Here is a 57,067-nt window from a genome sequence, read left to right on the forward strand (position 1 = left end):
TGCGGCGGCGGTTCAGTGCCGCCTGCTGGCAGGACCTGCAGCAGGTGCCGCAGCAGGCGGAGCGCTCGGCGCGGCAGGCGGGCGAGAAGCTGCGGGAGGCCCGCACGGCCCGCGAGGAGCAGCGCTGGCCGGACGCGACGGCGCTGCTGTCGACCGTACGGGCGCTGCTGAACACCACCGACGAGGCGGTGAAGGCCGCCGGGGACCGGCTGCAGCGGCTCAACGAGGTCTCCTTCGACCACAGCGGCGAGGTCGAACGCACCCGCTTCGCGATCCGCGACGCGCAGCGGCTCGCGATGGCCGGGCGCGCCACTCCTGATCCCCGGCATGCGCAGCCGCTGGACAACGCGGTGGAGCGGGTGGACCGAGCGGTCGCCTCGCTCACCGGCCGCCACCCGGACTACTGGCACCTGCTGACCGAGCTGGACGCGGTCAAGGAGACGGTGCAGCAGGTGGTCGACCAGATCCGCCAGGAACGCGCGTCGGGCCACTGAGGCAGTCGGCCCCGGTCCCCTGAGCTGCCGGGCCGGGCCAGGGGCGTCCGGGCCGTCACCGAGCGTCGCTGTTGAGGCGGGGCTGCTGCGGGCTGATGCTGGAGGGGACAGCCGAGCGCTCTCCAAGCCGTCCCGAGGGGGTCCCCGTGGCCGCGTCCCCGTCCCCCGCCCGCGCCGCCCACCATCGCCGGGTGCTGCCGCGCGGGCGGCGGGTCCTGGACGAGCACATGCCGGTGCACCACAAGCTGAGCCGGGTCTATCGCCTGGGCTCGGCTCTGGTCGGGGTCATCCTGACGTTCTTCGGCGTCCTGGGCCTCACCGACAACATCGGGTTCTTCGACACCGGCGGCGACCAGGTGGGCGGCCTGAGCACGAACGGCGCACTCAGCGTGCTCTCCGTCGTCGTGGGCCTGCTGCTGTTCGCCGGGATGGTGCGCGGCGGGAACTTCGCCTCCAGCCTCAACATCACTTTCGGCGGGCTGTTCCTGCTCAGCGGATTCGTCAATCTGGCGCTGCTGGAGACGAGCTTCAACATGCTCGCCTTCGAGCTGCAGAACGTGCTGTTCAGCTTTGTCGTCGGGCTGCTGCTGCTCGTCTTCGGGATGTACGGGCGCGTGGGCAGCGCCTTGCCGCACGACAATCCGTACTGGCAGCAGCGCCACGTGGACGAGGTCGCCCGTGCCCGGCGGGAGCACGACCGGAACGAGCAGCGGACCCGGGCCCGGTTGCGGGGCGAGGAGCTGCGGCGCCGGGCCTCGCTCTTCGGCAGCGGGGAGGACGGCGGAGCCGCCGACGACGGGGACGAGGGGGACGGGCTGGACGCGGACGGCGACGGCGGACAGCAGGGCGACCGGTGACCGGCGCGGGTCACGCCTCCGGCACCGCCGCGGGCGCCCCGATCGGCTCCGTCCCGGTCGGCCCTGTTGGCCCTGTTGGCCCTGTCGACCCTGTCGTGACCGGCCCTGTCGTGACCGGCCCTGTCGCGGTCGGCTCGGCCAGCGCGGAGCCCATCCCGCGCAGTACCGCCTCCCCGGCCAGGACGCCGCGGTCGGACAGCACTCGCAGGTGAGGCAGCCGCAGACCGCTGTCGGCGAGTTCGCCGTGCGCGGGGCGCCATGCCGTGTCGGCGAAGCGCAGCAGGTCGGCGTCGAGCAGGGAGTCGCCCGCCGCGAAGACCCGCGCCGCACCGGAGCGGCGGGCCGCCTCGGCGACGGCGGCACTCTTGGTGAGCGGGTCGGGTACGGCGTAGATCTTGCGCCCCTGCAGGGAGACGCTCCAGCCCTGCGGGCCCGCCCAGTCGGCGAGCTCCTGGACCCAGGAGCCGGGCAGGAGCGCCCGGTCGACCACCAGATAGGCGAACAGTCCGTCCGCGACGCGCTCCTTGAGCAGCCACTCGGGGCGGGCCTGCCGCAGCATGTGGGAGCGGACCAGGTCGAGCGGGGCGCACGCGGTCAGCCGCTCGCGTACCCGCTCCCGCCACGCGGGATCGCTCACCCCGTCGACCAGCAGATGCCCGCCGTTGGCGCAGACCGCGTAGCGGGGCGGCGGACCGGGCAGCCGCACGCGGCGGTACTGCTCGGGGGTCCGGGTGGTGGCGGGCACGAAGACGGTGCGCCCGGCGAGCTCGGTCAGCAGCCGGGCGGCGTCCTCCGTCATGAAGGACAGCGGACGGCTCTCGTACGTCTCGACGCACAGCAGCCGGGGCGCTCGGGCGTCGGGCATGGTCAGTTCCAGCGCCGCGGCGGAGTAGATGAGCGTGCGGTCCAGATCGCTGGCGACCAGGGTGCTTCCCGCGCCCGGGGCCGATTCCCCGCCCAGGCCCGAGTCCGAGCCGGTGCCGGTGCCGATGCCCATGTGCGGGCCCGCGTCCACGCCCGTACCCGCGTCCGTGCCGGTACCCGGGGCCGGTCTCGCCGCCGTCATCGTGCGGCCTTTCCGTCGGCGCCGGTGGCACCGCGCGTGTAGCGGGGGTGGACGATGCCGACGCAGCGGTAGGGCAGCTCGTCGACCTCCTCGACGGGTACGCCGCGCTGGGCGGCCAGCAGCCGTACATGGTCGAGGTCGGTGCCCGCGTCGCGCCGCGCCAGGATGCGCCACGGGACGCGGCGCAGCAGGACCCGGGTGGTCTCACCGACGCCCGGTTTGATCAGGTTCACGTCCCCGATGCCGTACGCCTCGCTGATCTCCTCCACGGCCCGCCAGCCCGCCCAGGTCGGTGTGCGGTCCGCGGAGGCCGCCGCCGCGGCGTCCCGGGCAGCGTCCGCCCGGACCGCGGGGAAGCGGGCCGAGACCGTGTCCACGAAGTGCCCCGACAGGTCGCTCCCGGACAGCTCGCGGTAGAACTTCGCGCCGTGGAAGTCGTGCGGGCCCACCAGGTCGGCGCGCAGCACGGTACGGGAGATCAGTCCGGAGACCGTCGAGTTGAGGCAGGCGGAGGGGATGAGGAAGTCCTCCCGGGTGCCGAACGTGCGCACGCAGGATCCGGGGTCGGCCAGCACCGCCGGCTCCGGGTCGAACCGGGGATGCGCGGCGAGTGCCTGGAACAGCTCGTGGGTGATGGCGCCCTTGCCGGTCCAGCCGTCGACGAAGACGACGTCCGCCGGGTCGTGGTGAGCGGCCAGGTAGGCGAGCGCGTTGCTGTCGATGCCGCGGCCGCGGACGATCGAGACAGCGTAGTGCGGCAGGTCCAGACCGTGCGCGTAGCGCGCCCAGCGGCGCATCAGCACCCCGACGGGCGTACCGGCCCGGGCCAGCGAGACCAGTACGGGGCGCGGCCCGCGCTCGGCGAGCACCGTCTCGGTGACGGTGCCGACCGCGCGGGCCAGCCGCTCGGCCGCGGACTCCAGCGCGTCGTGGAAGAGCCGCTGGTACTCCGCGGACGGCTGGTACTCCACGGGCAGCGACTCCGCGTAGTGCGCGCCGCCCGCCTGGATGGCCTCCTCGCGCTCCTCCGTGGGCGCCTCCAGTTCGACGTCGGACAGATCGCGCAGCAGCCACGCCACCTCGTCCTGCGCGTACGAGGAGAAAGCCGGGCCGTGCAGCGGCGCGGGGAGACGCGGAGCGGTGCCGTCCGGGACGTAGGAGGGGACGACGGCCAGCGCCACCTCGGGGACGCATCCGGCGAGCTGGTCCAGCAGCCCTCCGGGGGCGTGCAGCGCGGGGGTGTCGCCCACGCTGTCCACGACCGCGACGACGGCGTCGAAGCCCTGGCCGGCGATGTTGTAGGCGTAGCGCTCGACCGGGCCGTCCGGTCCGGGACCGTGCGGGCCGGCCGCGCCGCCCGGTCCGTCGTGGTACGGCAGGTCGTGCGCGGGGAAGCACAGCGCGGTGCGTATCGCATACCCCGGGTCGTCGACGGCCAGGACGGGCGAGCGAGTCGTGGTGGAGAAGCGGACCTCCGCCCGCCCCTCGGTGCGCCGCTCCAGCTCGCCCGCGAGCATGAGCGGCGCGTACATCAGCTCCTCGTTGCCGAGGACGAGGACACGGGGCGGCGCGCCGCCCGCGCGGGTCCCCGGGGCGCCGTCCGCGGGCGGCGCCGGGAGGCAGTCCAGCGCCGAGAGCACCCGCTCGGCCATGCCCGGCAGCGCGGCCTCCAGGCGGAGCTGCTCGCGCGGCCCGAAGCCGTGCCGCGCACCGTCCGGAAGCCCCTGCGGCCAGTCCGCTTCCACCCGGCGCACGGTGCCCCGCGCCTCCGGTGGCGGCGCGGGGTGTGGTGCGTCGCGGTGCGCCGCGACCAGCTCCCGGCCGCGCTCCAGCACGTCGTCGGGGAGCCCTACCCGGCCCGCGGCCAGTGCCACCACGTCGATGCGGGCACCCAGCTCGGCGGCGAACTTCTCCAGCGACGCCACGTCCGCGCCGCCGCGCGTGTCGACCAGTGCGGCCACGACATACCGGTCGCGGGGGTGGGCGGCGTGCAGCGCCGCGACGGTGTTGCGCACCGTCCGGCCGGTGGAGAGCTCGTCGTCGACCAGCACCAGCGGCGCGCCGGTGCGCAGCGCGTCCGGGTCCTCGGGCAGCAGCAGGTGCGAGGTGGCGTGGCTGTGCTCCTCCTCGAAACCGCCGTACCGGGGCACTTCCGGCACCGGGCGCCGTGTGGAGTGCAAGGCGCTCGCACGGCTGCCCATGCCGTGCGCGACGGTGAGGCCGAGTCCGGTCGCGGTCTCCGCGAAACCGAGCACCACGGAGCGGGCGGCCTCCGCTGCGCCGAGCCGCTCACGCACCCGCTCCCCCAGGCGGCGGCCCGCGTCCAGGACCGCCGAGGGGCGCTGCGGAACATGCTTGCCCAGGACGGTGGAGACCAGCAGATGGGCGCGCTTGGGGTTGCGCCGCAGCGCGAGACCCAGGAGCCCGCGCAGCTCCTCGTCCTCCAGCCGCACCCCGAGCCGTTCGGCCACCCAGGTGCCCGTCCACACCTGCGGGTCCGTCCCCGCCCCGGTGTGCGGACCGGCCCCGGACCCCGTCGCGGCCGCACCGGCCTCCCGTACGCTCGCGTTCACTTGACTCCCGCCGCCAGCAGTTCCACGAAACTCACGCCCTCGCGCGCCACCCCGAAGACCTCGCCGCGCAGCAGTGTGCGCTCGGCCCAGGCCCGGTGCGGCTTCACCTCGTTCATCTTGTTCGTATACGCGGAGCGGACCACTCCGCCACCGCCGCGCTCGGGGCGCAGCACATCCGTCGCATCGCAGAACTCCTCGTGGCTGACGACCGACAGTGCATGCACGGGAGCCACGTGCGAGGGGTGGATGCAGGTCTTGCCCAGCAGGCCGTTGGCCCGGTCCAGCTCGATCTCGCGCAGCAGGCCGTCCAGATCGTGCTCGATCAGCGCGGCGCGCACGTCCTCGGCGCGGCCGCTCAGGAAGGGGCTCCGCCGCAACTGCGGCTTGAACATCCTCTCGTGCTGCCGGAAATATTCCCATACGGGTCCGGTCACCGTGAACCCGGTGCCGTCGGCCCTGCCCAGCACGTTCACCACGTCCGCGATGACCGACGCGACGATCTGCACGTCGTAGGCGGTCATCTCCGGGGTGCGGCGCAGCCCGTAGGCGGCGCAGAAGTCGGTGACCCCCAGCCGCAGCGCGAGGACCCGCTCGCGGTACTTCTCCAGGGTGCGGGCGATCCCGGCGAGCGCCTCGGTGCGGGTCTCCCGGTGCAGCAGCTCGGGCGACTCCAGGACGGGCATCGCGAACAGCCGTCGCCCGCACGCCGCCTCCGCCTCGGTGAGCGCCTCCAGGAACGGCACCGAGCGGTCCCCGGTGAACTTGGGCAGCACGAATCCCGACAGCAGCCCCGCGGCCGGGCCCAGCCTGCGCACCAGGCCGGTGATCTGCCCGGACTCCCGCACCCGGACGAACAGCAGCGGCAGCTCGTCGGCCGGAGCCCGGTCCGCCAGCTCCCGGAGCCGGCGGACGAGGTTGTCCTCGGCCAGCGGCACCTCGGCGTCGGCGATCGAGTCCTCCAGGCAGAGCACCATCGAGACCACGCCGCGCGCGGCCTGCTTGAGCACGTCGTCGGCGAGCGCGGGTCTGGTGGCAGGGCTGTAGAGAGTGGCACCGAGGGCGATCGCGAGGGTGCCCGCGTCCGCTTCGGAAGTGAACTCGGCCGGCTCACGGTGGAAGAGCGCGCTTCGGCGCTCAGGCGTCAGATGCCTGAAATGCCGCATGGATATCCCCGTCCCGCCGTCCCGGCGCCCGTGCGCGTCGCTCCGGCGTACCTGTGGCGTCACGCGGTGGCGGTGGTCCTGCCGGGGCCGCCGTGGTGCCGCGTCGCTGCTCATCGTACGTTCGAGCGTCGGTCAGGAGTTCCCCTGCCTCGGCAGCGGCCGTGCGCGGCCCCTCTCCGGAGCCGCCGGGCGCCCCCGCGACCACACCCCGTCGCCGCCGCGGCACATCCCGCGTTGTCGAGGGGGTCCGTCCGGGGGCAGGATGAAGACATGACGCACGCGATGACGAAGGGGTCGAACATCCTGCTGGAGTCCAGGACGGTACGCGCCGTGCTCTGCTGGGCCCCCGGCGCCGGAGTACCGGATGTCGATGCCTCGGCTCTGCTGCTCGGCCCGGACGGCAAGGTCCGCTCCGACGACGACTTCATCTTCTACAACCAGCCGCGCCACCCCTCGGGGCTGGTGCGGCACCTGGCCAAGAAGCGTGAGCCCGAGGGGCTGCGCGACACCGTCGAGGCCGACCTGGGTGCGCTGGACGCCTCCGTGGACCGCGTGCTGCTGGCCGCCTCCGCGGACGGCGGCAGCTTCGCCGCCGTCCGGGAACTGCGGCTGCTGCTGCACGACGCCGGCAACCCGGACGGCGGAACCGAGCCCGGGCGCGGCGGAGCGCTCCTCGCCCGCTTCGACATCGAACCGGAGACCGGCGGCGAGACGGCCATGGTCTGCGGCGAGCTCTACCGGCGCGGTGAGAGCTGGAAGTTCCGCGCGCTGGGGCAGGGCTACGACACCGGGCTCGTCGGCCTCGCCACCGAGTTCGGCATCACTGTCGACGAGAGCGAGGCGGCCCAGGCCGGACCCGGGCAGCGCACCGACCCGGGACAGACGCACTCCCCCGAGCACGATCCGGACGCGACCGTGGCCCACACGCCCCGGCCCGACACGCTCGGCTCCGAGGACTTCCGGCTGAGCTCGCCCGCCGGGACGGTGCCCCAGCCGCCGCCCGAACCGGGCTTCCCGGAGCCGGACCCGGTGCCACCCGAGCCGCGCCCGGAACCCGGACCGCCGCCGGAGCCCGGCCCCGAGCCGGTGCCGCCGGGTCCGCCCGGTCCGCCACCGGGGCCCACCCCCGGTCCCGGCCCCGCGCCCGGACCGGACCCCGCGCCGCCGCCGCAGCCGCCCGCACCGGAGCCCCCGGAGCCGCAGCCGGATCCGGCCGGGGTGGCGGCCTCGGCCGTCACGGCGCAGGTGCCGCCGCCCGGCGCGCCGCCGTTCGGACCCCAGGGGGTACCGGGCGTCCCGGCCCCGCCGGAGCAGCCGCCGGGCTACGGCTTCCCACAGCCGCCGCACCACCCGCCCCAGCAGCCGCCCGCCACTCAGCCGGCCTACGGCTACCCGCAGCCCACCTACGGTTACCCACAGCCGGACCCCGCGTTCGCACTGCCGCCCCAGGGCCCGCAGTTCCTGAACCGCTGAGCGCGGCACGACGAGGCCCCGGCCGGTCCGTACCGGCCGGGGCCTCTTGCCTCGCCGCCTCCGTTCCGCACCCACGTCACGAAGGTGCCGCGGCGTGGGGCGCGGCGTCGGAGGCGGCGTCGCGGCGTCTGGGGCGCGGCGTGGCGTCTGGGGCGCGGCGTGGCCGCGTCAGGGCGTCGCAGCGGAGGTCCGGCGGGGGAGGCAGCGGGCGGCCGGGGCCGGTCGCCGGGCTCAGACCTTCTGCGTCTTGTAGCCCCGCCCCCACTGCAGGCCCCAGCCGTAGAGCCGGTCCAGTTCCGCCTGGAAGCCGTAGACGTAGCGCACTTCGCGGCGCACCTTCAGCTCGCCCTTGATGTTCTCCATCAGCAGCACGGCACACGAGCGGGCCTGCGGAGCGCGCTCGTCCAGGCCCACCTCCACATGCGGTCCGTTGCTGGGGATGAGTGTGACGACCGCGTGTGTCCGGTCGAAGGCCGGGGTGCCGTCGTAGATGTAGACGAAGAAGAGCAGCCGCTTCAACTCGTCCCGGTGGTCGAGGTTGACATAGAGCGTCTCCCCGGAAGGCGAACCGAACCGGTCGTCGCCGGTGAGCTTGATGTAGGGGGGCGCGTTCCAGTCCCCCAGGAAGTTGCCGAGCGGCTGGACGACGCCCTTGGTGCCGTCCGTCAGCTCGTACATGCAGGCCAGGTCCAGGTCCACGTTGACGACGCCCTGGGTGTGGGCCTGCACCACGGTCGGTTTGAACGCCCTGAGCGGGTGCCGGAGCGAACCGCCGGTCCGCCTGCCGACCCCCTCCACGTCCGAACTGCGCATCCGCCAGGAGAGGTTGACCTGCAGACTGCCGGTGTCGGCGCCCTGTTTGGTCAGCGACAGCTCCGCGTGCCGCTTGGTCAGCTCCATCGCATACGTCGAAGGACCGCCGACCGTGTCGAACTTGGGTCCACGCCGGGACATGCCCACACCCCGCCGCCAGTTCTCCCACAGGGAGACCATCCCGCACCCCCACTCGCGCTCGAGCCCCGACTCACCGCAACGGGGCGGCTCCGGGACGGCCGCGCGGACCCCTTCGGTCCGCACCGTCACGGAAGCCGCCCCGCTGGGAGCGTTCCTCAATCAGCAGCCGGTCACACGCGCGCGGTGACCTCGGATTGCTGTGGATCCTCCCCGTCGCTCCCGCCGTCCCCGTCGCCCCCGGCCGCCTCGATGGCCCGGTTGCGGCGCAGCGAGGACCAGAAGGAGAGGGCGATCAGCACGACGCCGACGAGGCCGGTGATCACTTCGTTGATCTGGTACTTGACGGTGACGAGCAGGATCACCGAGAGGGCGCCGATGGCGTAGTGCGCACCGTGCTCCAGATAGATGTAGTCGTCCAGAGTGCCCTGGCGCACCAGGTAGACCGTGAGCGAACGGACGTACATCGCGCCGATGCCCAGACCGAGCGCCATCCAGAAGATCTGGTTGGTGACCGCGAAGGCGCCGATGACGCCGTCGAAGGAGAACGACGCGTCCAGGACCTCGAGGTAGAGGAACATGAAGAAGGCCGCCTTGCCGGCCAGTCCGACGGCCGAGGGCCGCTTCCCCGCCTTCTTGGCCTGCTCTTCCTCCTCCTGCTCGCGCTCCTCCTCTTCTTCGAGTTTGTCCTCGAAATGGCCGGAGAGTCCATTGACGATCAGATAGGTGATGAGTCCGGCGACACCGGAGAGCAGCACCGTGCCGGACTTGTCGGCGTGCCCGGCGTGCTGGTGCGCGGTGGTGGCCAGCGTGGTCGCCGTCACCAGCAGGGCGATCAGGGCGATCCCGACGGAGAGCCCGTCGATCTTGGAGAGCCGGGCGAGCGGGCGCTCCAGCCAGCCGACCCAGGTCTCCTCCCGCTCCTCGAGGATGAAGTCGAGGAAGATCATCAGCAGGAACATCCCGCCGAACGCCGCGATGGCCGGATGCGCGTCCGTGACCAACTGCTCGTAGCGGTCGGGGTTGTCCAGCGCGACCCGTACGGCCTCGATCGGATCGACCTGCGCGCTGATGGCGACAATGATGACCGGGAAGACCAGCCGCATGCCGAATACCGCGATCAGAATGCCGACAGTGAGGAAGATCTTCTGCCAGAAGGCATTCATCTTCTTCAGCACGCCGGCGTTGACGACCGCGTTGTCGAACGACAGGGAGATCTCCAGGACGGAAAGGATCGCCACGAGGGCGAACGCCTCCCACCCCCAGAAGAACGCCGCTGCGGCCAGTCCGACGGCGGTGACGCCGAAGGACCAGCCAAAGGTTTTCAGGAGCACTGGCTTCCCAATCCGCTGTCCGGTCTGCATAGGTTCACATCAGGGCGAGCGCCCTTTGACGACTGCGACCTCGAAGTCGTCTAAGCGACATTGACGCCGAAGTCTAGAGCGATGCCCCGCAGGCCCGACGCATACCCCTGGCCGACGGCACGGAACTTCCATTCCCCGCCGTAGCGGTAAAGCTCTCCGAAGATCATCGCTGTCTCGGAGGAGGCGTCCTCGGTGAGGTCGTAGCGGGCCAGTTCGACCCCGTCCTCCTGGTTGACGACACGGATGTACGCCTCGGCGACCTGGCCGAACGTCTGGTGCCGGCTCTCGGCCTCGTAGATCGAGACGGCGAAGACGATCTTGTCCACCTGGGCCGGCACCAGCGGAAGGTCCACCAGGACCGTCTCGTCGTCGTCACTGCCGGTGCCGCCCACCAGCTCGTCGCCGGTGTGCTCGACGGAGCCGTCCGGGCTCTTGAGGTTGTTGTAGAAGATGAAGTACTCGTCGCCGAGAACCCGGCCGCCGGAGCACAGCAGTGCGCTGGCGTCGAGGTCGAAGTCGGCGCCCGTGGTGGATCGGGCCTTCCAGCCCAGACCGACCCGCGCCTGGGTCAGGTTCGGTGCGGCCTTCGAGAGGGAGACGTTTCCCCCTTTGGCGAGCGTGACGCTCATGTGTTCTGGTCCTCTCCCCGGCTGGTGGCTCGGCCGTGCGGCCCGCGCCACAGTGCGTCCAGTCTCTCCGTACCACCGGGCGCCGCACACCTCCGGGGCACGGAAGTCTGCGGCGCCCGTGGCTGCCGGTCCCCGGCAGGCGCGCCCGGTCGGCCCGTCGACCGGGCCGGCGGACGCATGCCCGGCGGGTTCCCTCAGACGTTCACGCCGAAGTCCTGCGCGATGCCGCGCAGGCCCGAGGCGTAGCCCTGGCCGATGGCACGGAACTTCCACTCCGCACCGTGCCGGTAGAGCTCACCGAAGACCATCGCCGTCTCGGTCGACGCGTCCTCGCTGAGGTCGTAGCGCGCCAGCTCGGTGTTGTCGGCCTGGTTGACGACGCGGATGTAGGCGTTCCGCACCTGGCCGAAGCTCTGCTGGCGGCTCTCCGCCTCGTAGATCGAGACGGGGAAGACGATCTTCTCGACGTCGGCCGGCACCCCGGCGAGGTTCACCTTGATGACCTCGTCGTCGCCTTCGCCCTCGCCGGTGAGGTTGTCACCGGTGTGCTCGACGGAGCCGTCGGGGCTCTTGAGGTTGTTGAAGAACACGAAATTCTGGTCGTTGGCGACCTTGCCCTCCGCGTTCGTCAGCAGGGCGCTCGCGTCGAGGTCGAAGTCGCTGCCGGTGGTCGTACGCGCGTCCCAGCCGAGACCGACGATGACCGCGGTCAGATTGGGCGCTTCCTTGGTCAGCGAGACGTTGCCGCCCTTGCTGAGGCTGACTCCCACGAGTCCTCCTGGTCAGTTGTTTCGTGAGGACACCGCGTGCCCCCGTTTCGGATGCCGTCGGATCAACGATTCGATCCTAGTGAGCGGTTCCCCGGGACACAGCCCTCTTACCGAGCGGAATCAGAGGTGTTCCGAGCGTCGCCGGAGCGCTCGGAGGCGCGCCCCGGCGCGACGGTCCCGGCGGCCGTCAGAGCTTCTCGAGCTCCCGCTCGTACTCCTTGAGGTCACGCGCGTCGGGCAGCCCGTTGACGACGGTCCAGCGCACGGTGCCCTCCTTGTCGATGATGAAGGTGCCGCGCACGGCGCAGCCCTTCTCCTCGTCGAACACTCCGTAGGCGCGCGACGCCGCACCGTGCGGCCAGAAGTCGGACAGGAGCGGGTACTCCAGCCCCTCCTGCTCGGCGAAGACACGCAGTGCGAACGGCGAGTCGTTGGAGACCGCCAGCAACTGCACGTCCTCGTTGACGAAACGGGGCAGCTCGTCCCGCAGGGCGCACAGCTCCCCGGTGCACACGCCGGTGAAGGCGAACGGGTAGAAGAGCAGGACGACGTTCTTCTCGCCCCGGTAGTCCGAGAGCCGCACGGTCTGGCCGTGCTGGTCCTTGAGCTCGATGTCGGGTGCCTTGGTACCGGCCTCGATCGCCATGGCGGGTTCCCTTCGGTGGGCGGACACGGTCGCCCCCACCCTATGCACCGAGCCCCTGCCGGCCGGGGGCCGGTCAGGGGCTCGGTTCCTCCGCGTCGGAACGCGTCGCAGATCCACCGGAAGCGGTCGTGAGGCGGTCGTCCGGCGGCAGCCGGCCCGGACCGGCCCGGAAGGAGGGGCCTGAAACGGGCGGGGTCCTCGCGCGGTACGGTCCGCGGCGTCCGCAGCGCCGGGCGCAAGCGCCGGTCAGCGCTTGTTCGGGGAACCCTTCGGGGTGACCAGGCGGCTGCCCGTCCAGTCCTTGGCCGCGTTGAAGCTCTTGGTCTGGGAGAGCCCGGCGGTCTGGGATGCCTCACCGATGTCGCTGGGCTCCACGTAGCCCTCGCGGCCCGTCTTGGGGGTCAGCAGCCAGACGGGGGCACCTTCGTCGATCATCGTGGTGGCGTCCACCAGCGCGTCCGTCAGGTCGCCGTCCTCGTCGCGGAACCACAGCACCACGGCGTCGGCCACATCGCCGTAATCCTCGTCGACCAGTTCCGCGCCGGTGATCTCCTCGATGGACTCGCGGAGCTCCTGGTCGACGTCGTCGTCGTAGCCGATCTCCTGGACCACCTGTCCGGGCTGGAAACCCAGCCTTGCGGCGGGGTTGGTCCGCTCCTCCGCGTGGTCCGCGGTCGCGCTCACGGATTGCCTCCAGTCATGTCTTACGAATATGGGGTTGGGACCCCGCGCGTACGCGAGGCATGGGCCGTAGTCCACACGGGCGGGCCGGATCACGCAAGTACCCGGCCTTCCATCCCGCCCAAACGTTGACGTCTCATACCACAATGCCTGATCGAGAGTGATTCAGGCCACATTGCAGCCGCCAGGATCTGCCAGGTTTGCCCCGGCTGACCCGGGGGAGCCGTAAGGGCACCCGGAGGACCGAACGCACGTTTGGGGTGATCGGTGCGGAGTGCGGACCCCGTCCCGGGACGGGCGTAAGGTGACAGGTCGACCGCGTCGTTGCAGCCGCGTACACCCCCTTCCGGAACCGCCTCGAAAGGCGCTGGGTTACTTATCGGTAGAGATGACGTCACAGCAGCGGCGGTCCACGATGGAGGCGGCGCGCCGCTCCGCTGAGCACCATCCAGGGCGTCCGCCGTCGCCCGGCCCCGAGCACCATCCGACCGATACAGCGAAGGAACAGCGTGGCTTCCGGATCCGATCGCAACCCGATCATCATTGGCGGCCTTCCCAGCCAGGTCCCGGATTTCGATCCTGAAGAGACCCAGGAATGGCTCGACTCGCTCGACGCAGCCGTCGACGAGCGCGGACGGGAACGCGCCCGCTACCTCATGCTCCGGCTCATCGAGCGCGCCCGCGAGAAGCGCGTCGCCGTCCCGGAGATGCGCAGCACGGACTATGTGAACACCATCGCGACCAGGGACGAGCCGTTCTTCCCCGGCAACGAGGAGATCGAGCGCAAGATCCTCAACGCGACCCGGTGGAACGCGGCCGTCATGGTCTCGCGCGCCCAGCGGCCCGGGATCGGGGTGGGCGGCCACATCGCCACCTTCGCCTCCTCCGCCTCGCTCTACGACGTGGGCTTCAACCATTTCTTCCGCGGGAAGGACGAGGGCGACGGCGGGGACCAGATCTTCTTCCAGGGCCACGCCTCCCCCGGCATCTACGCCCGCGCCTACCTGCTCGACCGGCTCAGCGAGGCCCAGCTCGACGGCTTCCGCCAGGAGAAGAGCAAGGCGCCGCACGGGCTGCCCAGCTATCCGCATCCGCGGCTGATGCCGGACTTCTGGGAGTTCCCCACCGTCTCCATGGGCCTGGGCCCGATCGGCGCGATCCACCAGGCGCGGATGAACCGCTACATGGAGTCCCGCGGTATCGCCGACACCTCCAAGTCCCGGGTGTGGGCCTTCCTCGGTGACGGCGAGATGGACGAGCCCGAGTCCCTCGGCCAGCTCTCCCTGGCCGCCCGGGAAGGGCTGGACAACCTCACCTTCGTCATCAACTGCAACCTGCAGCGGCTGGACGGGCCGGTCCGGGGCAACGGGAAGGTCATCCAGGAGCTGGAGTCCTACTTCCGAGGCGCCGGCTGGAACGTGATCAAGCTGGTGTGGGACCGCTCCTGGGACCCGCTGCTGGCCCAGGACCGGGACGGTGTGCTGGTCAACAAGCTGAACACGACACCGGACGGCCAGTTCCAGACCTATGCGACCGAGAGCGGCTCCTACATCCGGGAGCACTTCTTCGGCGGCGACCAGCGACTGCGCAAGATGGTCGAGGGCATGACCGACGACCAGCTCCTGCATCTGGGCCGCGGAGGCCACGACCACCGCAAGGTCTATGCGACCTACAAGGCGGCGGCCGAGCACAAGGGGCAGCCGACCGTCATCCTGGCGCAGACGATCAAGGGCTGGACGCTGGGCCCGAACTTCGAGGGCCGCAACGCCACCCATCAGATGAAGAAGCTGACGGTCGACGATCTGAAGGGGTTCCGCGACCGGCTGCATCTGCCCATCCCGGACAGCGAGTTGGAGTCGGGCGTGCCGCCCTACTACCACCCCGGCCGCGACTCCGAGGAGATCCAGTACATGCACGACCGCCGCAAGGAGTGCGGCGGCTATGTGCCGACCCGGGTCAACCGGGCCAAGCCGCTGCGGCTTCCGGACGAGAAGGCGTACGCCACGCTGAAGAAGGGCTCCGGGCACCAGCAGATCGCCACCACGATGGCGTTCGTGCGACTGCTGAAGGACCTGATGCGGGACAAGGAGATCGGCAAGCGCTTCGTGCCGATCGCCCCCGACGAGTACCGCACCTTCGGAATGGACTCCTTCTTCCCCTCGGCCAAGATCTACAACCCGCTGGGGCAGCTCTACGAGTCCGTGGACCGGGAACTCCTGCTGGCCTACAAGGAGTCGCCGACCGGGCAGATGCTGCACGACGGCATCTCCGAGGCCGGCTGCACCGCCGCCACCATCGCCGCGGGCTCCGCCTACGCCACCCACGGCGAGCCGATGATCCCGATCTACGTCTTCTACTCGATGTTCGGCTTCCAGCGGACCGGCGACCAGTTCTGGCAGATGGCCGACCAGATGGCGCGGGGCTTCGTCCTGGGCGCGACCGCGGGGCGCACCACGCTCACGGGCGAGGGGCTCCAGCACGCCGACGGCCACTCGCAACTGCTGGCCTCGACCAACCCCGCCGTGGTGGCCTACGACCCGGCCTTCGGGTTCGAGATCGCCCACATCGTCCGGGACGGGCTGCGCCGGATGTACGGCTCCAGCTCCGAGCATCCGCAGGGCGAGGACGTCTTCTACTACCTGACGGTCTACAACGAGCCCATCCAGCAGCCTGCCGAGCCGGAGGGCGTGGATGTGGAGGGGATCCTCAGGGGCCTCTACCGCTACCGGGCGGCCGACCGGGGCACCCATGCCGCGCAGATCCTGGCGTCCGGTGTGGCCCTGCCGTGGGCGCTGGAGGCACAGCAGATCCTCGCCGAGGAGTGGGACGTGAAGGCCGACGTCTGGTCGGCGACCTCCTGGAACGAACTGCGGCGCGATGCCGTGGAGGTGGAGGAGCACAACCTCCTGCACCCCGACGAGGAACAGCGCGTCCCCTATGTCACCAGCAAACTGCACGCGGCCGAAGGCCCCAAGGTGGCGGTCTCGGACTGGATGCGGGCCGTGCCGGACCAGATCTCGCGCTGGGTGCCGGGCAGCTACCAGTCGCTGGGCGCCGACGGGTTCGGCTTCGCCGACACCCGGGGTGCCGCGCGCCGCTTCTTCCACATCGACGCGCAGTCGATCGTGCTGGGCGTACTGACCGAACTGGCGAAGGAGGGGAAGGTGGACCGCTCCGCGCTGAAGCAGGCCATCGACCGCTACCGGTTGCTGGAGGTCGCGGCGGCGGACCCGGGTACCGCCGGAGGCGACGCCTGACTCAGGTCCCCCTGGTCGGAAGCCCGCAGGCTCCCGACCCCGGTCCGGTGGCCGGATGCGCTCCGTTCCTGGACCGCACCCCGCCACCGGGCCGCGGAACGCGGGCGGGTGCCCCGCGTACCCGGCGGGCACCTCAGTGCTCCCATACCTTGAAGGCACGCACCCGGTAGGGCAGCTCGGGCGTCCAGGATCCCGAGGGGTGGGTGTGGAACTCGGCCGTCTCCGCACACTCCTCGCTCTGGTAGAGCGTGACCGGGCGGCCGGTGCGGTTGGCCGCCGAGGTGGCCGAGGCACCGCCCGTCAGCGGCGTACAGCTCTCGATGTCGATGCCGCGCAGTTCGTGGACGCGCGGTGTGCCCTTGAACTCCGCACGCTCCCAGAGGCACAGCTCCCCCGGTCCGCACTCTCCCAGCCTGGGCGCACCCTTCCCCTCGGCGGCCTGGTGGTGCGCGGCGGAACCCAGCACCGCCGCCCGCTGCTGGGGCTGGGCCCCCACCGGCTGCGCGGCGGCTGTCAGCGCCACCGCCAGCGCGGTCACGGCCAGGACTCCGGCCGTCGTCCTCGGACCTCGTCCGAACATGCCTCGCACGGCTGATCACTCCCCCGCTGAAGGCCGGGCACCTCGTCGCCCGGCGTGTGACCAGCATGTCCGCGCCGCGGAAGGGCAGCCAAGAGCAAGCGGCCCGGTTCACCGGGACAGGTGGTGGAGTTGTCCACAACTCGCGAGTTATCCACCGTCACCGGCGACACCGGGCCTGGAAGAACCGATACGCCGCGCTGAGTGCCCGATCGGTGCGGGGCAGCGGAGGCACAGCAGCAGGACGTATCGGGCAGGACCTACCCAGCCCGAAGCGTGCCCCCGCCCCGGGGCGGGCCCGGGGCGGGCTCAGCCCCGGACTCGCCGCGCCCCGGTCCGGGACGTGCTCGGCACGCCCGGACCGGGGCGTGCCCGCGGGCCGGCACGGGGCGCCGCTGCTTCCCGGTTCCCGTCGGCGGGTCTGCGGCGCCAGCGGCGCCAGCGGCGCCAGCGGCGCCAGCGCAGCGGCAACGGCGTCGGCGAGGGTCCGCCGTGCCCCGCAACCCGCGAACCGGCTCCGGCGAACCGTTCCCGAAGGGCCTCGCGCGAGGCCCTTCGGGAACGGCCGCCTCAGACGTGCACGGAAGGCCCGGCGTCGTTCTTGCCGCGACTGGTGAAGACGGCCACGCCCGCGGCCAGGACCGAGACGATGCCCGCGCAGATGAACGCCAGGCCCATGCCCGAGACGAAGGCGCCGTGCACGGCGTGCTCGATCGCCTCCGCCATCCGTTCCGGCGTCCCCTTCGGCACGGGTGCGATGCCCACCTCGGCCGCGTCCCTGAGGGCTGCCTCCTTCTCACCCGACAGCGGCGGCAGCTTGGCCTCGGCCCACTTGCGGGGCAGTTCACTGCCGACCCGGGAGGCCATCACGGCGCCGAGCACCGCCGTCCCGAGGCTGCCGCCCACCTGCATGGCGGCCTGCTGGAGCCCGCCCGCGACACCCGCGTGCTGCAGCGGCGCGTTGCCGACGATCACTTCGGTGGCACCGACCATCACCGGTGCGAGTCCGAGGCCCAGCAGGGCGAACCACAGGGAGGTGACGCCCATGCCGCTGTCCGCCTCCAGGGTGGAGAGTCCGAACATGGCGACGGCCGCCAGGATCATGGCGCCGGCCAGCGGAACGCGGGGGCCGACCTTGGTGATGACCGCGCCCGCCAGCGGCGAGGCGACGATCATCATGGCGGTGAGCGGCAGCAGGCGCAGCCCGCTGTCCACCGGCGAGAGGCCGTTGACGTTCTGCAGGTAGAAGGTGACGAAGAAGATGCCGCCCATGAAGCCGAAGGCCATGAGCACCATCAGGACGGTTCCGGCGGTCAGCGGTATCGAGCGGAACATGCTCATGGGCAGCAGCGGTTCGGCGACCCTGGTCTCCCAGAAGCCGAAGACACCGAAGGCCAGCGCCGAGACGGCCAGGAATCCGAGGGTCCTGGGGTCGCCCCAGTGCCAGTCGGGCGCCTTGATGATGGCCCAGACGAGGCAGAACATGGCACCGGACAGCAGGAGGATGCCGAGCAGGTCGAAGGACCGGGGCGCGTCCTTCGACCGCCGGTCCAGCAGCAGGACGAGTCCCATCACCAGTGCGAGCGCGCCGACCGGGATGTTGATGAAGAAGACCGACTCCCAGCCCTTGTGCTCGACCAGCAGCCCACCGACGATCGGCCCGGCCGCCGTCGAGGCGCCGATGACCGCACCCCAGATGCCGATGGCCGCGTTCAGCCGCTCGGCGGGGAAGGAGGCGCGCAGCAGGCCCAGTGCGGCCGGCATCAGCAGGGCGCCGCACAGGCCCTGGAGCACCCGGAAGGTGATGACGAGTGCCACGCTGCCGGACAGGCCGATGGCGGCGGAGGCGGCGGCGAAGCCGACCACGCCGCCGAGGAAGGTCTGCCGGTGCCCGAAGCGGTCGCCCAGCTTGCCCGCGGTGATCAGCGAGACCGCGAGCGCGAGCAGATAGCCGTTGGTGATCCACTGGACATCGGCCAGGGAGGCGTCGAGGTCGTGCTGGATGGCGGGGTTGGCGATGGCGACGATCGTCCCGTCGAGGGCGACCATCGCGACCCCGAAGGCGACGGTGACGAGGGTCAGCCACGGGTGTCCGCGCAGCCCGCTGCGGGGCTCCCGGCCGCCGCCGTCGGCGGGTGCTGGATCCGGCGCGTCGTCCGCGACGGTGCTGGTCTGGGTGGTCATGGCCGGAGGATAATGACAGTCGCTGACAATTGACAAACGAAATTATTAGTCGGTAAATGTCAGTTGGCACTCACGCATCGTGAGCGCATCGCCGGAGAGAGGAAGCGGCATTGACGGGGCTGCGCGAACGGAAGAAACAGCGCACAAGAGACGCGCTGATCGTGGCCGCCCACGAACTCTTCGTCACGCAGGGCTACGAATCCACCACCGTCGACCAGATCGCCGAGGCCGTCGACGTCTCCCAGCGCACCTTCTTCCGCTACTTCACGAACAAGGAGGAGGTCGCGCTCTTCCTGCAGAACATGGTGGAACGCCTCTACTACGAAGCCGTGTGCGCCCGCCCGGTGGCCGAGCCTCCGCTGGAGTGCCTGCGCAGCACCCTCGACGACGTGTGGGACGACGTCGGCGTGGCGGTCGAAGAGATCACCCCGCTCGACCTCTATCTGAAGATGTGCCAGGTCATCGAGGTGACCCCGTCCCTGCTGGCCGCGCACCTGCGGCATTCGCTGCTGATGGAGGAGAAGCTCGTCCAGGAGGTCGCCCGGCGCACCGGGGTGGACGCCGACCAGGATCCGCGGCCGCGGGTGCTGGTCGCCGCCTTCACCGGGGTGATGCGCACCGCCGCCCGGCAGTGGAGCATGCGCAGCGACGCCTCGCTGGAGACGGCACGCGAGGTCACCCGCGACTACACCGCGCAACTGAGCCCCGCTCTCGGCTCCGACTGGGGACGGCGGCGCTGAGCCCGGCACCCGGGCCCACGACTCCAGTTGCGCTCCGTGACCGCCGCGCGGTACGGACGCGCCACCCCGGCCCGACCGGGCAGTACGAAACGTGAGATGACTCACCCGGAGGTCCTGAATGCGGGACCGCTCAGCGGCATCTCTTAAGGTGTCGCCCCAGTGACTTACTTCCCCGCACCAGGCAACCCGTTGTCCGGACTCGGCGTCCCCGCACCAGGCGCCCCGGGCATCACGGTCTGGCGTGCGGTGCTCGCCCTGACCGTCGTCCTCGTCCTGCTGGCGACATCCGGCTGGACAGCGGTGCGCAAGCACCAGGCGGAGGACGGGCCGCGGGCAGCAGCCGTGCACGCCTGGAAGAAAGCCTCCCTCGCCGGACGCCCCCTGCCCGCCCCCGACGCCCCGCCCGGCAGCATCGCCCGCTACTTCGCCGGGCTGAGCCGGGCCCAGCAGCGCGACCTCGCCGCACGCTTCCCCCTCGTGGTGGGCAACCTCGGCGGCGCACCCCTGGAGCTGCGCTACCGGGCGAACCGCACCGCGCTGCTCCAGGCCCGCGACACCGAGCGCAAGCGGATGCGGGACGAGCGGCTGACCGAAGAGGGCCGCAGCCAGGCGGAGCAGCGGATGCACCGCTTCACCTCGATGCTGAGCCCGCAGCGGCAGATCCTCGCCTTCGACCCGACCGGGCGCGGCCGGGCCGCCGAGGTCTTCGGCGACCTGCGGGACGCCCGGCGGGTCTCGGTGGTCGTCCCCGGCGTCGACACCGAGCTGCTGACCTTCGAGAAGTCGGCGCGGCAGTACTCGGCGCCGGTCGGCATGGCCGACTCGCTGCAACAGCAGCAGCACGCCATCCGCCCCGGCGTGCACACGGCGACCATCGCCTGGGCCGACTACACCGCGCCCGCCGGGCTCGGCGTGGACGCCGCCTCGGGCGGAGACGCCGAGAACGGCGCGGTACGACTGGACGACCTGGTCCGCGCCCTGCCCGCCACCTCCGCCGCGGACGCACCCGAGGTCGCGCTGTTCTGCCACAGCTACGGATCTGTGGTCTGCGGGGTGGCGGCGCGCCGGCTGCCGGACAGCGTCACCGACATCGCCGTCGCGGGCAGCCCGGGGATGCGGGCCGACAACGCGGCGCAGCTCGGCACCCGCGCCCACGTCTGGGCGATGCGGGACGACGACGACTGGATCGCCGACGTCCCCCACCTGGACGTCGGAGGGCTCGGGCACGGTGCGGACCCGGTGGCGGACGGCTTCGGCGCCCGGCAACTGTCCGCCCGCGGCGCCGTCGGCCACACCGGCTACTTCGTGCCGCACACCAGCAGCCTCGCCAACTTCGCCGCGATCGGCACCGGCGCCTACCAGGACGTCACCTGCGCCTCCTCCGACCCGGAGTGCTCCGTGGTCCCGGGCGCCTCCTGACGGCACGCACGACGCCCGCAGCACTCCGCCGGGCCGCGCACCGCGCCGCCGGATCCCCCCGAATCTGCGCGCGTAGCACCACGGAGCGCGGCGGAGGGGGGACGGACAGCCGACCGCCGCATACGATGGCCCACATGGGTGACGTACTGGCTGGAATTCACTCCACCTGGGAGTTCACAACGGACTCCGTGCTCATCCGCTTCGAACGGGGGATTCGCACGCCGAAGCTCTTCCAGGTGCTCGGGGAACGGCGTATCCCGTACGAGGCGCTGAGCACCGTCGAGCTGGCCCCGGGCGGCAAGCGCGGCACCGTCGTGCTGCGCGCCGTGCCCCGGGAGGGCGCGGACCCGCTGCTGGAAGCGGCAGCCGGACAGCTCAAGGAGAGCAGCGACCCCTACCGGCTGGTGCTGCCCGCCGAGCGCGAGCCGCTGGCGGACCGCTACGCGGCCGAGTTGCGGGCCGCCCTGCCCCCGGAGGCGGCCAAACCGGCGCAGGACCACCTGGTCGCCGCGCCCTCCGCCCCGCAGAGCTTCAAGGCGTACGACGGGAAGGCGTCCTTCGACGGCACGGGAGTCGGCTTCCGCTGGTTCTGGACGGGTGCCTCGACGGCCAAGTGGAAGGCGGGCGACCAGTACTTCCCCGTCGGCGAGCTGGAGGGTGTCGAGTGGAACTCGCCGGAGGGACCCGGCGGCCATCTGCGGCTGCGCCCGCGCGGAGCCGAGATCCTCGCGGAGGCCGACCAGGACCCGGCCTCCGTGGTGTTCGGCCTCGGCTACGGCCCCGTCTACGAGTCCCTGCCCTTCGCCGCCTCGGTCCTGGAGGCGGTACGGGCGGCCGGGCCGGTGCGGGGCACCGAGGGCATCTGTTCGGCCCCCGCACCGCAGCCCTCCCGATCGGACCCGGCGGATGTGGCCGAACGCATCCGGCACCTCGGTGAGCTGCACGACGCCGGGCTGCTGACCGACCACGAGTTCACCGCCAAGAAGGCGGAGCTGCTGGCGGAGCTGTGACGCCAGGACCCGGACTCTCCGCCCTGTGGGGCCAACTGCGCTCGCTCGCCGTCGCACTGGCCACCCCCGCCGCCTCGCGTGAGCCGCTGCTGGGGCACGCGGCCTCCCGCACCGTGCGACTGCTGCCCTATGTGCTGGCGTCCGGCTTCGCGATCGTGCTCCTCCCGGTGACCACCCAGGTGCTCTCGCACGACTTCGCGGTACCCGGCGGCTGGGCCGGTGCGCTGAGCGTGGCGCAGACCGCGCCCCTGATCCTGGCGGTGACCCGGCCGCTGACCGCCTGGTGGATCGTCTTCGGTGCGGACCTGGTCGGCGCCTTGGTGCTGCTGATGACGAGCGAAGGTGCCGGACGGCCCTGGCCGTGGCCGCCGATGGTGATCGTGGGCTGCCTGGTGCTGTATCTGGCGCTGGCGCTGCGCGAGAGCCGCCGCACGCTGCTCGCCGTCTGGCTCGTGACGGTGTCCGCCTCGCTCGCGCTGGGGTTCGCCGCACCCGAGCGCAGCGAGGGGACGAACGTCCTGCTGATCGTGCTCACCGGCGCCGTACTCCTGCTCGGGGCATCGCTGCGGGAGCGGGCCGAGGCGCAGCGGCGACTGGCCGAGCAGGAGCACATCAGCGAGGCCGAACGCGCCCAGCGCACCCTGCTCGAGGAGCGCGCCCGGATCGCCCGGGAACTGCACGACGTGGTCGCGCACCACATGTCCGTCATCACCGTCCAGGCCGACAGTGCGCCCTACCGGATCGCGGAGATGCCGCAGGAGGCACGCGAGGAGTTCGGCTCCATCGCCGCCGCCGCACGCGAGTCGCTGGCCGAGATGCGCCGCCTGCTCGGCGTCCTGCGCAGCGAGAGCGCCCGCGGTGAACGAGCCCCCCAGCCCGGCCTGGAGCGGCTGGAGCAGCTCGTGGAGGCGACCGTACGCGCCGGAGTGCCCACCGAGCTGAACCTCTCGCTGCCCGGCGCGGAGGACGGGGGCGGGAGAGGGGACGAGGCCGCGACGGGGACCAGTGCCGGTGCGGCGGGTGCGGATTCCGCTGTGGCCCCGACCGTGACGCTCTCGGCGTACCGGATCGTCCAGGAGGCGCTCGCCAACGTGGTGCGGCACGCGCCCGGTGCACGGACCCGCGTCTCGGTGTCGGTGGCGGACGGGGGCCTGCTGTCCGTGCTGGTCGTCAACGGCGCCTCGCCGGAGCCGGAAGCGGCCCCGCTGGAGACGGCCGGCACCGGGCACGGCCTGGTGGGGATGCGGGAACGGGTGCGGCTGGTCGGCGGGAGCCTGCAGGTCGGTGCGCTGCCCGACGGCGGGTTCCGGGTCGCGGCCCGACTGCCGCTGCACCCGTCCCCCGCCGCTCCGCCCGGACGGCACGACGAGGCGTCCCCCGAGGCCGATGCGCGGGACGCGGAGCAGGACCGGACCTCCGAGCACGCACCCCACCCGCGGCACACCGGCTCCACCCCGACCGTATGAAAGGCACCCCGACAGCATGAACGGCATCGGCGCGTCCGGCGCTTCCCCGACCGGCCGGGTGACCCGCCTGGTCATCGTCGACGACCAGGCCATGGTCCGGGCGGGATTCGCCGCGCTGCTGGCCGCCCAGAGCGACATCGACGTGGTGGGCGAGGCGCCCGACGGCGCGGCCGGCGTCGAGCTGTGCCGCCGCACCCACCCCGACGTGGTGCTGATGGATGTCCGGATGCCGCGGTTGAACGGCCTGGAGGCGGCCGAGCAGCTCCTCGACCCGCCGCCGGGCGTCACCCACCGGCCCAAGGTGCTGATGCTGACCACGTTCGACGTGGACGACTACGTGTACGAGGCGCTGCGGCTGGGTGCCAGCGGGTTCCTGCTCAAGGACGCGCCGCCGGCCGATCTGATCGCCGCGGTGCGGGTGGTCGCCGAGGGCGAGGCCCTGTTGGCGCCCTCCGTGACCCGGCGGCTGATCGCCGAGTTCGCCCGGCAGCGGTCCGGGAACGGATCGCGGCGGGGGCGCGCCCCGGCGTCCGCACTGCGGCTGAAGGCACTCACCGAGCGGGAGACCGAAGTGCTGGAACTCGTGGCCCGCGGACGGTCCAACACCGAGATCGCCGAGTTTCTCGTACTGGCCGAGCAGACGGTGAAGACCCATGTGAGCCGCGTCTTCGCCAAGCTGGGACTGCGCGACCGGGCCCAGGCCGTCGTCTTCGCCTACGAGTCGGGACTGGTCACGCCGGGCGACCGGTAGCTCCGCCGCCCCGCGGCGGTCGCGGGCCCGCGACCGCACACCGGCCCGCCGCCGCACACCGGCCCGCGGCCCCAGCGGTCCCGGGACTCCGGCCCGGGACTCCGGCCCGGGACTCCACCGGCTCTCCGCGCGCGGGTTCCACGCACCCTGCGCCCACCCCCTACCCCGGTAGCATCCGCCGGTTGGCTCCGCAGTGTGACGCCCCGCGGACGACCGGAGCCGCACGCTCCTTCTGCCGCCTCCGGAGACTCCGCGGGCGGCGGGAGGAGGGACAGGCCCATGAAGCGCCGCCGCACGCGTGCTCTGCTCGTCGCCCCGCTGGTGGGAGCGGTGCTGGCCACCACGGTCGGAGTCACCAGCGGAACGGAGCAGACGCCGGTGACCGGGCCCGCACCGGGTGCCGCCGCCTGGCGCGCAGACAGTGCGCTGGGGCGCACGCTGCCGGACCCCGCAACGGCGAGCCCCGAACGGGTCGCCGGATTCTTCGCGGAGCTGAGCGGAAACGAACGGCGGGGGCTGGTGCGGCGCCATCCGATGACGGTGGGAAATCTGGACGGCGTCCCCTTGCGTGTCAGATATCAGGCGAACCGGCTGGCGCTCAAGCGGGAGCAGCGGAGACAGTCGGCGCGGGCAACGGCGGAGGGGCTGACCCGGGAGGACCACCGGCAGGCCCGGGAGAAGGTCCGGCGGTACGCCCGGCTGCTCGCTCCCGGACGGCAGATCCTCGCCTTCGATCCGCGCGGCCGGGGCCAGATCGCCGAGGTCTTCGGAGACCTCGCGCACGCCACCCGGACCGCGGTCGTCGTCCCCGGCTCCGACATCGACCTGGCCGACTTCGACCGCGGCGGCGAGAACCGCTACGGCAGGCCCGCCGGGATGGCCGCCGCGCTGCACGACCGGATGGTGCGGCGCGCCCCGCACACCCGCAGCGCCGTCGTCGCCTGGGTCGGCTACACCACGCCGGTCGGCCTGGGCCCGGACGCCGCGACGGGAAAGCTCGCGGAGGCCGGGGCACCGCGGCTGGTGCGCTTCCTGGCCGGGCTGAAGCGGACCGGGGCACCGGCACCCGCGGTGCTGTGCCACAGCTACGGATCGGTCGTGTGCGGACGGGCCGCGTCCCGGCTCGACCGGTCCGAGGCCGCCGGGCTGATCGTCTTCGGCTCCCCGGGAATGCGGGCCGGCTCGGTGGCGGACCTGCACACCCGGGTGCCGGTGTGGGCGGCACGTGCCGCCGAGGACTGGATCGGCCGCGTGCCGCACGTGCGGGTGCTCGGCCTGGGCCACGGCACCGACCCCGCGGACCCCGGGTTCGGAGCCCGTGTCGTCACCGCGGCCGACGCCGACGGGCACAGCGGCTATCTGAAGCCGGGCACCGACTCGCTGGACAACTTCGCCTCGATCGCACTGCGTGCCTACGGCACGGTCCGGTGCGCCCCCGCCTCCCGGGAGTGCGCCGACGCCCGTTGAGGTCCACGTGCCGGGTGAGCGGCGGGCGGATGGTCCGCGCACCGGGCGGGCAGGCGCGCGCCGGTCGGGTACGCACGGGGCGGGCGGCCGGACACCGGACGAGGCGCACACGGCCCGGGCGCTGGGCGCAGGGCACCGGGGCGGGCCGCGACTGCGCGCGCGCCCCGCCCCGGCACCACGGAGCGAGGACCGCGGCTACGCGTCGGCCGCGGAGCGGGCGGATCGGGCGGATCGGGCCTCGGCTGCGTCAGCGGTGGCCGAGGCCATGACCGCGCGGGTCGCCGGGAGATCGCCGGTGCTGCGCGAGTAGTGGTCGATCTTGTAGTCGAGGACCTCGAGCGTGCCGTGCAGTTCGGCGATCCGGGCGAGCACGTCCTGGCGGGTGGCCTCCAGGAGGGCCTTGCGCTCGCCGAATGTCTGCTCGCCCTGACGCACCATGTCCGCGTAGCGCACCATGTCCGCCACGGGCATCCCGGTCAGCCGGAGTTTGCCGACCAGATCCAGCCAGTTCAGATCCCGGTCGGAGAAGCGGCGCTGGCCGGTGTGGGACCTGTCCACATGCGGCATCAGACCGATCCGCTCGTACCAGCGCAGGGTGTGCGCGCTCAGTCCGCTCAGCTCCGCGGCCTCGCTGATGGTGTAGCGCTGCGGCCCGTCGGCCTGTCGGCCGGTGCGGGGGGCCTCGGCGCACCGCGCCGGGGTCCGGGGCTGCGATGTCGGCGGTTCCTCCGGCTGCGTCATGGTCACAAGTGAACGCTACGGACTTGGAGTGCGCTCGAAGCAAGGGGGGAATCGTCGGCACTTCGGCGCCGTTAGGCTCGGTGCCATGGACAGCCTGCGGATGATCGAGACCTGGCCGGTGCCCACAGCCGCGGCGGCCGTCGTACGCGCCGACGGGACCGTGGCCGGGACCCGCGGCCCGGCCGCGCAGCGCTTCGCGCTGGCCTCGGTCACCAAGCCGCTGACCGCCTACGCGGCGCTGATGGCGCTGGAGGAGGGCGCCGTCGAACTGGACGAACCTGCCGGACCCGAAGGGTCGACGGTGCGGCACCTGCTGGCGCACACCTCGGGGCTGGCCTTCGACGAACCCCGGACCATGGCCGAGCCCGGCACCCGCCGGATCTACTCGAACGCGGGATTCGAAGCACTGGCCGACCATCTCGCCAAAGCGACCGAGATGCCCTTCCCGCAGTATCTGCGCGAGGGCGTGCTCGATCCGCTGGGCATGGCGGGCACCGAACTGGACGGCTCGGCCGCCAAGGACGGCTTCTCCACCCTGGCCGACCTGACCCGTTTCGCCGCCGAACTGCAGTCCCCCACGCTGCTGGACCCCTCCACGGTGCGGCAGGCGACCTCGGTGGTCTTCCCCGGGCTCAGCGGGGTGCTGCCCGGCTACGGTCATCAGAAGCCGAACGACTGGGGCCTGGGGTTCGAGATCCGCGGCGCCAAGTCCCCGCACTGGACGGGCGAGACGTCCGCACCCGGCACTTTCGGACACTTCGGCCAGTCCGGCACGTTCCTGTGGGTCGACCCGCGGGCCGGCGCGGCCTGCGTGGTATTGACCGACCGGGACTTCGGGCCCTGGGCCGTGGAGGCGTGGACACCGTTCACCGACGCGGTGCTGGCCGAGTTGGCGGGCTGAGGCGGCATACGCACCACCGCGTACGCGGGAGGACCCCACGCGACGGCGTACGCGGGAGAGCGTATGCGGCAGGAGGCCGCACGCCGTGGTGCGGGGACTCGGCCGGCAGGCGGGAGGAGGCTCAGCCGTAGGCGGGCTCCGCGTGCATCTCCCACAGCAGCAGTTCGGCCCCGCCCTCGGCACGCAGTTCCCGGCCCGCCCGCTGTCCGGTCAGGCGCGCCGCGTCGCCCTCCCCCAGCACCGGCCCGTCCGGCGTCGTGCCGTTCAGCGCCGTACCGTCCAGTGCCGTGCCGTCCAGCAGCACGCGGCCGCGCGCGACATGGACGTAGCAGTAGGCCGCGTCGGGCACCGCAGCGCGCTCCCCGTCGGCGAGGCGGCGCACGTGCAGCACGGCCTCGGTGCGCGGCAGCGCGAACGGGGTGCTGTCCGCGATGCCCCGCACCACCTCGTACTCGGGTGCGGTGCCGAACACGCCCGGAACCAGCCACATCTGGACGAAGCGCAGCTCATCAGTGCCCGCGTTGCGTTCGCTGTGCCGCACACCGCTGCCGGCGCCGAGCCGCTGCACGTCACCGGGGCGCACCACGGTGGCGTGCCCGGCGGAATCGGTGTGCTCCAGCTCGCCCTCGACGACCCAGGTGACGATCTCCACATCGCGGTGCGGGTGCGTGTCGAATCCGGCACCCGGTGCGAGCCGCTCCTCGTTGCAGGCCACCAGCAGGCCGAAGCCGGTGTTGCCCGGGTCGTAGAAACCGGAGAAGGAGAAGGCGTGCCGGGTGTCGATCCCGGCGCCCGCGTCACCGCCCCGATACCTGTCCTCGGCCCGCCACACAACCTGTGTCATGCGCCCCACGGTAGCCGCGGAGCCGCCGGGCAGGGCACGGCCCTCGGCCGGCGTGCGGGCGGCGGGATGCGCCGTGCGCCGGAGCCGGCGCACGCCCCATCGCGCTCCTCGGCCGGGGGCGAGGAGAAGGGCCCGAGCTCGGATCCTTCGCCGGCCCCTCGCGCCCCCGCGCCCGGTACGGGCATCCGGTAAGGCAGGCTTGTCCCGTGCCCGAAGCCTCAGATCCACCACCCCAGCACCCCCATCTGGCCACCCTTCGCCGTCTGGAACAGTCCTCCGGGAAACTCGCCGCCGCCGCCATCGCGCGGATGGACGAGCAGCTTCCCTGGTACCGCGCCATGCCGCCGGAGAACCGCTCCTGGATCGGCCTGGTCGCGCAGGCGGGCATCGCGGCCTTCACCGAGTGGTTCCGGCACCCGGAGACGCCGCAGGCCATCAGCACCGACGTGTTCGGCACCGCGCCGCGGGAACTGACGCGCGCGATCACCCTGCGGCAGACCGTGGAGATGGTCCGCACCACGATCGAGGTCGTCGAGGCGGCGATCGACGAGGTGGCCGCGCCCGGCGACGAGGCGGTGCTGCGCGAGGCGCTGCTGGTGTACGCGCGGGAGATCGCGTTCGCGACCGCGCAGGTGTACGCGCAGGCCGCCGAGGCGCGCGGCGCATGGGACGCCCGGCTGGAGTCGCTCGTCGTCAACGCGGTGCTCTCCGGCGAGGCGGACGAGGGTGCCGTCTCCCGGGCCGCGGCACTGGGCTGGAACTCCCCCGAGCATGTGGCCGTGGTCCTGGGAACCGCGCCGGACGGCGACAGCGAACTGACCGTCGAGGCCATCCGGCGCGCCTCCCGGCAGGCGAAGCTGCAGGTGCTCACCGGGGTGCTCGGCAGCCGCCTGGTGGTGATCGCCGGAGGGTCGGACGATCCGCTGAAGGCGGCCAAGTCGCTGATCGGGCCGTTCGCGGCGGGGCCGGTGGTCGCCGGACCGGTGGTGGGCGACCTGCTGGCCGCGACGCGCTCGGCACAGGCGGCGATGGCGGGCCTGAAGGCGTGCGCCGCCTGGCCGGACGCTCCCCGTCCGGTCCTCGCGGACGACCTGCTGCCGGAGCGCGCGATGGCGGGCGACCCGGTCGCGCGGGAGCTGTTGGTGGAGGAGATCTACAGACCGTTGGAGGAGGCCGGATCTGCGCTGCTGGAGACGCTCAGCGTCTATCTGGAGCAGGCGAGTAGCCTGGAAGGCGCGGCACGGATGCTGTTCGTGCATCCCAACACCGTCCGCTACCGGCTACGACGTGTGACGGACGTCACCGGGTGGTCTCCGTCGGATGTCCGGTCGGCATTCACTCTGCGTGTCGCACTGATCCTGGGGCGTCTCGCCGACTTCGGAGGTCAGCCGTAAGCTGACGGGCACCTTTTGTCGAGGGTCCACAATTACCCTCCCCGTTCTTCGTCTCGGTCCCCACCGGCCGAGACCCGTGTCCACAGGAGAGAGTGAAAGAGTGCTCGTACTCGTCGCTCCCGGCCAAGGCGCCCAGAAGCCTGGCCTGCTGACCCCCTGGCTCGAACTCCCCGGCGCCGCCGACCGGCTGGCCCGGTGGTCCGCCGCCATCGACCTGGACCTGGTGCACTACGGCACCGAGGCCGACGCCGACGCGATCCGGGACACGTCCGTGGCCCAGCCGCTGCTGGTGGCCACCGCCCTGCTGTCCGGCGACGCGCTGCTGGCGGCCGGCCCCGCGCAGGACGCACCCGGCCGGGCCGCCGCCGTCGGCGCCTTCGCCGGACACAGCGTCGGCGAACTGGCCGCCGCGGCGCTGAGCGGGGTGCTCAGCCCGCTGGAGGCGCTGCGCATCGTCCGCGCCCGGGGGGCGGCGATGGCCGAGGCCGCCGCCGCTGCCGAGACCGGGATGTCCGCCGTGCTGGGCGGGGACCCGGACGTGGTCGCCGGGCACCTGGAGAAGCACGGTCTGACCCCCGCGAACATGAACGGCGCGGGCCAGGTCGTGGCCGCCGGTACCGCCGAGCAGCTCGCGGCGCTCTCCGCCGACCGCCCCGAGAAGGCGCGGGTCATCCCGCTGAAGGTGGCCGGGGCCTTCCACACCGACCACATGGCGAGCGCGCTGCCCGCCATGGAGGCGGCCGTCGCGGACGTGACACCGGGCGCACCGGTCACCCGCTACGTCTCCAACTTCGACGGCGAAGTCGTGGAGTCGGGCGCGGACGTCGTACGCCGGCTGGTGCACCAGATCTCCGCGCCGGTGCGCTGGGACCTGTGCATGGAGACGTTCCAGCGGCTGGGCGCCACGGCGCTGATCGAACTGTGCCCCGGCGGCACCCTGACCGGCCTGGCCAAGCGCGCCCTGCCGGACGTACGGACGCTGGCGCTGAAGTCGCCCGACGACCTCGCCGCGGCACGGGATCTCGTCGCCGCCCACACGTCCGCCTGACCTCCAAGGAGCCCGAGAAGCATGACCGCGAAGATCAAGCCCGCGCAGGGCTCGCCGTATGCGCGCATTCTCGGCGTCGGCGGATACAGGCCGACCCGGGTGGTACCGAACGAGGAGATCCTCAAGCACATCGACTCCTCCGACGAGTGGATCCGCTCCCGTTCGGGCATCGCGACCCGGCACTGGGCGGGCCCGGAGGAGACGGTCGCCGAGATGACCCTGGAGGCCGCGGGCAAGGCCGTCGCGGACGCCGGAGTCACTCCCGACCAGGTGGACGCGGTCATCATCTCGACCGTCTCGCACTTCAAGCAGACCCCGGCGGTGGCCACCGAGATCGCCGACCGAATGGGCGCGGGCAAGGCGGCGGCCTTCGACATCAACGCGGGCTGCGCCGGCTTCGGCTACGGACTCACTCTGGCCAAGAGCCTGATCGTCGAGGGCAGCGCGCGGCATGTGCTGGTGGTCGGCGCCGAGCGGCTCTCCGACCTGACCGACCTGACCGACCGCTCCACGGCGTTCCTGTTCGGGGACGGTGCCGGAGCCGTCGTCGTCGGCCCGTCGGACGAGCCCGGTTTCGGTCCCTCGATCTGGGGCTCGGAGGGCGACAAGCGGGACGTCATCTCGCAGACCGTCCCCTGGGACGGCTTCCGGGTCGGCGACGTCGCACAGCTTCCGCTGAGCGAGGACGGCTCGGTGAAGTTCCCCGCCCTGCGCCAGGAGGGCCAGACGGTCTTCCGCTGGGCCGTCTTCGAGATGGCCAAGGTCGCGCAGCAGGCCCTGGACGCCGCCGGGATAACCCCCGAGGACCTGGACGTCTTCATCCCGCACCAGGCCAACATGCGGATCATCGACTCGATGGTGAAGACTCTCAAGCTGCCCGAACACGTCACGGTCGCCCGGGACGTGGAGACCACGGGCAACACCTCGGCTGCCTCCATCCCGCTGGCGATGGAGCGGCTGCTGGCGACCGGGAGGGCGAAGAGCGGCGACACCGCCCTCGTCATCGGCTTCGGGGCGGGTCTCGTCTACGCCGCCACGGTCGTTACTCTCCCCTAGTCAAGATCCGAGCAGCCCCGTACGACAGGGTCGGGCGCTGCGGACTCACCGCTACACGAAGGAGCGCCGCAATGGCCGCCACTCAGGAAGAGATCGTCTCGGGCCTCGCCGAGATCGTGAACGAGATCGCCGGTATCCCGGCCGAGGACGTCCAGCTCGAGAAGTCCTTCACGGACGACCTGGACGTGGACTCGCTGTCCATGGTCGAGGTGGTCGTCGCCGCCGAGGAGCGCTTCGGCGTGAAGATCCCGGACGACGACGTCAAGAACCTCAAGACCGTCGGCGACGCGACCGACTACATCCTCAAGCACCAGAGCTGAGACATCCGTTGACGCGTTTGTCGCCACCCGGCATGCGGGTGGCTCAAACGAGTCACCCCCTACCGTGGAGAGAATTCCAGTGAACGCGACCAATCACTCCGTGGTCGTCACCGGTATCGGCGCAACCACACCGCTGGGTGGCGACAGCGCATCGACCTGGCAAGGGCTCGTCGCCGGGCGCTCGGGCGCGGCGCTCCTCGAGGAGGAGTGGGCCGCCGACCTGCCGGTACGGATCGCGGCACGGGCCGCGGTCGACCCGAGCGAGGTCATCCCCCGCCCCCAGGCCAGGCGGCTGGACCGCTCGGCGCAGTTCGCGCTGATCGCGGCACGCGAGGCGTGGGCCGACGCGGGCTTCACGGCCCGGGCCGGCGAGGACGCCTCCGTCAACCCGGACCGGCTGGGCGCCGTGGTGGCGTCCGGGATCGGCGGCGTGACCACGCTGCTGGACCAGTACGACGTGCTGCGCGAGAAGGGCGTCCGCCGCGTCTCGCCGCACACGGTGCCGATGCTGATGCCGAACGGCCCCTCGGCCAACGTGGGCCTGGAGGTCAACGCCAGGGCCGGGGTGCACACCCCGGTCAGCGCCTGCGCCTCCGGCTCCGAGGCGGTCGGGTACGCGATCGAGATGATCCGCACCGGCCGCGCCGACATCGTCGTCGCGGGCGGTACCGAGGCGGCCATCCACCCGCTGCCGATCGTCGCGTTCGGCAACATGATGGCGATGTCCAAGAACAACGAGAACCCGCAGGGCGCCTCCCGCCCCTTCGACGTGGACCGCAACGGGTTCGTGCTCGGCGAGGGCGCCGGGGTGATCGTGCTGGAGTCGGCCGAGCACGCGCGGCGGCGCGGGGCCCGGGTCTACGCCGAGGCGGTGGGCCAGGGCATCTCCGCCGACAGCCACGACATCGTGCAGCCGGAGCCCTCGGGCAACGGCATCGCGCACGCGCTGCAGCACCTGGCCGCCAACACCGACCTGGACCCGGCCGAGGTCATGCACATCAACGCGCACGCGACCTCGACCCCGCAGGGCGACCTGGCGGAGCTGAAGGCGCTGCGCAAGGTGTTCGGCGACGACGTCGACCACATGAGCATCTCGGCGACCAAGTCGATGACCGGGCATCTGCTCGGCGGCGCGGGCGGTGTCGAGACGGTGGCCACGGTGCTGGCGCTGCACAACCGCACGGCGCCGCCGACCATCAACATCGACAACCTCGACCCGGAGGTGGACGGCGACATCGTGCGCGATGCCGCCCGCGAACTCCCGGCCGAGGGCCGGATCGCCGCGCTGAACAACTCCTTCGGCTTCGGCGGCCACAACGTGGTGCTGGCGTTCCGTACGGTGTGATCCCGCGCGCGGTCCCGGACCGCGTCCAGGCGCGACAGGGGTGAGGGGCGGCCTTCCCGGAGGCCGCCCCTCACCCCTGTGCTGTCCCCCGCCCGTCTTCCGGTGCTGCCCGGCCGCCCGGCTGCCCAGCTGCCCGGCTGCCGCTAGGCCGAGCCCCGGGCATCGCCTCTGCCGTAGTCGGACGCCTCGTAGCTGGCGAAGTACGAGGCGACCGCGTCGTCCCCGCCGTGCCCCTGCGCCTCGGCGCGCCGCAGCCGCTCGGCCACCGCAGGTGCCGCATCGAGCCGCACCCCGTTCTCCCGGGCCGCCCGGGCGATGAGCTCGGCGTCCTTGCGGGCGCCGGAGAGCGGGAAACTCGCCTCGTAGGCGCCCTCCAGGACGAGCCGGGCCTTCGCCTGCAGATACGGGGCGTCCAGCGGGCCGCCCGCGACGGCACCGAGGAACGCGTCGGGATCGACGCCGAGACCCTCGGCGAGCGCAAGCGTCTCCGCGGTGCCGTTGATGAGGGTGAGGACCCAGTTGTTGACGACCAGCTTGAGGCGGCTGGCGGCACCGGGTTCCGCCCCGAGCCACAGGGTCCGGGCGCCGATGGCGTCGAGGACCGGAGCCGCGCGCTCGCGCACTTCGGGGTCGTCCGACGCGCCGGACACCAGCACGGTCAGCTCGCCCGCCTCGGCGGGTGCCTTGGTGCCGAGCACGGGAGCATCCAGGAAACGCAGGCCCTGTGCCCGGGCGAACTCGATCAGCGGCCCCAGCCCGTCCGGCCCGACGGTGCTGGTCTGGAGCCACACGGTGCCCTCGGACAGGCCCTGGGCGGCGGCGCGCATGGCGTCCAGCACGGCGGGACCGTCGTGCAGGGAGGTCAGGACGGTACCGGCGCCGCGCACCGCCTCGGCCGCCTCCTCCGCGACGCCGACGCCGTGCGCGGCCAGCGGCTCGGCCCGGCCGTGGGTGCGGTTCCAGGCGCGGACCGTGAGCCCGGCCGAGGACAGGTTGCGGGCCATGGCGGCCCCCATGGTGCCGGTGCCGAGCACCGCGACAGAGGTTTCGTACGACATGCCGGAACGGTAGGCGTTCGAGCCCGCACGAGGGCAGGCGGCGCGCATGCACGGCATCCGGCTTCCGGCGAACGGCACGCGCCGCGGCCTCCTGCCGGGCACCCGCGGCCGCCACGGAAGGGCATCCGGCCGCGTCAGACCACCTGGTGCAGCCAGCGGACCGGAGCGCCCTCGCCGGCGTAGCGGAACGGCTCCAGTTCGTCGTCCCAGGGCTTGCCCAGCAGGCGGGAGATCTCCGCTTCCAGGTCGCTCTCCCCGCGCCCCGCGCGGGCGACGGCCGCGCGCAGCCGGTCCTCGGGGATGAGGATGTCGCCGTGCATGCCGGTGACCGCGTGGAAGATGCCGAGGTCCGGGGTGGCGCTGTAGCGCTCCCCCTCGGCCGCCGCGCACGGCTCGGCCGTCACCTCGAACCGGAGCAGGTGCCAGCCGCGCAGCGCGGAGGCGAGTTTGGAGGCAGTGCCGGGATCTCCCTGCCAGGAGAATTCGGCCCGCCAGGTGCCGGGAGAGGCGGGCTGTCTGATCCAGTCGAGGTTGACGCGCGCGCCCAGCACACCCGCGACCGCCCACTCGACGTGCGGGCACAGGGCGCGGGGCGCCGAGTGGACGTACAGAACTCCACGTGTCGTCACCGGGACCTCCAGTGCGCTCCGAGGGTCGCCACCGGGCGGCCTCGATCACCTACCGGTCACGCGCCGGGAAAGCGCCTGACATTTTGCACCACCGGTCACTTCCCTACCAGCTCCCGAGGTTACGAATAGTAAACACCATTGCGCTCAATTCTCCCTGAAAGGGACAGGAAGTGACGCGAGGTAATATTTACCAGTCGCCGTGCCGATCGATCCACCGCTCATCGACCACGGCACAAGCTATCGCGCGGCGGCACGTGGTGGGTGACGTACCGTCGGTCGGGCACGGGTGAAACAGGGGGGCGGATGACGGAGAGCCACGAACCGGGGAACGCGCATTCGGCGCGTGCGCAGCCCGCCGCACGCAAACGGTCCCGTACCGTCGCCATCTGCGCTTTCGTACTGATCACCGTAGCGGGCCTGGTGCTCGCCGTGTCGTGCGGCGACTCCTCGGGTGGAGGCGACGAGCACGGCGCGCAGCGCGCCGACGGCTCCTCACGCCCCCACTCCTCACCGACCCCGCGGAAGATCTGGAACCGCGAGCCGGACTCCCTGGCCGCGGTCGGCGACTCCATCACCCGCGGCTTCGACGCCTGTTCGCTGCTGGCCGACTGCACCGAGGTCTCGTGGGCCACCGGCACGGCACCCGGTGTCGACAGCCTCGCGCGGCGGCTGCTGGGCGACCCCGAGGGGACGAGCTGGAACTACGCGGCCAGCGGTGCCGTGATGGCCGACCTGCCCGGGCAGATGCGCCGGGCCGCCGCCCGGAAGCCCGACCTGGTGACCGTCATGAGCGGCGCCAACGACGCCTGCCGCAGCACGACCGGGCGGATGACCCCGGTCGCGGACTTCCGCACCGACTTCCGCGCGGGACTGCGCGCGCTGCGCGGCGACGCACCCGAGGCGCAGGTCTACGTCTCCAGCGTGCCCAACCTCAAGCGGCTGTGGCAGGAGGGCAGGAAGAGCCCGATAGGGCAGCGGGTGTGGGGACTGGGCATCTGCCAGTCGATGCTCAAGGACCCCCAGTCGATGGCTGCCGCCGACCGGGAGCGGCGACAGGAGGTCCAGGACCGGGTGGTGGCCTACAACACCGTGCTCAAACAGGAGTGCGCCAAGGATCTGCGCTGCCGCTACGACAACGGCGCGGTCTTCGACTACCGCTTCACCGAGGCCGAGCTGAGCAACTGGGACTGGTTCCACCCCAGCAAGAAGGGCCAGCGCAGTCTGGCCGAGCTGGCGTACGAGGAGATCACCGCACGGCGTCCCACCGAGCGAGGATGAGGTGAACGGCCCCGTCGGACGAGCTGGCCGGTGCCCGGGGGAGGCCGCCGCGAGACGCAGGCCCTCACCGGGCGCGCCGCTCTCCGCAGCGCGCTCCTGAGCCGCCGGGCCCGGATCCCGGACACGGCCGGATTCCCGGCGGGGTTCCGGCCTGCCAGGGCCGGCCCGGCACTCTCCGGGCCTGTCCTGTCCGGGCTGCGGAGCGCCGCCGGTTCGGCGGCGCTCCGCAGCCCGACCGCCGGATCAGGCGGTCTGCAGGGTGACCTCGATGTTGCCGCGCGTGGCGTTGGAGTACGGGCAGACCTGGTGGGCCTTCTCGAGCAGGTCCTTGGCCGTGGCCTCGTCCACGTTCGGAATGGTGGCCCGCAGGCTCACGGTGAGGCCGAAGCCGCCGTCCGGGGTGTTGCCTATGCCGACCTCCGCGGTCACGGTCGAGCCGGAGATGTCGGCGCCCTCCTTGCGGGCCACGACGCCGAGCGCGCCCTGGAAGCAGGCGCTGTACCCCGCGGCGAAGAGCTGCTCGGGGTTGGTGCCCGCACCGCTGCCGCCCATCGCGCGCGGCGGGTTGACGACGACGTCGAGCTGGCCGTCGTCGCTGGCCACGCGGCCGTCGCGGCCGTTCTCCGCGGTGGCGACGGCGGTGTACTTGACGTCGATCGGCTGTATCGCCATGGATTTCCTCCTGTTGATGGCACGACCGGGGGAACTCGCGCCCAGGTTCCCTCCGGTGCGGTGCCCAGGGTAGGCGCTCGGTCCGGGGGCGGTGCAGGGAGCCCGGCCGAGCCCGACCGGGGCCGCGGGGCCGGGCCGGGTCCGGCCGTGCCGACTGGGCCCCGCCCGGCCCGTGCCCGGCGGCTCAGTCGCCGAGGGTGACGATCATCTTGCCGACGTTCTCCCCGCGCAGCAGGCCCAGGAATGCCTCCAGGTTGTTGTCGATGCCCTCGACCACGGTCTCCCGGTACTTCAGCTCCCCGGAGCGGATCCAGGGGGCCACCTCGTCGACGAACTGCTGCTGGAGGTCGAAGTGGTCCATGACCAGCAGCCCCTCCATCCGGAACCGCTTGGCGATGATCTGGGCCAGATTGCGCGGCGCGGGGGTCGGTTCGGTGGCGTTGTACTGCGAGATCATCCCGCACACCGCGATCCGGCCGTGCAGGTTCATGGCGTCGATCGCGGCCTCGAGGTGCTCGCCGCCGACGTTGTCGAAGTAGACGTCGATTCCGCTCGGCGCCGCCTCCCTGAGCTGCTCGGCGACCGGGCCGTGCTTGTAGTTGAAGGCCGCGTCGAAGCCGTACTCGTCGGTGAGGACCTTGACCTTCTCGTCGGAGCCGGCCGAACCGATCACCCGGGAGGCGCCCTTCAACCGGGCGATCTGGCCCACCTCGCTGCCGACCGCGCCCGCCGCGCCGGAGACGAAGACGGCGTCACCGGGCTGGAAGCCGGCCACCCGCAGCAGGCCCGCGTACGCCGTCAGACCCGGCATGCCCAGCACACCGAGGTAGGTGGAGAGCGGAGCCGCCTCCGGGTCGACCTTGGTGGCGTACTTGGCCCGGAGCGTGGCGTACTCGCGCCAGCCCAGATCGTGCAGCACGTGGTCGCCGGGCGCGAAGGCGGGGTCCTCGGAGGCGAGGACGACACCGATGGCGCCACCGGTCATGGGCTCGTTCAGCTTGTAGGGGTCCGCATAGGACTTCGCCGAGCTCATCCTGCCGCGCATGTACGGGTCCACGGACAGATGGATGTTGCGCACCAGGATCTGCCCCTCGGCCGGAGCCCGGACCGGCTCCTCCCGCAGCGCGAAGTCGTCCGTGGTGGGCCAGCCCTGCGGCCGGGCGGTCAGGTGCCAGGCCCGCCCGGTGGCCGGAATCCGGTTCGCGGCGGAGTCGGGGGATACGGATGAGGTCACGCTGTCCTCCAGAATTGCTTCAGGTACTGAAACAACCATGCGGCTGGATATTTCATGTTGTCAAGCATCGCCCGCTAGGCTGGTCGCATGGCAGGAGGAGACGGTCGCGCCCCGGACGCGCTGTGCGTCGAGGTGGCCGAGCTGATCGGCACGGTGGTCGCGCGGTACCACGAGGAGTACGAGCTGGCCGCCGCCGAGCACGCGCTGACCGGCGCCCAGGCGCGGGTCCTCACCCTGCTGTCGCACCGGCCCACTCCGATGCGGCAGCTCGCCCGCCACCTCAAGTGCGAGCCCTCGAACGTGACGGGGATAGTCGACCGACTGGAGGCGCGGGGCCTGGTCGAGCGCAGACCCGACCCCGCCGACCGCCGAGTGAAGGTCGCCGCCGCCACCGAGGAGGGCCACGCCACCGCGACCCGGCTGCGCGGCGAACTGGACTTCGCGGGGGAACCCCTCCAGGAGCTCACCCCGGCCGAACGCAGACTGCTGCGCGACCTGCTCAGGCGGATGCTGGGCGGGACCGCGCACTGAGCCCGGCCACCAGCAGGTCGAGCCCCGCCCGGAACTCCTCCAGGCGGTCGCCCTCGGCCGCGGCCGTGGCGATCTCCACCACCCGCGGATAGCGCTCCTCCGGGAGCGTCCGCCCGCGCTCGATCACCTCGTCGGCCGAGCCGCCGGACAGGCGCAGGGAGGCGGCCCCCGACTCGCTCTGCGCGAAGCCGATGACGAACCCGACCACCAGCCGGAAGGCCACCAGCAGGTCCCGCCCCGACCGGCCGCCCCTGGCCAGCGCCTCCAGCATCCGCTCCCCGAAGGCCAGGGTCGGTTCGTCCGTCGTGCGGCGTGCCACGATCAGCGGCACCACCTGGGGGTGGCGGCGGACGGTCACCCAGTAGGACTCGGCGAGGACCCGCACCTCCTCGCGCCAGTCGGCGGCGGGTTCCGCCGGATAGGCGGCGTGCCGGACGACGGCTTCGATCACCAGCGACTCCAGCCCCTCCCGGCCGTCCACGTAGTTGTAGAGCGTCATCGGACCGGTGCCCAGCCGCGCGGCGAGAGCGCGCATCGAGAGGGCGTCCAGTCCCCTGTCGTCGGCCAGCTCCAGAGCCGCCGAGGCGAGTTGGTCCCTGCTGAACTTCTTCGGTGCGGGCACCGGGCGTCCGCCTTCCCGGCCGTCTCCGGCCACTGGCCGTCCCGGCCTTCCCTTGACCACGTACGCCGTACGTGGTCCACTGTCATCACGTACACCGTACTCGATGAAGGGGTGGCGACCATGACCGCGGTGGACCTGTTCTCCTCCATGATCCGGCTCGGACCCGACGGCGACGCCCGGGCCGAGGAGCGCCGGATGTCCCCGGACCTCGACGGCTGGACGGTGGTGACCCTGCATGTCGACAGCGACGCGGACGCACACCCCGAGTCGTGGGAGTGCCACACGGACGGCGAGGAGGTGATGTGCGTGCTGACCGGCGCGGTGCGGGTCCACTTCCGCGGCGAGACCGATCCGCGGGACCCGGACGGGGAGTTGGCGGCCCGGCTGGGCCCGGGCACCGCCTGCGTCGTCCCGCGCGGGCGCTGGCACCGCATCACCGTGGAGGAGCCCAGCGACATCATGGCGTTCGCGCGGATCGCGGGGACCCGCATGGAGCGCCGCACCGGGTGGTGAGCGGCGCCTGCCGACCGGGAGCACACATCCGGTGGGCCGGACCGCGCGGCCGGCGCGGGGGCGGTACGGGAGGGAATGTCGGTCGACGGTCCGGGTCACCGAAATTTACTGAAAAGAATGTGCGACAGGCCGATAAGTTTCTCCACAGACGGCGGTCTGGATCCATGAACGGTGTGGCAGCAACCGCGAGCGGTGAGGGCCTCGCACCGATCCGCCGAGAACCGACACGAGACACCGAGGACCTGAGATGCGCACCCTGATCAGCACCGCCTTCATATCGCTCGACGGCGTCGTGGAGGCCCCGGGCGGGGAGCCCGGTTACCGGAACGCCGGATGGACCTTCAAGGACATCGAGTTCGTCCCCGCGGCCTTCGACATCAAGATCCGGGAGCAGAAAGAGGCCGCCGCCATGCTGATGGGGCGGACCAGCTACGAGGCGTTCAGCCCGGTGTGGCCCGACATGGAGGACTTCGCCGACTACAAGGTGCTGCCGAAGTACGTCGTCTCCACCACGCTCGGCGAGGAGGATCTGGTGGAGAACTGGGGCGAGACGACGATCCTCCGCTCGCTCGACGACGTCGCCGCACTGAAGCGGACCGAGGGCGGCCCGATCATCCTCCACGGAAGCGCCTCCCTGAATCAGGCACTCTCGGACGCCGACCTGATCGACCGCTACCACCTGCTGGTCTTCCCGCTGCTGCTCGGCGCGGGGAAGCGGCTGTTCAGCACCACGGACAAGGACACCCAGAAGCTGAAGCTGGTCGAGCACGAGGCATACGCCAACGGTCTGCAGAAGAACGTGTTCGACGTCGTCCGCTGATCCCGCGCCCCGTGCCTGGCGCGCCGTCCCCGCGTTCCCGGAGGGGCGACGATCCGCCCGGCAGGCCGGGTCCGCCGGTCCGGCCGCTCCCGCCGGGCGGCCGGACCGGCGCAGCGGGCACCGGGCGAAGGACAGCGCGGAGTGGGCCGCTGGCGGCCGGCACCGCCAGGGGCCTGGTCATCCGGCCGGCAGATCCGGCGCTGCGCGTCCCGCCTCGACGGCCGGAGGCGGGATGCGGGATGCCGGATGCGGGATGCAGGATGCAGGGCGTACCGGAGGCGCGTGCGGACGGACCCCCGACCTCGACCGGTACCGGTGCCCGTCGCGGTCCGCCCGCCCGGCGGCTGAGCGCACAGGGATGGTGTGCCCTGGTGCACCCTGATGCGCCCGGTCAGGCGCTCTTGCGGGGACGCGCGGACTTCTTCGCGGCGGTCTTGCCCGCGGCGGTCTTCTTCGCCCCGGCCGTCCCGGCCGACTTCTCGGCGGCGGCAGCCTTCTTGGTGCCGGTCTTCTTGGCAGCGGTCTTCTTCGCCGCGGTCTTCTTGGCCGGACTCTTGCGGGCGGCCGGCTTCGCGCCGGACCCCGCGGCGCCGGACCTGCCCCCCTTGCCGCCGCTCCGCCCGGACGCCGCCCGCTCGCCCGTCCCCTTCCGGCGGTCCGAGAGCGCGTGTACGGTCGCCTCGCCCTCCGCGTGCCCGCTCCTGGCCTCCTGGACGCTGCGCTCCAGCACGGACATCAGGTCCACCAGCTTGCCGCCGCCCGCCTCGGCGCGGCGGCGCAGTTCCTCGGGCGGCGGCTCGGCGCCCTCCGCCTTCGCCCGGACGAGCTCTTCCAGCGCCTCCCGGTACTCGTCGCGCAGATCGCCCCAGTCCAGCTCGCCGAGGGTCTCCATGAGGGTGTCCGCGAGGTCGAGCTCGGCGTCCCGCACCGTGACCTCCTCCTCGGGTGCGACGCCGCTGACCGAGCGGATCTCGTCGGGCCACAGCATCGTGTGCAGCGCCAGCGCGTCCTCGTAGACGCGCAGCATCCCGAGACTCTCCCGGGCCCGCAGGGCCAGCTTGGCGACGGCGACCTTGCCGGAGCGCTTCAGCGCCTCGCGCAGCAGGACGTACGGCTTGTCGGCGCGCTTGCCGTCGGCGGCCAGGTAGTAGGAGCGGTCGAGCTGGATGGGGTCGATCTCCTCGGCGGGGACGAAGCCGAGGATCTCCACGGTCCTGGCGGTGGGCAGCGGGAGGGCCGCCATGTCGTCGTCGGTCAGCAGCATGGTGCGGCCCTCTTCGGTCTCGAAGCCCCGGCCGATCTCCTCACGCGGCACTTCCGCCTCGTCCAGCTCGCACACCTTGCGGTACCGGATGCGGCCCTGGTCGACCGTGTGGACCTGGTGGAAGGAGACGCTGTGGTTCTCGGTGGCCGCCACCACCTTGATCGGGATCGAGACCAGCCCGAAGGAAATGGCCCCTTTCCAGATTGAACGCATACTTTGTCCCTTCTATGGGACTCTCAGGTTATGCCGCACACGGAGATCGGGGGCCACCGTCTGGCCCTCAGCAACCTCGACAAGGTGCTCTATCCGGCGACGGGTTTCACCAAGGGCGAGGCGATCCGCTATTACGCCGCCGTCGCCGATGTCCTGCTGCCCCACCTCGACGGACGCCCCCTCTCCTTCCTGCGTTTCCCGGACGGCGTGGAGGGCGAGAAGTTCTTCACCAAGCACGTTCCGCCCGGCACCCCCGACTGGGTGACGACGCGCAAGATCACGGTGGTGAGCAGGACGCCGCTGAACCAGGTCCTCATCCAGGACGAGGCGACGCTGGTCTGGGCGGCCAATCTGGCCGCGCTCGAGCTGCACACCCCGCAGTGGCAGTCCGACCACCAGGCCGAGGCGGACCGGCTGGTCTTCGACCTCGACCCGGGGGAGGGCGCCGACATCCTGGACTGCCGCCGGCTCGCCGACTGGCTGCGCGAACGGGTGGCCGACGACGGGATCACCCTGCTGCCCAAGACCTCCGGCTCCAAGGGCCTGCACCTGATCGCGGCGATCGAGCGCACCCCCTCCGACCGGGTCTCGGCGTACGCGAAGCGGCTCGCCCAGCAGGCCGAGGCGGAACTGCCCGACCATGCGGTCAGCAAGATGGCCAAGGATCTGCGGCCGGGGAAGGTCTTCGTCGACTGGTCGCAGAACAACCAGGCCAAGACCACGGCAGCGCCCTACACGCTGCGCGCCAAGCAGCGGCCGACCGCCTCCACCCCGCTGACGTGGGCCGAGCTGGCCGCCGCCGACCGGCCGGAGGACCTGGTCTTCCTCGGCACCGACCTGCCGCGGCGGATCGAGGAGTACGGCGACCTGCTGGCCCCGCTGCTGGAGAGCGCCGCGGGCCGGGGCCGCATCCCGGTGTAGCGGGCACCCGCACACCGGCCCGGGGTGCCCCTCCGCACGCCGGGGGAGGACGGGCGCGGCCACGACCGCTCCCGTCCTCCCCCGGACTGCTTCTCCCGCGGCGGCCCCCGGAAGGGCCGGCCGAGCGGCCTCAGTGCGCTTCGGCGCCCCAGTCGCTGCCGGCCCGGGCACGGTAGTCGCGGGCCGTGCGGACCCGGTCGGCCACCGAGGAGGGGAGCCGGCCCTGGACGGCGTCGGCGGCCTTTGCCGCCGCCTGCCGGCTGCTGAGCGCCGCCGCCTCTCCCGCGTTGCGCACCGCCGGGTTCTCCGCGATCCTCCGCACGCCCTTCCTGATCTGCTCGTAGCGCTCGCGTCCCGCGCGGGCGCCGAGCACGTAGCCGATGGCCAGTCCGGACACGAATGTGAGCCGGTAGCGCATAGCTTGCCCCTTCTCTCGGCTGGTGGTCCTGCTGCCGGTACCCGGGGACTGCGGCAGCCACCGGGGTGCCTCAGGGGTACCGCGTTCGGGCGGCGGCAATACCGATTTCGGAGCACCCCCTGGCATGCGCTAATGTATTCCTCACCGCAAGGGAGCACCCCGGGGTTCCGGAGTGCGACCGACGAGACGGTCCCGTGTAGCTCAATCGGCAGAGCAGCCGGCTGTTAACCGGCAGGTTACTGGTTCGAGTCCAGTCGCGGGAGCACCACTCGAAAGGGCCCCTCCCCAGGGGCCCTTTTCGTGTGCCGCCACTGCACCCGTGAGCCCGGCGCAGGGCGTTCTTCCCTGCTTCGCAACGAAGTTGGCCGCGAACTGGAACCAATCACCCTTGATTCGGGGTCCTCACCTGCGTAGATCTCCCCCGGCGCGGGCGGCAGATCCTATGAACGGTTATGCTGCGGCAGACGGCGCGCACAGATGTGCGCGGTGCGCCGTTACGGGGCGGTAGCTCAGCCGGTTAGAGCAGCGGACTCATAATCCGTCGGCCGTGGGTTCGAGTCCCACCCGCCCCACCTCAGCACGACCGAGCAGAAACGTTCCGAGCTGGAACTCGGTCGGGGCGCTCCGTACGAGCAGGCACCCCGTTCAGCGCTCCCCGACGGCCTTTCGCCCCCGCGTCGGGCCGCCACCCTTGTCACCCGTTCGGGGCGCCATCCCCCCGCTCGCGCGCGGAACCCCTCCTCTCACGCGGCTCGCGCGCTCCACGAGAGCCGTGCGCGCCGCCCCGAGCAGCGCCCGCGCCACCCCCTGTGCCATCCACGCTTCTCGTCCGTCCGCACCTGCGCGGCCCTCCGGTCGGCCTGCCGCTCCGCCCGGCGGCGCCCGGACCCGCTCCGTCCGGCGACCCGCATCACCCTTCCCCGCGATGCCACCACCAGTGCCGTCAACAAAGGTTGACAATCGAGAGATGTCATCCTACGTTGACAGCATGGCAGGAACGGAAGCAGACGGAGCCGACGAGGCGGTCCACACAGCCCGGGCCGCTCTGGACGGCGACCCGGCCGTGGGCCTGCGGGCCGCTGCTGCACTGCGGCGGCTCGCGGAGCACCTGGAGGCACTCCAGGTCGGCAACGCGCGCCGCCAGGGGTGGTCCTGGGACGAGATCGGCGCGGCCCTCGGGGTCAGCAGGCAGGCCGTGCACAAGAAGCACTCGAAGCGCACTGGGAGGTAGGGCCGATGTTCGAAAGGTTCACCAGGGAGGCGAGGGACGTGGTGATCAGCGCACAGGAGGAGGCGCGCTCGCTCGGACACGACCGGATCGGCACCGAGCATCTGCTGCTGGGCACATTGCGGCACCCGGAGCAGACGGGCGCGGCGACCCTGTACCGGCTGGGGGTGAGCGCGGCGTCCTGCCGGGCGGCGGTCGCGGGAGTGGTCACCGGGTCGGGCGAGGACCTCGGCCCGCAGGACGCGGAAGCGCTCCGCGCCCTCGGGATCGACCTGGCGGAGGTCCGCAGGCGTGCGGAGGAGTCCTTCGGGGCCGGCGCGCTCGACGCGGCGGCCGGGTCCGGCCGCACGGGGCGCGGCAGCGGCACGGCCACCCGGCACATCCCGTTCGCCGCACGCGCGAAGGAAGCGCTGAAGCGGGCGCTGCGCGAGGCATCGGCGCGCGGGGACCGGGAGATCGGGACCGCGCACGTACTGCTCGGCGTGCTGCGCTCGGAGGACAACATCTCCGTCGCGGTGTTCTCCCGGCTCGGTGTCGAACCGGAGGTGGTGCACGAACTGGTGCTCGACGACCTGCGAACGGCAGCGACGGCGTGAGAAGACCTCCGGGGCGCCCGTGACACAGCGCTTCGAGGCACCCGTGACGGGTGGGGCGCCGGTGGCGTGAAGGACGTCAACCGACCGTGCAGAGCGGGGTGATGGCGTACAACCCCCCGAGGCGGCGGCGTGTCGTACTGGGTATCCCGCACATCGCACCCATACCGGCGATGCCACGGAAAGCCCGCATACGACTGCTTCTTCAACGAAGAGGGGGAAAAATCACGATGCGCTCCACCGGTTCCACCCGCTCCACCCGCTTCTCCGAGGGCGCGCTGGCCGCTGCCGCGACCTCCGCGCTGGTACTCCTGCCCGCCGGGGCCGCCTACGCCGGCAGCGGCCCGGCCACTCCCCCGTCGCACCCGCAGAAGCTGACCCGCAGCACGGCCCCCTCCCCCGAGGGGAACCCGGCGAGCCGGGCGGCCCGGGCGGCGGGCGTCTGCGACGACGCCGTGCCGATCGGCACCCGCGGGCTGATCAAGCGGGGCTCGGAGACGATCGCCTCGGTCAAGCAGTTCTACTCGAAGAAGTGCGACGAGAACTACGGCTACGTGTGGGTCTGGGAGAGCTTCCGCAAGACAGCGGCGCCCTACGACATCACCGCCGGCGTCTACAGCTACAGCGACGACTCCGTGCACGCCGCCAAGGCGTGGAAGTCCACCAAGCAGCAGGAGTTCTGGACGGACGGGGCGAACACGGTCGACCACTGCACCTCCGGCGTGGGCAGCCTGCGCCCGGCGGGCGCGCCGCAGAGCCACCAGGCGTACTCCCAGAAGCGCTGCTGAGCACCACACCCGCCCGGCCCACGACGGTCGGAGGGGGATGCACAAGGCCCGGGGCCCGGCGCCACTTTGCCGATGGCGCCGGGCCCCCTCCGCACCCGTCCGCACCCCACCGCACCACTTGCGCACGCCTCTGCTGCGACCCGCCGCCGCGCGTGAATCCCCGCCACGGGTACCGCGGCCTCTTACTGTGAGCCTCCTGGTCTGACCGTTATGACCGGAACATCCCGTACTTCCGTCAGGAGGAGACTCATGCGTACTCTGTCCGCCTTCAAGGGCGTCTCGCCCGTCAAGGGCGCCCTCACCGCCGCCGCCTGCGCGATGGCGCTGCTGCCCGCCGGCGCCGCCCAGGCCGACGCGACGGCACCGGCCCCCACCGAGGCCCGGGCCGGCGCGGCGACGGCCACCGCCGGCGCCCCCGAGAGCGCCCCGGCGGCCGACGAGGCGGGCATGTCCGCCGACCGGTCCGCCATGGCCGCGCACATGTGCAGCGACGCCTACCAGATCGGCTCGACCGGCTACATCAAGCGCAAGGGCTACACCATCGGCTCGGTCAAGCAGTTCTACTCGCCGCGCTGCAACCGCAACTACGGCTACCTGTACGTGTGGAAGAGCTTCCGCGACCACCACCGGAAGTACGCGACGAACGTCGGTGTGTACGACTTCCACGCCAAGAAGCTGGTCGGGCTGCGCATCTGGCGCCACACCTCCGCCGCGTCGTTCTGGTCCTACCCGGCGGACACCGTGCGCCACTGCACCGCTGCGCGCGGCGCCGTGACGGTGCCCGGGGAGAGCAAGAACTACGCCTACTCCTCCAAGCGCTGCTGACCCCGTCCGGCAGCTGACCGCCCGAGCAGCACCGGACGGGGAGTTCACAGCACCGAGGCCATCCGGCGCACCACCTCAGCCAGGATCTCCGGCGAGGTCGCCAGATTCAGCCGGACGTGCCCCGCTCCCCCGGTGCCGAACGCAGGCCCGGGATTGAGGGCGACCCGGCCGCGCCGCAGGAACACCGCGGCCGGGTCCTCGCCCAGCCCCAGCGCCCGGCAGTCGAGCCAGGCGAGGAAGGTGCCCTGGGGCTCCCGGTGGCCGACCGCGGGCAGCTCCCGGGAGAGCAGCTCCCCCAGCAGCCGCCGGTTCTCGTCCAGGCCCGCCAGCAGCTCGTCGAGCCAGCCGGTGGCCTGCCGCAGCGCCGCCGAGTGCGCGATGACGCCCAGATGGCTGGGCCCGTGGCCGACCTCCTCCGGCATGGCGGCCAGCTCGTCGGCGGCCGCACCGCCCGCGACCGCCAGGCCCGCCTTGAGCCCGGCCAGATTCCACGCCTTGGAAGCCGACAACAGGCAGAACGCGTCCTGGCTGCCCGGCACCGACAGATACGGCACCTGCCGGGCTCCCGGCAGCACCAGCGGCGCGTGGATCTCGTCGACGACCACCCGCACCCCGTACGCGGCGGCGAGCGCCGCGACACCCGCCAGCTCCTCGGCGGTGTGCACCGTGCCGGTGGGGTTGTGCGGGCTGCACAGCAGGAAGGCAGCGCGCCGCCCGCCCGCGGCGGCCCGCGCGAACGCCGCCTCCAGCGCCTCCGGATCCAGCCGCCCGGCCCCGTCCAGCGGGGCCTCCACGACGCGGCGGTCCAGGTGTGCGACGAACTGGTAGAAGGGCGGGTAGACGGGCGGATTGACCACCACCGCGTCCCCGGGGCCGGTGACCAGTTTGAGCACCTCGACGACGCCGAGCATCACGTCCGGCACGAGCGCGGTGTGCTCCGCCGGGATCCGCCAGTCCCAGCGCCGGCGCGCGAAGCCGTCCCACGCCTCCGCGTAGCCGGTGCCCGCGGGGTAGCCGGTGTCGCCCGTCCGGACCGCTTCTCGGATCGCCTCGGCGACCGGCTCCGCCAGCGGCACGTCCATCTCCGCCACCCATGCGGGCAGCACGTCGGGGTCGTAGGCGCGCCACTTCATGCTCGTGCGGCGGCGCAGCTCCTCCAGGCTCAGCATGCGCAGGGGGTTCGACAACGGTGCTCCTTCCGGTCGTCGTGCCTGTGAGTCGTGCCGGTGGATCGTTCCTGTGCGGTGGCCTGTGGCCGTCGCGGGCCCGGGAGGTGCGGGGTCCGTCACCGGGGCGAGGTGCCAGGACGGGGCGCCGGGCCCGGTACGGGTGGCTATGAGGCATCATTCCGGCCATGGGGATAGTCGCCGGCCTGGACAGTTCAGCCGAGTACACGAGCATCGTCGTCTGCGATTCGGAAACGGGTGCGGTCGTCCGGCACGGGCACGCCGAGCACCCGGGTGAGCGCGACGACCCGCAGTCCTGGCTGCGCTCCCTCGGTACGGCCGCGGGCGACGGGCAGCTCGCCGACGTGCAGGCGATCGGTGTCTCGGCGCAGCAGCAGGGCCTCGTCGCGCTGGACGGTGCGGGCGAACCGGTCGGCGCCGCGCTGCTGGGCAACGACCAGCGGGTGCAGACGGCCGCGGCGGACCTGGTGGAGGCGTTCGGCGGACGTGCGGCGTGGGCGGCGGCGGTCGGAACGGTGCCGCAGGCCGCGCACCCGGTCTCCAAGCTGCGCTGGCTGGCCCGCGAGCAGCCGGCGGCGGCGCGGCGGACCGCCGAGGTCATGCAGCCGCACGACTGGCTGGTGTGGCAGTTGCTGGGCCGTCCGGCGCGGCGGGTGACCGACCGCGGGGACGCCTCGGGCACCGGCTACTGGTCGGCGGCGACCGAGTCCTACCGGCCGGACCTGGTCGAGCTGGCGCTCGGCCACCAGGTGGGGCTGCCCGAGGTGGCCGGTCCGGCGGAGCCCGCCGGGCACACCCCCGAGGGGCTGCTGATCTCCGCCGGCACCGGCCAGACGATGGCCGCCGCGTTCGGCCTGGGGCTGGAGCCCGGCGATGTGGTGATCTCGCTCGGCGCGACGGGCTCGGTGTGCGCCGTCCACCACGAGGCGCTGGCCGACCCCTCCGGGACCATCACCTCCTACGCGGACGCGACCGGCATGCACCTGCCGGTGGTGCGCACCCTGAACGCGACGCGGGTGCTGCGCGGGGCCGCCGGGATGCTCGGCACGGATCTGGAGGGGCTCTCCGAACTGGCGCTCTCCTCCACTCCCGGCTCCTCGGGCCTGGTGCTGCTGCCGTATCTGGAGGGCGAGCAGACGCCGCAGCTTCCGCACACGGCGGGCTCGCTGCACGGGCTGCGGCGCGAGAGCATGCAGCCGGAGTTCCTGGCGCGGGCCGCTGTCGAGGGCATGCTGTGCGGGCTGGCGGACGCGCTGGAGGTGCTGCGCGCCCGCGGGGTGTCGGTGCGGCGGGTCTTCCTGCTGGGCCAGGCGGCGGGACTGGGCGCGGTCCGGGAGGCGGCGCCCGCGCTGCTGGATGCGCAGGTCGTGGTACCCGAGCCGGCCGACTACGCGGCGATCGGCGCCGCCCGGCAGGCGGCATGGGTGCTCTCCGGCTCCGGCCGTCCGCCCCAGTGGCCCGCCGCGGCCTGCCAGGTGTTCGAGGCGGGCGAGCAGCGGGCGGTCGGGCAGGCCGTGCGACAGCAGTACGCCACGGTGCGCGAGGAGATGTATCCGGGGGCGCTGGGCGTCTGACCCCTGCGGCGCACGGGCGCCCCGCGCCCCCGGGTGGCGCCGGTGCGCCGGGAACGGGCGGTACGCGGCGGGAGCCGGAGGCGGGCGGTCCGCGGCGCGGGCCCGAGGCGGGCGGTCCGCGGCGTGTGTCGAGGGCCGGTCGTGCGGACATCCGGACCGTCCAAAACCGGAGGCGGACCCGTACCGCACGCTTGTACGCTCGATCACTTGCGCCTTCCGTTCTCCCGACCTGACCGACCGAGGAAATCCGTGTGCTGATCCGCCTCCTCCGCGCCCGGCTGCGCCTGTACCAGCGGCCGATCGCGCTTCTCGTGCTGCTGCAGCTCGTGCAGACGAGCGCCACGCTGTATCTGCCCACTCTGAACGCGGACATCATCGACAACGGTGTCGTTCTCGGCGACACCGGCTACATCCTGCGCCACGGCAGCCTCATGCTGGCGGTCTCGGTGGTGCAGGTGGTGTGCAACATCGGTGCCGTCCACCTGGGCGCGCGGACCGCGGCGGCGGTGGGCCGCGACATCCGCGCGGGCGTCTTCGACCGGGTGCAGGCGTTCTCGGCCCGCGAGGTCGGCCGGTTCGGCGCGCCTTCGCTGATCACACGCACCACCAATGACGTGCAACAGGTGCAGACGGTGACGCTGATGGCGTTCACCCTGATGGTCACCGCACCGATCATGTGCTTCGGCGGCATCTTCATGGCGCTCGGCCAGGATGTGCCGCTGTCGGCCGTGCTGCTGGGTGTCGTGCCGGTGCTGGGCGTCACGGTCGGGCTGATCGTGCGCCGGATGCGGCCGCTGTTCCGCTCCATGCAGGAGCGGCTCGACCACGTCAACCGGATCCTGCGTGAGCAGATCACCGGCGTCCGCGTCATCCGGGCCTTCGTCCAGGACGCATACGAGCGCCGCCGCTTCCACGCGGCCAACACCGAACTGACCGACATGCAGTTGCGCACCGGCCGGTTGATGGCGCTGATGTTCCCCGTGGTGATGACGGTGGTGAACATCTCCAGCGTGGTGGTGGTCTGGTTCGGCGCGCACCGCATCAGCGGCGGCGACATGGAGATCGGGGCGCTGACCGCGTTCCTCGCGTATCTGATGCAGATCGTGATGTCGGTGATGATGGCCACCTTCATGTTCATGATGGTGCCCCGCGCAGAGGTGTGCGCCGAGCGGATCCAGGAAGTGCTGGCGACCGACTCCAGCGTCGTGCCTCCCACCGCGCCGGTCACCGCCCTGCGGCGGCACGGCCATCTGGAGCTGCGCGGCGCCGGATTCGGCTATCCGGGCGCCGAGGCTCCGGTGCTGCAGGGCATCGACCTGGTGGCCCGCCCCGGCGAGACCACCGCCGTCATCGGCTCCACGGGCAGCGGCAAGTCCACCCTGCTGGGCCTGGTGCCCCGGCTGTTCGACGCGACGGCGGGCGAGGTCCTGGTGGACGGGGAGGACGTGCGCGCCCTGGACCCGGCGCTGCTGGCGAGCACCGTGGGGCTCGTGCCGCAGCGCCCGTACCTCTTCTCCGGCACGGTCGCCTCCAACCTGCGCTACGGGCGGCCCGACGCGAGCGACGAGGAGCTGTGGCACGCCCTGGAGGTCGCGCAGGCCAAGGACTTCGTGGAGCGGATGGAGGGCGGTCTGGAGGCGGCCGTCGCGCAGGGCGGCAGCAACGTCTCCGGCGGACAGCGGCAGCGGCTGGCCATCGCGCGCGTGCTGGTGCACCGGCCGGAGATCTACCTGTTCGACGATTCCTTCTCCGCGCTGGACTACGCGACCGACGCGGCGCTGCGGGCGGCGCTCGCGCGCGAGACGGAAGAGGCCACGGTCGTCATCGTCGCGCAGCGGGTGGCGACCATCCGGGACGCCGACCGGATCGTCGTCCTGGACGAGGGCCGGGCCGTGGGAACGGGGCGGCATCACGAGCTGATGGAGAGCAACGGGACCTACCGGGAGATCGTGCTCTCCCAGTTGACCGAGAGCGAGGCCGCGTGAGCGGGGCACACACCACCGCCCGGCCGCGGGCAGCGGGGACGACCGGCCCCGTGCACCGTGTGCGCGTGGCGGCGAGCGGGAAGGACACACCATGAGCGGGCCCGGGGGCATGGCCGGAGGGCCGCCTCGACGATCCATGGACTTCGCCGGGTCCGGCAAGCGCCTGCTGCGGCAGTTCCGGCCGGAGCGGGGCCTGCTGCTGATGATGCTCGGGGTGCTCGTCGTCAGCGTCACGCTGAGCGTCATCGGTCCCAAGCTCCTCGGGCATGCGACGGACCTGGTCTTCGGCGGCTTCGTCGGCCGGAAGCTGCCCGCCGGGCTCACCAAGGAGCAGGCGCTGGAGAATCTGCGGCAGCACGGCGACGGCGGGGTGGCCGACATGCTCTCCGGGATGGACTTCACCCCGGGCCAGGGCATCGACTTCGGCGCCGTGGGCACGGTGCTGCTGGGTGTCGCCGCCGTGTACGCCGCGGCCGGACTGCTGATGCTGTGGTCGGGACGCATATCCGTCCGGGTCATCACCCGTACCGTCTTCCGGCTGCGGGAACAGGTGGAGGAGAAGCTGGGCAGACTGCCGCTGTCCTACCTGGACGGCCAGTCGCGCGGCGAGGTGCTCTCCCGGGTCACCAACGACATCGACAACCTCGGCCAGACGCTGCAGCAGACCATGGGCCAGCTCATCAACTCGCTGCTGACGATCGTCGGCGTGCTGGTGGTGATGTTCTGGATCTCGCCGCTGCTGGCGCTGGTCGCTCTGCTGACGGTGCCGCTGTCGGCGCTGGTCGCCACGCGGGTGGGGAAGCGGGCGCAGCCGCAGTTCGTCGCCCAGTGGAAGTCGACCGGTGCGCTGAACGCGCACGTCGAGGAAATGTACACCGGGCACGCGCTGGTGAAGGTCTTCGGGCGGCAGCGCGAGTCGGCCGAGGTCTTCGCCGAGCAGAACGAGGAACTGTACCGGTCCGGCTTCAAGGCCCAGTTCATCAGCGGGATCATGCAACCCGCGATGATGTTCGTCGGCAACCTCAACTACGTGCTGGTGGCTGTCGTCGGCGGACTGCGGGTGGCCTCGGGCGCCCTGTCCATCGGGGACGTGCAGGCGTTCGTGCAGTACTCGCGGCAGTTCAGCCAGCCGCTCACCCAGGTCGCCTCGATGGCCAACCTGGTGCAGTCCGGAGTGGCGTCGGCCGAGCGGGTCTTCGAGATCCTCGACGCCGAGGAGCAGTCACCCGACCCCGACGAAAAGCACGCCGTGCGGCCCGCCGCAGCGCGGGGACGGGTGGAGATGCAGCACGTCTCCTTCCGCTACGCGGAGGACACCCCGCTGATCGAGGACCTGTCGCTCTCGGTCGATCCCGGCCGGACGGTGGCGATCGTCGGGCCCACCGGTGCCGGGAAGACCACCCTGGTCAATCTGCTGCTGCGGTTCTACGAGGTGCGGGGCGGCCGGATCCTGCTGGACGGCACGGACATCGCCGCCATGTCCCGCGAGGACCTGCGCGCGGGTATCGGCATGGTGCTGCAGGACACCTGGCTGTTCGGCGGCACCATCGCGGACAACATCGCCTACGGGGCGCAGGGAGCCACCCGCGCACAGGTGGAGGAGGCCGCGCGGGCCGCGCACGCCGACCGGTTCATCCGCACCCTGCCGGACGGCTACGACACGGTCCTGGACGCCGAGGGCGACAGCGTCAGCGCGGGCGAGAAGCAGTTGATCACCATCGCCCGCGCCTTCCTCTCCGACCCGGTGATCCTGGTCCTGGACGAGGCCACCAGTTCCGTGGACACCCGCACCGAAGTACTGATCCAGCAGGCGATGGAGCGGCTGGCCGCGGAGCGGACCAGCTTCGTGATCGCCCACCGGCTCTCCACCATCAGGGACGCGGACGTGATCCTGGTGATGGAGAACGGCGCCATCGTCGAACAGGGCAGTCACGAGGAGCTGCTGTCCATGGGGGGTGCCTACGCGCGGCTGTACCGGTCGCAGTTCGCCGAGGCCGTGGCGGAGGTGGACTGACCGCCCCTGGACCGACCACCTCCGCCGGCGTGCGTGGCCGCTCCCCGCCGCGCGCCGGCCCCGGTCCGCGGGGCGGTGCCGCGCGGCGGCGGAACCGGTCAGCCCAGTTGCGCGGCGGCGGCCTCGATGTCGGCGGCGAAGGTGCTCACCTCGGTGTAGACGCCGGGCTTGCCCGGCCTCGCGCAGCCCTCGCCCCAGCTCACGATGCCGACCTGGATCCACTCACCGGCGTCGTCCTTGCGGAACATCGGCCCGCCCGAGTCGCCCTGGCAGGTGTCGACGCCGCCCGTGTCCATCTTCCCCGCGCACAGCTCCTCGTCCTCGACGAGGCCGGAGTAGGCGCTCTTGCAGGTGGCGTCGTCCACGAAGGGCACCTGCGCCGTGAGCAGGTACCGCTGCTGGGCGCCGCCCTCCTGGTCGGCACCCCATCCGGCGATGGTGAAGTCGCCCTTGTCGTAGGAGTCGTCCTGGGCTGTGGCCAGGGTCGGCTGGTCCAGGGGCCGGTCCAGCTTGATCAGGGCCCAGTCCTTGCCGGTGCCGTCGTAGCCGGGTGCCTGGACGACCTCGGTCGAGGTGGCCGTGACGGCGTCCGGGTCCTCCAGGTCGACGACGCCGCCGGTGGCGGTGATGCTGGTGTCGGGGCCGCTGCCGTCGACGCAGTGGGCGGCGGTCAGCACGATGTCGTCGCTGAGCATGGAGCCGCCGCAGCCCATGGACAGCCGCACCATGAAGGGGAATGCGCCCTGCTGGGCCCGGCTGCCGCCGACGACGGTCGCGTCCGGTGCCGCGCGGTGGCCGCCGGGGTTGTCGGTCGGCAGCGCGGAGGCGACCGAGGGGCTGAGGCTGAAGGCGGCCAGGGCGACGGCGCCGACGGCGGTGACTCTCTTGAGGTGTTTCGCGGAGTGCTGCAACGCGCTTCCTCTCGTGGGGGGTTGCTCGCGGCCCGACCCCCGGTGGCGCGCGCACGGCACGCAGTTTTCATGCCCATGCCAATGCGCTGGCAGCATGCAGCAGGGCGGCGTGCACCGTGGAACGTACGGTCACCGGGGGCGAGTCGGCGAGACACTGCCCGCGATTATGAGGAGGGCGCGAACAGGCTGACAAGAGCGCGTCAAACGAGCGGTCAGTCCAGATAGCCCCGCAACTGGTCCGCGAAGGCGTGGTCCCGCAGCTTGGTGAGGGTCTTGGACTCGATCTGCCGTATCCGCTCCCGCGTGACGCCGAAGAGCCGGCCGATCTCCTCCAGCGTGCGGGGCCTGCCGTCGATCAGCCCGTACCGGAGCTGTACGACCTTGCGTTCGCGCTCACCGAGCGTGGAGAGCACCGCCTCCAGATGCTCGCGCAGCAGCAGGAAGGCGGCCGACTCCACCGGCGAGGGCGCATCCCCGTCCTCGATCAGGTCACCGAGATTGACGTCCTCCTCCTCGCCGACCGGCGCGTGCAGCGAGACGGGCTCCTGGGCGAGCCGCAGCACCTCGGTCACCCGCTCCTCGGTCAGGTCCAACTGGGCCGCCACCTCCTCGGCCGCGGGTTCGTACCCGCGCTCCTGGAGCATCCGGCGCTGCACCCGCACCACCCGGTTGATCAGCTCGACGACGTGCACCGGGACGCGGATCGTCCGGGCCTGGTCGGCCAGGGCCCGGGACATGGCCTGGCGGATCCACCAGGTCGCATAGGTGGAGAACTTGTAGCCGCGCGCGTAGTCGAACTTCTCCACCGCGCGGATCAGCCCGAGGTTGCCCTCCTGGACGAGGTCGAGCATGGTCAGACCGCGGCCCACGTAGCGCTTGGCGACGGACACCACCAGCCGCAGGTTCGCCTCGATGAGGCGGCGCTTGGCCAGTCTGCCGCGCACCACCAGGCGGTCGAGGTCGAGCGCGAGCTCCCCGTCCAGCGTGGGCGAGTCGGCGAGCTTCTCCTCGGCGAAGAGCCCCGCCTCCACGCCCCGGGCCAGCTCCACCTCCTCGGCGGCGGTGAGCAGGGGGATGCGGCCGATCTCGCGCAGGTACTGGCGGAAGAGATCCGCCGAGGCACCGGTCGCGGGGGCCTCCGGCTGCGGCGCCGCCGACTCCCTCTCCTCCTCGGCCCGGGGCGCCCCGCGCTGCTCCGGCACGGTCCCGCCGGGTTCCGGGACACCGGCCGCACCGCCCGGGGAGCCGGGCTCCGCGGGCGGCGCCTGAGCCGGTGGGCCGAGGAGGGCCGCGGCCGAGGCGGCCGACAGGGGCAACTCGGCAGCGGGCACCCGCCCCGGGTGCGCCGGGGGCGCCGACGGCGCGGAGTGCGCGTCCAGCGGGGCGGTCGAGGCGGCGTGGGGCGCCGCATTCCGGGTCCGGGTCTGCACGGGGGCGACCTCCAGTGTGATCGCTGCCGGTTCGGGGGCGGCGTGCGGGAGGGGAACGACCGCGGCCGGGCCGCGCTCCATCCCGTACGGAACGTGCGGTTCCGCGGGGGACTTTGGCCGGTTCCGGCCAGCACCGCCCCGCTCCGAGGACTCAGGCACCGCTCACCAGTGTGGGGTACGACACATGCCCGCCACGAGGGTCGTGCGGGCAGTTTTTCCGCCAAACGTCACCCTCAGCGCACGATCCACTACGCACCACCGGGGCTGCGGATGCGGCTGTTCTCCTTGTGGCACCGGCATCGACAGCTTCGCGCAGCCCGGGGGCGCCTCCCGCCGGTCGCCCCGAGGCGCTCACCGGGCCCGCGGGCGCCTACCGGGCGCCGCCGCAGCGCGGCGAGCCCGAAAACGTGCGCCCGGCGCACCGCCCGCACGCCCGCCGCGGGCAGCCGTTGCCGGGCACCGGAGGCAGCCGCAGCCGGGCCGCACGGCCCCCGCGGCCCGGCGCGAGCCCCACAGTGCCGGGCAACCGGCCGGACGGCCCGCTGCCGGACGGCCCCGCTTCCCGTCAGAGCGCCGCGGCGCCCCGCTCGCGCAGCGCGATGCCGTACTGCTGGAGCGTCCAGATCTGCCGGCGCACGCCGGCCGACTGCTCGTACTCCTGGCGCGCCTCCAGACGCCGCGCCGCGCCCTCCAGTTCGGTGATGCGGGCGTTGACGGCGGCGCGGCGCACCGCGACCAACTGCTCGCCCGCGTACGCCTCGTCGACCTCCCGGTTGCGGGCGCTGCGCAGCGGCTCGACGGCCAGCTCGGTGACCAGGGAGCGCACCGTGTCGTCCGGCGCCGCGTCCCGGACCCGTCCCAGGTAGCCGCTGTCCCCGACCCCGGCCTCGGCGCCGCCCCCGGCCTCCACCGCCTGCCGCACCACGGCGTAGGGCGGCGCGGTGAACTCGTCGGTCCCGTAGGCGTCGAAGGCGGGCGAGACAAGTTCCGGCCGCTGGAGCGCCAGCTTGAGCAGCTCGCGCTCGACGCGGTGGGCGGGGCTGCGGAGGTTCAGATCCGGGCCGCGGGGCACGAAGGGCGCCTGCACCGCCGGGCTCTCCTGCGCGCGTGCGGCGCGCCCCGCGGTGCGCGGCGGCGCCTGGCCGCGCTCGCGCGCCCACCGGGAGAGCTGG

General features: G+C 72.4%; 52 protein-coding genes and 2 tRNA genes (2 of these 54 cut by a window edge). 30 read left to right on the top strand and 24 right to left on the bottom strand.

Translation table 11 applies throughout. The features are described 5' to 3' along the window. Together BMX65_RS03480 and BMX65_RS03485 are read left to right on the top strand one after the other, a co-directional pair. A protein-coding gene (locus BMX65_RS03480; RefSeq protein WP_239501846.1) for a coiled-coil domain-containing protein crosses the window boundary here: on the top strand, window positions 1–494 show its end. 763 nt of this gene lie to the left of the window's left edge; 494 of the gene's 1,257 nt are visible here — the last part of the coding sequence; its start codon lies off the left edge, out of view; the stop codon is at window positions 492–494. A 227-nt stretch (window positions 495–721) separates the two neighbouring features. Further along, window positions 722–1,351, top strand: coding sequence for a DUF4383 domain-containing protein (locus BMX65_RS03485; protein WP_239501847.1), 630 nt, complete (start codon window positions 722–724; stop codon window positions 1,349–1,351). Window positions 1,352–1,361: 10 nt separating this feature from the next. Here the strand turns inward: BMX65_RS03485 and BMX65_RS03490 are convergent, their stop codons facing one another. From BMX65_RS03490 to BMX65_RS03500, 3 genes are all read right to left on the bottom strand, one after another. Further along, a complete protein-coding gene (locus BMX65_RS03490) occupies window positions 1,362–2,348 on the bottom strand; it encodes an HAD family hydrolase (protein WP_420856796.1) in 987 nt (328 codons plus the stop codon). Between the two features lie 65 nt (window positions 2,349–2,413). Then, window positions 2,414–4,906, bottom strand: a complete 2,493-nt coding sequence (locus BMX65_RS03495) for a phosphoribosyltransferase (RefSeq protein ID WP_074998800.1) — start codon at window positions 4,904–4,906, stop codon at window positions 2,414–2,416. Between the two features lie 80 nt (window positions 4,907–4,986). Continuing rightward, on the bottom strand, window positions 4,987–6,153 hold the full coding sequence (locus tag BMX65_RS03500) for an HpcH/HpaI aldolase/citrate lyase family protein (protein WP_074998570.1): 1,167 nt from the start codon (window positions 6,151–6,153) through the stop codon (window positions 4,987–4,989). A gap of 270 nt (window positions 6,154–6,423) precedes the next feature. Here BMX65_RS03500 and BMX65_RS03505 point away from each other — a divergent pair, with 270 nt between their 5' ends. After that, window positions 6,424–7,626: a TerD family protein gene (locus BMX65_RS03505; protein WP_074998571.1), complete on the top strand. Its 1,203-nt coding sequence runs from the start codon at window positions 6,424–6,426 to the stop codon at window positions 7,624–7,626. A gap of 231 nt (window positions 7,627–7,857) precedes the next feature. On the opposite strand, the gene BMX65_RS03510 is transcribed toward BMX65_RS03505, so the two are convergent. From BMX65_RS03510 to BMX65_RS03535, 6 genes are all read right to left on the bottom strand, one after another. After that, window positions 7,858–8,619, bottom strand: coding sequence for a TerD family protein (locus BMX65_RS03510; protein WP_074998801.1), 762 nt, complete (start codon window positions 8,617–8,619; stop codon window positions 7,858–7,860). 131 nt (window positions 8,620–8,750) lie between these two features. Further along, the gene (locus BMX65_RS03515) at window positions 8,751–9,911 is read right to left on the bottom strand and encodes a DUF475 domain-containing protein (RefSeq protein ID WP_074998572.1); all 1,161 of its coding nucleotides are present in this window, start codon (window positions 9,909–9,911) and stop codon (window positions 8,751–8,753) included. An 80-nt stretch (window positions 9,912–9,991) separates the two neighbouring features. Further along, complete coding sequence (locus BMX65_RS03520; protein WP_074998573.1) at window positions 9,992–10,570, bottom strand: TerD family protein; 579 nt, start codon at window positions 10,568–10,570, stop codon at window positions 9,992–9,994. A 194-nt stretch (window positions 10,571–10,764) separates the two neighbouring features. Next, on the bottom strand, window positions 10,765–11,340 hold the full coding sequence (locus tag BMX65_RS03525) for a TerD family protein (protein WP_074998574.1): 576 nt from the start codon (window positions 11,338–11,340) through the stop codon (window positions 10,765–10,767). Between the two features lie 187 nt (window positions 11,341–11,527). Next, a complete protein-coding gene (locus BMX65_RS03530) occupies window positions 11,528–11,986 on the bottom strand; it encodes a peroxiredoxin (RefSeq protein ID WP_074998575.1) in 459 nt (152 codons plus the stop codon). 246 nt (window positions 11,987–12,232) lie between these two features. After that, on the bottom strand, window positions 12,233–12,670 hold the full coding sequence (locus tag BMX65_RS03535; protein WP_074998576.1) for a DUF3052 domain-containing protein: 438 nt from the start codon (window positions 12,668–12,670) through the stop codon (window positions 12,233–12,235). Window positions 12,671–13,176: 506 nt separating this feature from the next. Between BMX65_RS03535 and aceE the strand changes: the two genes are divergently transcribed. Beyond that, entirely contained in the window at window positions 13,177–15,924 is a 2,748-nt protein-coding gene (aceE, locus tag BMX65_RS03540) for a pyruvate dehydrogenase (acetyl-transferring), homodimeric type (protein ID WP_074998577.1), read from the top strand. A gap of 133 nt (window positions 15,925–16,057) precedes the next feature. On the opposite strand, the gene BMX65_RS03545 is transcribed toward aceE, so the two are convergent. Both BMX65_RS03545 and BMX65_RS03550 read right to left on the bottom strand, forming a co-directional pair. After that, window positions 16,058–16,462: a peptidase inhibitor family I36 protein gene (locus BMX65_RS03545; RefSeq protein ID WP_079171667.1), complete on the bottom strand. Its 405-nt coding sequence runs from the start codon at window positions 16,460–16,462 to the stop codon at window positions 16,058–16,060. A 609-nt stretch (window positions 16,463–17,071) separates the two neighbouring features. Next, entirely contained in the window at window positions 17,072–18,685 is a 1,614-nt protein-coding gene (locus tag BMX65_RS03550; RefSeq protein WP_079171668.1) for an MFS transporter, read from the bottom strand. A gap of 110 nt (window positions 18,686–18,795) precedes the next feature. Between BMX65_RS03550 and BMX65_RS03555 the strand changes: the two genes are divergently transcribed. The 6 genes from BMX65_RS03555 to BMX65_RS03580 all read left to right on the top strand — a co-directional run bounded on the left by BMX65_RS03555 (window position 18,796) and on the right by BMX65_RS03580 (window position 25,538). Next, window positions 18,796–19,425: a TetR/AcrR family transcriptional regulator gene (locus BMX65_RS03555; RefSeq protein ID WP_074998579.1), complete on the top strand. Its 630-nt coding sequence runs from the start codon at window positions 18,796–18,798 to the stop codon at window positions 19,423–19,425. A 159-nt stretch (window positions 19,426–19,584) separates the two neighbouring features. After that, complete coding sequence (locus tag BMX65_RS03560) at window positions 19,585–20,844, top strand: alpha/beta hydrolase (protein ID WP_074998580.1); 1,260 nt, start codon at window positions 19,585–19,587, stop codon at window positions 20,842–20,844. A gap of 134 nt (window positions 20,845–20,978) precedes the next feature. Beyond that, window positions 20,979–21,854, top strand: coding sequence for a DUF4429 domain-containing protein (locus tag BMX65_RS03565; protein WP_074998803.1), 876 nt, complete (start codon window positions 20,979–20,981; stop codon window positions 21,852–21,854). Next, complete coding sequence (locus BMX65_RS03570) at window positions 21,851–23,320, top strand: sensor histidine kinase (RefSeq protein ID WP_074998581.1); 1,470 nt, start codon at window positions 21,851–21,853, stop codon at window positions 23,318–23,320. Before BMX65_RS03565 ends, BMX65_RS03570 begins: the two co-directional genes overlap by 4 nt. A gap of 16 nt (window positions 23,321–23,336) precedes the next feature. Further along, a complete protein-coding gene (locus BMX65_RS03575; RefSeq protein ID WP_074998582.1) occupies window positions 23,337–24,071 on the top strand; it encodes a response regulator in 735 nt (244 codons plus the stop codon). A 279-nt stretch (window positions 24,072–24,350) separates the two neighbouring features. Further along, a complete protein-coding gene (locus BMX65_RS03580; protein ID WP_074998583.1) occupies window positions 24,351–25,538 on the top strand; it encodes an alpha/beta hydrolase in 1,188 nt (395 codons plus the stop codon). A 195-nt stretch (window positions 25,539–25,733) separates the two neighbouring features. Here BMX65_RS03580 and BMX65_RS03585 read toward each other — a convergent pair whose 3' ends face one another. Beyond that, on the bottom strand, window positions 25,734–26,279 hold the full coding sequence (locus BMX65_RS03585) for a MerR family transcriptional regulator (protein ID WP_074998584.1): 546 nt from the start codon (window positions 26,277–26,279) through the stop codon (window positions 25,734–25,736). Window positions 26,280–26,364: 85 nt separating this feature from the next. Here BMX65_RS03585 and BMX65_RS03590 point away from each other — a divergent pair, with 85 nt between their 5' ends. Continuing rightward, entirely contained in the window at window positions 26,365–27,180 is an 816-nt protein-coding gene (locus BMX65_RS03590; protein ID WP_074998585.1) for a serine hydrolase domain-containing protein, read from the top strand. A 121-nt stretch (window positions 27,181–27,301) separates the two neighbouring features. Here BMX65_RS03590 and BMX65_RS03595 read toward each other — a convergent pair whose 3' ends face one another. Next, a complete protein-coding gene (locus tag BMX65_RS03595; protein ID WP_074998804.1) occupies window positions 27,302–28,024 on the bottom strand; it encodes a pirin family protein in 723 nt (240 codons plus the stop codon). Window positions 28,025–28,230: 206 nt separating this feature from the next. Between BMX65_RS03595 and BMX65_RS03600 the strand changes: the two genes are divergently transcribed. The 5 genes from BMX65_RS03600 (at window position 28,231) to BMX65_RS03620 (ending at window position 33,187) form a co-directional block, all read left to right on the top strand. Beyond that, window positions 28,231–29,418, top strand: coding sequence for a PucR family transcriptional regulator (locus tag BMX65_RS03600; RefSeq protein WP_074998586.1), 1,188 nt, complete (start codon window positions 28,231–28,233; stop codon window positions 29,416–29,418). A gap of 100 nt (window positions 29,419–29,518) precedes the next feature. Beyond that, a complete protein-coding gene (locus tag BMX65_RS03605; RefSeq protein WP_074998587.1) occupies window positions 29,519–30,466 on the top strand; it encodes an ACP S-malonyltransferase in 948 nt (315 codons plus the stop codon). 21 nt (window positions 30,467–30,487) lie between these two features. Next, a complete protein-coding gene (locus tag BMX65_RS03610) occupies window positions 30,488–31,522 on the top strand; it encodes a ketoacyl-ACP synthase III (protein WP_069991263.1) in 1,035 nt (344 codons plus the stop codon). Between the two features lie 71 nt (window positions 31,523–31,593). Further along, the gene (locus tag BMX65_RS03615) at window positions 31,594–31,842 is read left to right on the top strand and encodes an acyl carrier protein (protein WP_074998588.1); all 249 of its coding nucleotides are present in this window, start codon (window positions 31,594–31,596) and stop codon (window positions 31,840–31,842) included. Window positions 31,843–31,921: 79 nt separating this feature from the next. Next, window positions 31,922–33,187: a beta-ketoacyl-[acyl-carrier-protein] synthase family protein gene (locus tag BMX65_RS03620; protein ID WP_074998589.1), complete on the top strand. Its 1,266-nt coding sequence runs from the start codon at window positions 31,922–31,924 to the stop codon at window positions 33,185–33,187. Between the two features lie 143 nt (window positions 33,188–33,330). On the opposite strand, the gene BMX65_RS03625 is transcribed toward BMX65_RS03620, so the two are convergent. Then, window positions 33,331–34,245: an NAD(P)-dependent oxidoreductase gene (locus BMX65_RS03625; RefSeq protein WP_074998805.1), complete on the bottom strand. Its 915-nt coding sequence runs from the start codon at window positions 34,243–34,245 to the stop codon at window positions 33,331–33,333. Between the two features lie 134 nt (window positions 34,246–34,379). Next, a complete protein-coding gene (locus tag BMX65_RS03630) occupies window positions 34,380–34,874 on the bottom strand; it encodes a DUF3145 domain-containing protein (RefSeq protein ID WP_074998590.1) in 495 nt (164 codons plus the stop codon). 303 nt (window positions 34,875–35,177) lie between these two features. Between BMX65_RS03630 and BMX65_RS03635 the strand changes: the two genes are divergently transcribed. Next, window positions 35,178–36,152, top strand: a complete 975-nt coding sequence (locus tag BMX65_RS03635; RefSeq protein WP_074998591.1) for an SGNH/GDSL hydrolase family protein — start codon at window positions 35,178–35,180, stop codon at window positions 36,150–36,152. A gap of 243 nt (window positions 36,153–36,395) precedes the next feature. Here the strand turns inward: BMX65_RS03635 and BMX65_RS03640 are convergent, their stop codons facing one another. Continuing rightward, complete coding sequence (locus tag BMX65_RS03640) at window positions 36,396–36,824, bottom strand: organic hydroperoxide resistance protein (protein ID WP_074998592.1); 429 nt, start codon at window positions 36,822–36,824, stop codon at window positions 36,396–36,398. Between the two features lie 184 nt (window positions 36,825–37,008). Continuing rightward, window positions 37,009–38,058: an NADP-dependent oxidoreductase gene (locus tag BMX65_RS03645; protein WP_177214177.1), complete on the bottom strand. Its 1,050-nt coding sequence runs from the start codon at window positions 38,056–38,058 to the stop codon at window positions 37,009–37,011. A gap of 87 nt (window positions 38,059–38,145) precedes the next feature. Between BMX65_RS03645 and BMX65_RS03650 the strand changes: the two genes are divergently transcribed. Beyond that, the gene (locus BMX65_RS03650) at window positions 38,146–38,589 is read left to right on the top strand and encodes a MarR family winged helix-turn-helix transcriptional regulator (protein ID WP_074998593.1); all 444 of its coding nucleotides are present in this window, start codon (window positions 38,146–38,148) and stop codon (window positions 38,587–38,589) included. On the opposite strand, the gene BMX65_RS03655 is transcribed toward BMX65_RS03650, so the two are convergent. Then, a complete protein-coding gene (locus tag BMX65_RS03655; protein ID WP_074998807.1) occupies window positions 38,558–39,211 on the bottom strand; it encodes a TetR/AcrR family transcriptional regulator in 654 nt (217 codons plus the stop codon). The two genes, BMX65_RS03650 and BMX65_RS03655, sit on opposite strands and share 32 nt — an antisense overlap. 120 nt (window positions 39,212–39,331) lie before the next feature. Between BMX65_RS03655 and BMX65_RS03660 the strand changes: the two genes are divergently transcribed. Together BMX65_RS03660 and BMX65_RS03665 are read left to right on the top strand one after the other, a co-directional pair. Further along, entirely contained in the window at window positions 39,332–39,724 is a 393-nt protein-coding gene (locus BMX65_RS03660; protein WP_074998594.1) for a cupin domain-containing protein, read from the top strand. 247 nt (window positions 39,725–39,971) lie between these two features. After that, complete coding sequence (locus tag BMX65_RS03665; RefSeq protein ID WP_074998595.1) at window positions 39,972–40,544, top strand: dihydrofolate reductase family protein; 573 nt, start codon at window positions 39,972–39,974, stop codon at window positions 40,542–40,544. Window positions 40,545–40,935: 391 nt separating this feature from the next. Here BMX65_RS03665 and ku read toward each other — a convergent pair whose 3' ends face one another. After that, window positions 40,936–42,021, bottom strand: coding sequence for a non-homologous end joining protein Ku (ku, locus tag BMX65_RS03670; protein WP_074998596.1), 1,086 nt, complete (start codon window positions 42,019–42,021; stop codon window positions 40,936–40,938). 30 nt (window positions 42,022–42,051) lie between these two features. On the opposite strand from ku, the gene ligD reads away from it, so the two are divergent. Then, window positions 42,052–42,942, top strand: a complete 891-nt coding sequence (ligD, locus tag BMX65_RS03675; protein WP_074998597.1) for a non-homologous end-joining DNA ligase — start codon at window positions 42,052–42,054, stop codon at window positions 42,940–42,942. Between the two features lie 130 nt (window positions 42,943–43,072). Here ligD and BMX65_RS03680 read toward each other — a convergent pair whose 3' ends face one another. Beyond that, entirely contained in the window at window positions 43,073–43,360 is a 288-nt protein-coding gene (locus BMX65_RS03680; protein WP_074998598.1) for a hypothetical protein, read from the bottom strand. Window positions 43,361–43,550: 190 nt separating this feature from the next. Here BMX65_RS03680 and BMX65_RS03685 point away from each other — a divergent pair. From BMX65_RS03685 to BMX65_RS03710, 6 genes are all read left to right on the top strand, one after another. Further along, window positions 43,551–43,623: transfer RNA gene (locus BMX65_RS03685), tRNA-Asn, on the top strand. A gap of 235 nt (window positions 43,624–43,858) precedes the next feature. Next, window positions 43,859–43,932 (top strand) — tRNA-Ile (locus tag BMX65_RS03690). A 416-nt stretch (window positions 43,933–44,348) separates the two neighbouring features. Next, on the top strand, window positions 44,349–44,591 hold the full coding sequence (locus BMX65_RS03695) for a helix-turn-helix domain-containing protein (protein ID WP_074998599.1): 243 nt from the start codon (window positions 44,349–44,351) through the stop codon (window positions 44,589–44,591). A gap of 5 nt (window positions 44,592–44,596) precedes the next feature. Beyond that, entirely contained in the window at window positions 44,597–45,184 is a 588-nt protein-coding gene (locus BMX65_RS03700; RefSeq protein ID WP_074998600.1) for a Clp protease N-terminal domain-containing protein, read from the top strand. A 227-nt stretch (window positions 45,185–45,411) separates the two neighbouring features. Further along, the gene (locus BMX65_RS03705; protein ID WP_079171669.1) at window positions 45,412–45,969 is read left to right on the top strand and encodes a hypothetical protein; all 558 of its coding nucleotides are present in this window, start codon (window positions 45,412–45,414) and stop codon (window positions 45,967–45,969) included. 249 nt (window positions 45,970–46,218) lie between these two features. Then, window positions 46,219–46,794, top strand: coding sequence for a hypothetical protein (locus BMX65_RS03710; RefSeq protein WP_074998601.1), 576 nt, complete (start codon window positions 46,219–46,221; stop codon window positions 46,792–46,794). Between the two features lie 44 nt (window positions 46,795–46,838). Here the strand turns inward: BMX65_RS03710 and BMX65_RS03715 are convergent, their stop codons facing one another. Next, a complete protein-coding gene (locus tag BMX65_RS03715; protein ID WP_074998602.1) occupies window positions 46,839–47,963 on the bottom strand; it encodes a MalY/PatB family protein in 1,125 nt (374 codons plus the stop codon). A 185-nt stretch (window positions 47,964–48,148) separates the two neighbouring features. On the opposite strand from BMX65_RS03715, the gene BMX65_RS03720 reads away from it, so the two are divergent. From BMX65_RS03720 to BMX65_RS03730, 3 genes are all read left to right on the top strand, one after another. Then, a complete protein-coding gene (locus tag BMX65_RS03720; RefSeq protein ID WP_074998603.1) occupies window positions 48,149–49,555 on the top strand; it encodes an FGGY family carbohydrate kinase in 1,407 nt (468 codons plus the stop codon). A gap of 251 nt (window positions 49,556–49,806) precedes the next feature. Further along, complete coding sequence (locus tag BMX65_RS03725) at window positions 49,807–51,540, top strand: ABC transporter ATP-binding protein (RefSeq protein WP_074998604.1); 1,734 nt, start codon at window positions 49,807–49,809, stop codon at window positions 51,538–51,540. 91 nt (window positions 51,541–51,631) lie between these two features. Further along, window positions 51,632–53,554, top strand: coding sequence for an ABC transporter ATP-binding protein (locus BMX65_RS03730; RefSeq protein ID WP_074998605.1), 1,923 nt, complete (start codon window positions 51,632–51,634; stop codon window positions 53,552–53,554). A gap of 98 nt (window positions 53,555–53,652) precedes the next feature. Here the strand turns inward: BMX65_RS03730 and BMX65_RS03735 are convergent, their stop codons facing one another. The 3 genes from BMX65_RS03735 to dnaG form a co-directional block, all read right to left on the bottom strand. Then, a complete protein-coding gene (locus BMX65_RS03735; protein ID WP_074998606.1) occupies window positions 53,653–54,465 on the bottom strand; it encodes a S1 family peptidase in 813 nt (270 codons plus the stop codon). A gap of 212 nt (window positions 54,466–54,677) precedes the next feature. Next, entirely contained in the window at window positions 54,678–55,976 is a 1,299-nt protein-coding gene (locus BMX65_RS03740; RefSeq protein ID WP_398758777.1) for an RNA polymerase sigma factor, read from the bottom strand. Window positions 55,977–56,460: 484 nt separating this feature from the next. Beyond that, window positions 56,461–57,067, bottom strand: partial view of a DNA primase gene (dnaG, locus tag BMX65_RS03745; protein WP_074998608.1) — the 3' end only. 1,310 nt of this gene lie beyond the right edge of the window; 607 of the gene's 1,917 nt are visible here — the last part of the coding sequence; its start codon lies beyond the right edge, outside the window; its stop codon occupies window positions 56,461–56,463.

The organism is Streptomyces qinglanensis (assembly GCF_900111245.1).
GTDB lineage: Bacteria > Actinomycetota > Actinomycetes > Streptomycetales > Streptomycetaceae > Streptomyces > Streptomyces qinglanensis.

Excerpts from the sequence above, each read along its gene's own strand:
- BMX65_RS03485 (WP_239501847.1), top strand. The coding sequence starts at position 722 with ATGCCGGTGCACCACAAGCTGAGCCGGGTCTATCGCCTGGGCTCGGCT.
- BMX65_RS03490 (WP_420856796.1), bottom strand. The coding sequence starts at position 2,348 with ATGGGCATCGGCACCGGCACCGGCTCGGACTCGGGCCTGGGCGGGGAA.
- BMX65_RS03500 (WP_074998570.1), bottom strand. The coding sequence starts at position 6,153 with ATGCGGCATTTCAGGCATCTGACGCCTGAGCGCCGAAGCGCGCTCTTC.
- BMX65_RS03505 (WP_074998571.1), top strand. The coding sequence starts at position 6,424 with ATGACGCACGCGATGACGAAGGGGTCGAACATCCTGCTGGAGTCCAGG.
- BMX65_RS03510 (WP_074998801.1), bottom strand. The coding sequence starts at position 8,619 with ATGGTCTCCCTGTGGGAGAACTGGCGGCGGGGTGTGGGCATGTCCCGG.
- BMX65_RS03520 (WP_074998573.1), bottom strand. The coding sequence starts at position 10,570 with ATGAGCGTCACGCTCGCCAAAGGGGGAAACGTCTCCCTCTCGAAGGCC.
- BMX65_RS03530 (WP_074998575.1), bottom strand. The coding sequence starts at position 11,986 with ATGGCGATCGAGGCCGGTACCAAGGCACCCGACATCGAGCTCAAGGAC.
- BMX65_RS03550 (WP_079171668.1), bottom strand. The coding sequence starts at position 18,685 with ATGACCACCCAGACCAGCACCGTCGCGGACGACGCGCCGGATCCAGCA.
- BMX65_RS03565 (WP_074998803.1), top strand. The coding sequence starts at position 20,979 with ATGGGTGACGTACTGGCTGGAATTCACTCCACCTGGGAGTTCACAACG.
- BMX65_RS03575 (WP_074998582.1), top strand. The coding sequence starts at position 23,337 with ATGAACGGCATCGGCGCGTCCGGCGCTTCCCCGACCGGCCGGGTGACC.
- BMX65_RS03580 (WP_074998583.1), top strand. The coding sequence starts at position 24,351 with ATGAAGCGCCGCCGCACGCGTGCTCTGCTCGTCGCCCCGCTGGTGGGA.
- BMX65_RS03585 (WP_074998584.1), bottom strand. The coding sequence starts at position 26,279 with ATGACGCAGCCGGAGGAACCGCCGACATCGCAGCCCCGGACCCCGGCG.
- BMX65_RS03590 (WP_074998585.1), top strand. The coding sequence starts at position 26,365 with ATGGACAGCCTGCGGATGATCGAGACCTGGCCGGTGCCCACAGCCGCG.
- BMX65_RS03595 (WP_074998804.1), bottom strand. The coding sequence starts at position 28,024 with ATGACACAGGTTGTGTGGCGGGCCGAGGACAGGTATCGGGGCGGTGAC.
- BMX65_RS03610 (WP_069991263.1), top strand. The coding sequence starts at position 30,488 with ATGACCGCGAAGATCAAGCCCGCGCAGGGCTCGCCGTATGCGCGCATT.
- BMX65_RS03615 (WP_074998588.1), top strand. The coding sequence starts at position 31,594 with ATGGCCGCCACTCAGGAAGAGATCGTCTCGGGCCTCGCCGAGATCGTG.
- BMX65_RS03625 (WP_074998805.1), bottom strand. The coding sequence starts at position 34,245 with ATGTCGTACGAAACCTCTGTCGCGGTGCTCGGCACCGGCACCATGGGG.
- BMX65_RS03635 (WP_074998591.1), top strand. The coding sequence starts at position 35,178 with ATGACGGAGAGCCACGAACCGGGGAACGCGCATTCGGCGCGTGCGCAG.
- BMX65_RS03640 (WP_074998592.1), bottom strand. The coding sequence starts at position 36,824 with ATGGCGATACAGCCGATCGACGTCAAGTACACCGCCGTCGCCACCGCG.
- BMX65_RS03650 (WP_074998593.1), top strand. The coding sequence starts at position 38,146 with ATGGCAGGAGGAGACGGTCGCGCCCCGGACGCGCTGTGCGTCGAGGTG.
- BMX65_RS03660 (WP_074998594.1), top strand. The coding sequence starts at position 39,332 with ATGACCGCGGTGGACCTGTTCTCCTCCATGATCCGGCTCGGACCCGAC.
- BMX65_RS03665 (WP_074998595.1), top strand. The coding sequence starts at position 39,972 with ATGCGCACCCTGATCAGCACCGCCTTCATATCGCTCGACGGCGTCGTG.
- ku (WP_074998596.1), bottom strand. The coding sequence starts at position 42,021 with ATGCGTTCAATCTGGAAAGGGGCCATTTCCTTCGGGCTGGTCTCGATC.
- ligD (WP_074998597.1), top strand. The coding sequence starts at position 42,052 with ATGCCGCACACGGAGATCGGGGGCCACCGTCTGGCCCTCAGCAACCTC.
- BMX65_RS03680 (WP_074998598.1), bottom strand. The coding sequence starts at position 43,360 with ATGCGCTACCGGCTCACATTCGTGTCCGGACTGGCCATCGGCTACGTG.
- BMX65_RS03695 (WP_074998599.1), top strand. The coding sequence starts at position 44,349 with ATGGCAGGAACGGAAGCAGACGGAGCCGACGAGGCGGTCCACACAGCC.
- BMX65_RS03700 (WP_074998600.1), top strand. The coding sequence starts at position 44,597 with ATGTTCGAAAGGTTCACCAGGGAGGCGAGGGACGTGGTGATCAGCGCA.
- BMX65_RS03705 (WP_079171669.1), top strand. The coding sequence starts at position 45,412 with ATGCGCTCCACCGGTTCCACCCGCTCCACCCGCTTCTCCGAGGGCGCG.
- BMX65_RS03710 (WP_074998601.1), top strand. The coding sequence starts at position 46,219 with ATGCGTACTCTGTCCGCCTTCAAGGGCGTCTCGCCCGTCAAGGGCGCC.
- BMX65_RS03715 (WP_074998602.1), bottom strand. The coding sequence starts at position 47,963 with ATGCTGAGCCTGGAGGAGCTGCGCCGCCGCACGAGCATGAAGTGGCGC.
- BMX65_RS03720 (WP_074998603.1), top strand. The coding sequence starts at position 48,149 with ATGGGGATAGTCGCCGGCCTGGACAGTTCAGCCGAGTACACGAGCATC.
- BMX65_RS03730 (WP_074998605.1), top strand. The coding sequence starts at position 51,632 with ATGAGCGGGCCCGGGGGCATGGCCGGAGGGCCGCCTCGACGATCCATG.
- BMX65_RS03740 (WP_398758777.1), bottom strand. The coding sequence starts at position 55,976 with ATGGAGCGCGGCCCGGCCGCGGTCGTTCCCCTCCCGCACGCCGCCCCC.